The following is a 57,217-nucleotide window of genomic DNA, read 5'->3' as shown; positions in this document are numbered from 1 at the left end:
GCGCCTGGGTCACACGGTCGGCCAGCATCAGGCGGTTGGGCAGGCGGGTCAGGCCGTCGTGGAAGGCGATGTGCTCCACCTGCTGCTGGTATTGCTTCATGGCGGTGACGTCCTGCATCAGCCACAGGGATTCGCCGTCGGAGTTCAGTGCCACGCCGTTCACGTCGATCCAGACTTCGTCGCCGCCCTGCTTGCGCATGCGGCGCTGCTGGCGGTAGTGCTGGCCCGAGGCCAGCACGGCGTAGGCTTCGCGGCCAAAGGCCAGGAAGTCCTCGTGGTCCACATACATCTCTTCGGTGGTCTGGCCCTGCAGCTGGCCTGGGGCGTAGCCAAAGATGCGCTCCAGCGCGGGGTTGCGCCACAGGATGACGCGGTCCTTGATCTTGGCAATGCCAATCAAATCGTTGTGCAGCATGGCCTGCTGCTCCTGGTTGAGGGCATGCAGCGCCTGCCGCGCCGCGTGCAGCTCCGACACGTCGTACATGATGGAGCGGCTCATCACAAACTCGCCCGCCGCATCGCGGATGGCGGTGGCGGACACACACACGCGGCGGGGCGCGGCACTGCGGCCCAGCAGGGTCAGCTCCAGGGGGCCGATGTGTCCGGTCTCCTTCAGGATGGGGAAATACTTGGCGAACTGCGCCTTGCCTTCGGCGTCAAAAAAATCGGCCACCCCCAGCTTGCCCACCACCTCCTCGCGGCTTGCGCCCAGCCAGGACAGGGTCTGCTGGTTGATATGCACGTACTTGCCGTCGCGGTCAAGCGCGTAGTAGCCGCAGGGGGCGTTGTCGTACAGGTCCTGAAAGCGCTCTGACGCGCGGGCCAGGTCGGCCTCCAGCTGGCGGCGCTCGGTGATGTCGCGGCCCACCGACTGCCATTCCACCAGCTGGCCGTCGTCGTCAAACAACGCCCGGTTGCTGAACTGGCACCAGCGCACGGCGCCGTCGCCTGCAAACACCCGGTTCTCGACCACCACCATCGGGTTGGCGGGTGTGACTGCGGCCAGCTTCTGCGCGACCAGCGGATAGTCGTCGGGGTGCACGACGGGCGCCCACACCCGGCCCAGCAGGTTCTCCCGCTCGAAATGGAACAGTCTGCAAAAAGCGTCATTCACAAAGGTCAGGCGATTGCCGCCGTCGAAGCGGCAGATGATCTCTGTCTGGTCTTCCAGGATCGAGCGATAGCGTTGTTCGCTCTGGTGCAGGGCCTCTGTGCGCTCCTGCACGCGCAGCTCCAGGTCCGCATTGGCTTTTTCGAGCGCTGCGCGCCCGTCGATCAGGCCCTGGGCCATGTTCTGCAGCGCAGAGCGCAGGTGCTGGAACTCCACCGTCTCCTTGGTGAAATCCAACGCCGCCACCTGGCCCGTGGCCTCGACCTGTCGAGCCGCTTCTGCCAGCCTTTCCACCGGCTGGCTGAAGCGCCGCGCCGCCCAGTAGGCCACACCCACCAGCATCACGGTCATCAGCACCAGCAGCACGGCCACGATGCTGTGCAGGCGGTTGATGGGCTGCAACGCGAGATCCATCGGCTGGCGCGCCACCAGCAGCCAGCCCAGGTCGGTGATGGTTTGCGAGGGCACCGGCACCAGGCCTGTCAGGTAACGCTGGCCCGGCAAATCGCCCCAGAACATTTCCTGAAACCGCCCCTGGCTGGGCAGGATGGGCAGCGCAGAGCGCGGCAGCTCGACGGCCCCGGCCGCATTGAGCACACCGTCCTTGTTGACCAGCAGCACCTCCATGCCACTGCTGGCCACCGATGCGGGGCTTGCGCGGCGGATGATGTCCTGCACCCAGGCCCAGTTCACATGGGCCGAGATCACGCCTTTGAAGACGGAATCCTGCCCGCGCACAGGCGAGGCGTAGTCCATGAAGCGCAGAGGCACGCTGCTGCCTGGCTCGCGCAGGTGCTTGTCCAGCAGCACGGCGTCGTGGGCGTCGCCCACGTAGGGGCCGTTTTTGCCTGCATTGAACCAGGGCCGCTGCGACACGTTCTGGCCCAGCAGCAGGTTGCCGGTGGCCACCTGCACCACGCCCGCCTCGTCGGTCAGGCCGATCCACGAATAAAAGGGGTAGGACTGCCGCATCTGCTCCAGGTGCGCCTGCAACTGAGGGCCGTAGGCCTCGGGCCGGGTGACCATGGGCAGGTGGCTGAGCAGCGAAATTTCGCGCTCGCGCTCCAGCATGCCCTGCGAGAGCGCCAGCGCAATGGGCTGGCTGGCGTTCATCAGCGACTGGCCGCTGAGTTCGGTGAGGTGGCGGCTCAGCACCTCGTCGGCCACAAAGCCGATGGCCAGCCCGGTGAGCACGGCCGTGCCGCCAAACAGCAGGGTCAGCCGGGCGCGGGTGGTCTGCAGCCAGTGGGAAACGGGGGACACGATGGTCATTAAAACGGCGGCGGCTGCAAGTTCTGTGGTGGCCCATTGTGGCACCGGGGCATGGCGCCGAACCTCGTGAAACCCCTCGTGCCAACCGGTGGCCACGGGGGCTTCGTGCGGCAGTTTGCCTCCTGCAACAGCGACTATGCTGCGCCCATGCCCGCCACCAAAACCCTGCTCATCGTCTACCACTCCATGACCGGCGGCACGCGCCAGATGGCCGAGGCCGCCTGCGCCGCCGCCCGGGCGGCCGAGCCCACCGTGGCAGTGCGCCTGCTGCATGCCGCAGAGGCCCACGCAGCCGATGTGCTGGCGGCCGACGGCTACCTGTTTGCCACGCCCGAGAACCTGGCGGCCATCAGCGGGCAGCTCAAGGACTTTTTTGACCGCTGCTACTACGGCGCGCTCGACCAGATCAACGGCCGCCCCTATGCCCTGCTGGTCTGCGCAGGCAGCGACGGGCAGAACGCAGCGCGGCAGATGGCGCGCATCGCCACGGGCTGGCGCCTGAACGCGGTGGCCGAGCCGCTGATCGTGTGCACCCACGCGCAGACGCCCGAGGCCATCCTGGCGCCCAAACACATCGGCGCGGACGACCTGGCGCGCTGCCAGACGCTGGGAGAGGCCCTGGCGGTGGGGCTGGCGATGGGGGTTTTCTAACCCTGGGCGGTCGGTTCCAGCGCGGGCGCCTGGTACACCAGCACCTTGAGTGCCCGGCCGGGCTCCACATCGGCAAACACGGCCGGGTTGGCCACGCGTTCGACAAACTGCAGCTCGGGCGCCAGCTCGCGCATCTGGTCCTGCAAAAAGTCCACGCCCAGTTCGGGCGCGTTCAGGCACAGCAGCGCGTGGCCGCCGGGGGCCAGCAAATCGGGCAGGCGGCGCATGAGGCGGGCGTAGTCCTTGGTGGCGACAAAGCTGCCCTTTTGGTAGCTGGGCGGGTCCACGATGACCAGGCCATAGGGCCCGCTGCGCGTGATCTTGCCCCAGCTGCTGAAGATGTCATGCGGCAAAAATGCCGCGCCGGTGGTGATACCGTTGAGCTGGTGGTTCTGCTGCCCGATGCCAATCGCGCCGTGGCTCATGTCCACGTTGACCACCTGCCTGGCGCCCGCCTGCAGCGCCACCACCGAAAACGCGCAGGTGTAGGCAAACAGGTTCAGCACCTTGAGGCCGTAGCGGTCTGCACTGCGTGCGGCGGCATAGTCGTGCACCCAGCGGCGGCCTGCGGCCATGTCGAGGAACAGGCCGTGGTTCTGCCCGCGCAGCACATGCACGCGAAAGCGTGCCCCGGCCTCGGTGACGATGTGCGGGTCGGGCACGGCCCCGGCCATCAGCCGCGTCTCGCTGCGGCCCTCGATGCGCAACGCTTCACCCCGGTGCTGGAACACCCAGTTCAGCACCTCGCCCGCCGGGGCGATCTGCGCCCACCGGGCCTCCAGCGCGGCGCCGATGGCGGCCAACTCGTCCTCGGTGGCGGGCGCAAAACTCGTCAGCACCAGCACGGGCGGATAGGCATCCAGCACCCACTGCTCTGCCCCCGGGTGCAGCCCGCCCCGGCCATGAAAGATGCGCTGCGCCTCGGTGGACAGGGGCATGGCGGCAATGGCGTCGAGCAGGGCTTGCATGGATGTGGTGTGTGGATGGTCTGAAAGAATCAAACAAAAAAGGCTGCTACCGCCTTCTGCATATGCCTTGACAGCTACGGATTCGATAGCGCACTCAATTATCGCCGTTTGTGTGGGTACCCAGCCATTGCTTGCGCGTGGTGCGCAGCTTGAAGCGCTGGCGGTAGGCCCCCGGGGTGGTGCCGCTCACGCGATGGAATATCTTGCGAAAGCTGCCCGTGTCGCTGTAGCCGCACTGCTGCGCCACGGCGTCCACGGTGAGGTAGGTGGTCTGCAGCAGCGCCTGGGCCTGGGCGATGCGCAGGTTGTGCAGGTAGTCCTGCGGGCTCTCGCCGTACACCTGGGCAAACCAACGCAGCAGCGTACGCGGACTGGTGGTGGCCGCGCGCGCAGTAGCCTTCAGGTTGTAGGGCTCGTTCCTATGATCCCGCAACCAGCGGCGGGCTTGCTCCAGGCTGCCCGCGCCCATGGGGGCACCGGTAGGGGTTTCCAAGGTGGCGGTGGCCGTGAGCTGGCGCGGTGCATCAAACAGCAACACATGCGATGCGGCCTGGGCCAGCTCGGCGGCAGGCGTCTGGGCCAGCAAGTCCAGCACCACCGGCAGGGTGTGCTGCGGTGCGGCGGATGTCCAAATGGGGCCGTCGCGCTGCCAGGGCTGTTCACGCTGCCAGACAGCCCCGGCCGGTGGGGGGGGGCCTTGCTCTTTCGCCTGAACGCTGGCGCCCGACTGCAACAGGGTCGACGGCGCAAACGCCCAGGGCAAAGCTACTTTACGCTCGGCAAGCAAACCGCAGTCAGCCAACAGGCTTGAGCCGTTGAACAGTGCCGCCACAGCCCCACCCCCTGCAACATGGGCACGCAGTACCGCGCCAAAGTGCTGAGCGTGGCGACTGCTCACCTCGCGCAGTTGAGGCCCGGTGGGCACCAGCCAGCCTGGTATGACGATGGCGTGCAGAGGCCCCAGCAGCGCTCCACTGTCGCACAGGGGCGGCGGCGCGGCGCCTTCCTCACCCGGGGCCAGCAGCCAATGCCAGCGCATGGGCCCCTGGGCACCACTGGCACGCATGGCGGCCAACATGTTCATGGCACGCAGGGCATCTGCCACAGCGGCGGCCACGCTGGCTATGCTATCTCTCCCCCAGAGGATGCCAATATTCACCTGCACGGAGGATGGGATGCTGGTGGCTTCGGTCCGGTTGATAGGCATGGTGGCGATATTGCCACCATTTGCGGCGAAACCACCACCATGCACAGATATTACCGGGCGGTAGCATGGCGGCGCGAACAAGAGCGCCCTGCACGGCAAAGGCCCCGCAGGTACCACCTGACACCTGGAGACAACAAACCATGCAACAGAAAACCGGCCTGCCAAAAGGCATTTCCACCACACTCTCCCCTTTTTCCGCGCTGGTCACCGCGAGCGCGGCCCTCTTCATCGCGGGCTGCGCGAATACGCCGCATGGCGCCGATACCCGCAGCAGCCGCAGCGTGACCATCGAGCGCACCACCTACGGCATCCCGCATATCACTGCGCAAGACCCGGAAACCCTGGCCTATGGCGTGGCCTATGCCTACGCGCAAGACAACGTCTGCATGACGGCCGACCAGCTCGTGACGGCACGCGGCCAGCGCAGCAGCAGTTTTGGCGCCAAGACCATCGGCCTGCTCGGCCGCCGCTACCTGCCCAACGAGCAGATCGACCTGTTCGTGGCCGCCCACATGGACGATGCCGCGCTGGAGCGCAGCTGGGCCACCACCAGTCCCCAGGTGCAATCCATGGCGCGCGGCTACGTGGCCGGCTACAACCGCTTTCTGGCCGACCACGCCACGCGCCTGCCACAGGCGTGCAACGGCAAGGCCTGGGTGCAGCCCATGACGCTGGCGCAATACCGCCGCATGGCCGAAGTGGTGGCCGTGCAGGCCGGCATTGCCGCGCTGGCCGATGGCATGCTGGGCGCGCAGCCCCCTGCCGCCAAGGCCGCCCAGGCACCCGCCCTTGAAGTGAATCTGGCCGATGCCGCCCAGGCCATGCGCGACGTGGGCCTGCTCGACTCGCCCCTGGGCTCCAACGCCTGGGCCTTTGGCAAGGACGTGACGGCCAACGGCAGCGGCATGTTGCTGGGCAACCCGCATTTCCCCTGGAGCGGCCCCAACCGCTTCTACGAGATGCACCTCACCATCCCCGGCCAGATGGACGTGATGGGCGTGGGCATCGGCACGTACCCCATGGTCTCCATCGGCTTCAACAAGGACGTGGCCTGGTCGCACACCGTGTCCACCGGCAAACGCTTCACGCTGTACGAGCTGGCCCTGGTGCCGGGCGACGCCACCAGCTACCTGGTGGACGGCAAACCCGAGAAGATGACGGCGCGCAAGATCAGCGCCCAGGTCCCCGGTGCCGACGGCAAACTCCAGGCCCGCGAACACACCGTGTGGAGCACCCGCTGGGGCCCACTGGTGGTGGTGCCCCGCGCGGGCCTGGGCTGGACCGACAAGACCGCCTACGCCCTGCGCGACGCCAACACCGGCAACACCCGCATGATGGACGCCGCCCTGGCCTTTGCGCGCGCCACCTCGGTAGGCGAAATGCACAAGGCCCATGCCTCGCTGGGCCTGCCCTGGGTGAACACCCTGGCGGCCGACCGCCACGGCCGCGTGCTCTACACCGACACCAGCGTGGTGCCCGATGTGGACGCCGCCCAGCTGGAACGCTGCGCCCCCAGCAAACCCGCCGCCGCGCTGCGCGGCGCAGCGGGCCTGGTGGTGCTGAACGGCGCACGCGCCGACTGCGCATGGCGCGAAGACAGCGCATCGCCCGTGCCCGGCCTCATCCCCATGAGCCGCATGCCCGTGGCCCTGCGCAATGACTGGGTGCAGAACAGCAATGACAGCTTCGTCTACACCCACCCCACGCAGAAGTTTGAAGGCATCTCGCCTCTGGTGGGCGACGCGAGCCTGACCCGCCCCCGCACCCGCGCCAGCCTGGCCGAGATCCCCGAGATGCTGGGCCGGGGCAAGGTCACTTTGCAGGCCATGCAGGACCAGCTGTTCCAGAACCGCAACTTCATGGCCCAGGTGGTGGTGCCCGACCTGCTGGCCGCCTGCGACAAGGCGCCCACGGCCGAATCCCGCGACGGCTGCACGGCCCTCAAGGGCTGGGACCGCCGCAACAACGTCGATGCCCGCGGCGCCCATGTGTTCCGCGAGTTCTGGCGCACCGCGCGCAACATCCCGGGCGTGCACCGTGTGCCTTTTGATGCGCAGCAACCCGCGGCCACCCCGGCGGGCCTGAAGATGGACGACGCCGCCACCGCCGAAAAGGTGTGGGAGGCGCTGGACGGTGCCGTCAAGGCCATCCGCACCAGCGGCTACACGCTCGACGCCACCTTGGGCAGCGTGCAGCGCCCGGCCATCACCGAAGAACCCGTTGCACTGCATGGCGGCGAGGAGTTTGAAGGCGTGCTCAACAACCTGGGCCGCCAGGAGCCCGCGCCCATCAACAAGGCAGGCCTGCGCATCGACTACGGCACGAGCTACGTGCAAACCGTGACCTTCGACGCCAAGGGCCCGGTGGCCCAGGCCATCCTGGCCTACGGCCAATCCACCAACCCCGCATCGCCCCACGCCAACGACCAGATGCGCGAGTTCTCGGCCAAGCGCTGGCACACCCTGCCCTTCCACCGCGACGACGTGGTGAAGGCCCGTGTGGGCGAGCCGCTGCGGCTGCTGCGGCCTTGAGCGGCTCCATGGCCTGGAAATTTGAAGGTTTTTAGGCTGTTACCGCGCGTCCACCCTGCCCTGACAGCTATCAATAAATGAGCAAAAACCCCATGCCACGCCCCGCTGCTGGCGGGGCCGGCGTCAGCGCAGCCCCAGCCGCGTGAGCTTCTTGACCAGGCCCACGCGCGAGATGCCCAGGCGGCGGGCGGCTTCGGACTGGTTGCCGCCTGCGGCGGCCAGGGTGTCGCGCACCATGCGGGTTTCCAGCTCGGTCAGTGCGGCGTCGAGCGGGCCGGTGCCTTCGGGGGCTGGCGCGGTGTCTGCGCCCGTTGTCGGGGCCTCGGCCGCCATGTCGCCGCTGGCCAGTTGCAGCAGGGGCGCGTCCACCTCGCGCTGTGGGGGCATCAGCAACGCACCGGCGGATTCGACCACCGCCTTCAGCTCGCGCACGTTGCCGGGCCAGTCGCGCGCCATCAGCCAGGCCAGGGCGTCGGCCGACAGCCGGACGCTGTGCGCCACGCGGTGCAGGAAGCGGGTGGCCAGCAGCGGGATGTCGGCGGGGCGTTCTGCCAGCGACGGGGTGCGCAGCACCACGCCCTTGAGGCGGTAGAACAGGTCTTCGCGGAAGCTGCCTTCGCGCACCATGGCTTCCAGGTCGCGGTGCGTGGCGGCCACCACGCGCACGTCGGCGCGCTTTTGTGCGCGGCCACCCACGGGCACGAAGGTGCCCTCCTGCAAAAAGCGCAGCAGCTTGACCTGCATGGGCGGGGGCATCTCGCCCACCTCGTCCAGGAACAGCGTGCCGCCGTGCGCGGCTTCGACCAGGCCCGCCTGGTCGCGGTAAGCGCCGGTGAAGCTGCCTTTCATGTGGCCAAACAGCTCGCTCTCCAGCAGCTCGGCCGACAGCGCGCCGCAGTGGATGGCCACAAACGGTGCCGCACCACGGGCGCTGTGGGCATGCAGGGCGCGCGCCACCAGCTCTTTGCCCGTGCCCGTGGGGCCCAGCACCAGCACGCTGACCTGGGTGGGTGCCACGCGGCGCACCAGCGCGCGCAGCTGCACCGTGGCCGCCGCCTGGCCCACCAGGCCCATGTCGTCCAGGCCCTGCGCATCCAGCGCCTGCCCAGCCCGCAGCGTTGCCAGCTCACCATCCAGGCGGGCCTTGTGCAGCCCGCGCGCCACCACAAAACGCAGCATGTCGGGGTCGATGGGTTTGGTGAGAAAGTCCCAGGCGCCCAGCTCGGTGGCACGCAGGGCCAGCGCGTGGTCGCCATGGCCGGTCAGCACCACCACGGGCACGGGGGCAAAGCGCGGGATCAGTTCCAGGCCTCTCTCGGGGTCCATGTGCGGGGGCATAGCCAGGTCCAGCAAGACCAGCTCGGGGCGGCGCTGGGCAAAGGCGGCCAGGGCCTGCGCACCATCGCCCGCCAGCGTGACCTCGTGGCCCAGGTTGCGCAAGAAGGCGCCCCCCAGGCGCTGGAAGGCGGCTTCGTCGTCCACCAGCAGCACATGGCCGTGGCCTGGCGCGCTGGGGGTCTCAGAGCCACCCGCGATGCTCTGCGCAGGCGGGTGGCCGAAGAGTTCGTGGACGGCTTGGTTCATGGGGCGGGTGTGCGAGGAAAGCTCAGCGTGAAACAGGTGCTCCAGGGCGCACGCTCGGTCAGCGCCACCGTGCCACCGTGTGCGGCCATGGTGCGGGCCACGATGGCCAGGCCCAGCCCGGTGCCGCCAGGGCTGCGCGAGGCAAAGGGCTCAAACAACCGGTCGCGGATTTCGGCAGGCACGCCGGGGCCGGCATCGCACACATGCAGCAGCACGGCGGTGACGGTGGTTTCGGCGTCGATGTGCACGTGACTGTGGGTGCGGGCGGCCGCTGGGGCGTTGGCATCGCTGCCGGGGGCGGCGGCCATGCGCGCGTTTTCAAACAGGTTGGTCAGCGCCTGGTCCACACGGCGTGGGTCGGCCTGCAGCCACAGTGGCTCGCTCAGCCCCGGCCCGAAGCTCACATCCGGCAGGCGCAGGGCGGCATTGCGCACCTGGGCTGCCAGGTCGATGGTGCTGGGGGCCAGTTTCCAGGGCTTCGCAAAGTCCAGCAGGTCGTGCGTGAGGTGCGCAATGCGGGCCACCTGCTCGGCCACTTCGCGCCGTGTGTCGCCCGGCGCGGCGGCCACCGCCATGGAGATGATGTTCAGCGGGTTGCGGATGTCGTGCGCCACAGTGGCCGCCAGGGCGCCCAGCTCGGCCAGGCGGGCCTGCAGCTGGCGTTCGCGCTCGCGGGCGGCAAACTGCTGGGCCTGCTCCACACGCTCGGCGGCCTCGGCCACCACGGTGCCAAACAGCTCGGCCACATGGCGCGGCCCGGGGGGCGCGGCGTCCCAGCCCTGCAATGACACAGTCCAGCCCTCGCTGGCACGGCCACACACCAGCTGTGGCGTGCTGCTGGCGGCGGGCGGGGCATCGCCAATGCGGACCTCCACCTGCGTGCCGGTGCGTGCGCTCAGCAAGGCGGCGGCCTGTTCGCCCAGGGCCTGCGGCGTTTCGGCCGACCCCAGCGTGCGCCGCCAGATGGCCAGGTCAGCGGCCGACACGTCGGCGCCCGGGTACACCAGCCGCTCAGCCACCCGCCGCACAGGGCCGTTGAGGGCGAGCACACTGGCCGCCACGGCCAGGCCGCCCAGCCAGCGCGACTCCAGCGGCAGCAATGGCGTGAGCGCCACCACCACCAGCCCCAGCGCCAGCAGCAGCGCCCACACCAGGGCGCGGCGCGCCCAGGTGTTGGCCACGAACACCCCGTAGCGCAGGATGCCGTACACCAGGATCAGCGAATAGAACGGCAGACCGAGCAGCGGAAACGGGTAGATCGGCCAATCCAGCACCGCAATGCCATAGCCTGCGAGACACAGCAGGCCCCACAGACACGACGCGGTGACGGCCGCAATCTGCCGAAACTTCTGCCCATCGCCCAGTCGGCGAGCGCGCAGCAAGGCATGCAGCAGCACCCACACCCCGCCCGCGCCCAGGATGACCCAGGCCATGCTGGCCACCACCCCCACCTCATCGGCCACCGCAATCCAGCCGATGTCGCGGTGGTGCACCAGGTGCGCGGGCACCAGCAGGATGGAAACCACCGATGCGCCGCCGCCCAGCACATAGGCCGCCGCCACACCCCAGCGCCCCAGGTCCACGCGGCAGAACACGGTGCAGAAGTGAAAGAACAGCGCCGACGTGAAGGGCGCCGTGGCCAGCAGGCGCATGGCCACCGGTTCCGTTTCAGGGCCGATCCAGTTGGGCAGCTCGTTGCCCACCATCCACATCGAGATGCCGGTCAAGAAGGCCGCCAGCAGGCGCGCCCCCGCCACACGGTCGGCCCAGGCCAGCAACAGGGCGGCCAGCACCAGGGTTTCGAGCACAGAAAACCCGAGGACGGCGTGGATCAGCATGCAAGAACCGATGGGGGGGGAGTGCTGCGCATGGCGGGGACCTGTTCCTGGGGTTAACGGTTTGGGCTGCGCGCACTGTAAACCAAGTATGCAGGTCGGCCAGCGGATTTCAATGAAATCAAGCACTTGCATTGCGTTGAGACCCTGGCCCGGGTTTCGCAATAGGGAGTGCAACCGCCACTCTTGCCCAGCCCGCCATGTTTGCCCTTTTCAACCCCGCCCCTCGCCCTTGCGATGCCGCCCCGGCCCACCCCGCCACCGCGTTGGACCTGCACGCCATGGTGGGCGCCACAGCCTGGGCGCGCCTGCCCGCCGCTGTGCAGCGCCGCTTTGGCACAGCACATGCCGATGTGAGCTACGAGGGCCATATGGACCTGCGCTGCTCGCTGGTCGGCCATGTCTATGCCGCGCTGACCCGGGTCTGGGGTGGCCCGCTGACCCACATCAACACCACCGCCCTGCCCGCCACTGTGCGCGTGAGCGGCAACGGGTGCGGCGGTGTGGTGTGGGAGCGCTGCTTTCACACCGGCACAGCCAGCGGCGCGGGCCGCACCGTGCGATCCACCAAGGAGCTGGGGCCCGATGGGCGCCTGCTGGAGCGCACCGACGGGGGCCTGGCCATGTCGCTGGAAGTGCTGGAAGAAGACGGCGCGCTGGTGTTTCGCAGCCGCCGCTTCTGGTGGGTGCGGGGGCGCCTGCGCATCCCCGTGCCTGCCCTGCTGACCCCAGGCACCTGCCGCGTGGCGCACACCGACCTGGGCGGCGGGCAGTTCCGCTTCACGCTGAGCATGGTGCACCCCTGGTGGGGGGAGACCTTCCACCAGTCCGGGGTGTTCACCGACCCCTGCACCGAACCCGCCAGCCCTGACTATCCTCTGAACGCGCTTTGAAGCGCACTGAACAAGGACACCCGACCATGAGTGCCATGACCCCCGTTTTTATGCTGCTCTCTGTCCAGGCCGCCATGGGCGCGTTTGACAACTGGTGGCACCACGAGCTGCAGGCCCGCCTGCCCCAGCGCCCATCGGCCCGGCATGAGCTGGCGCTGCATGCGGCGCGCGAGGCGATCTACGGTGTCGTCTTTTTCGGGCTGGCCTGGTTTGCGTGGCATGGCGCCTGGGCAGCATTGATTGCGGCGCTGTTGCTGACCGAGCTGGGCATCACCCTGGCGGACTTTCTGGAAGAAGACCGCACCCGGCGTCTGCCCCCGCTGGAGCGGGTGCTGCACACGCTGCTGACCATCAGCTACGGCCTGTTCCTGGGGCTGATGGCGCCCGTGCTGTGGGGCTGGCTGCAGCAGCCCACCGCCCTGGTCGTGGCGCCCCATGGCTGGGTGTCGTGGCTGTTTACCGCGTTTGCGCTGGGGGTGTGGGCCTGGAGCGTGCGCAACCTGCGAGCCGTGTTGCGCCTGCGGCGTGCGGCAGCAGCACCTGCAGCCCAGCCCCAGGCTGTGCCGGGCGACAGCCAGCACCACACCGCACCCGCCACGCTGGTCACTGGCGCCACGGGGTTTGTGGGCAGCGCCCTGGTGGCGCAGCTGCTGCAGGGTGACCAGCGCGTGATCGTGCTGACGCGCGATGTGCTGCAGGCCCGCGCCAGCCTGGGCCCGGGCGTGTGGGCGGTGGACACGCTGGACGCGATCCCGCCAGAAACCCGCATCGACGCGGTGGTCCAGCTCGCCGGGGCGCGGGTGCTGGGCATGCCCTGGACGGCTGCGCGCAAGCGTGTGCTGCTGGCGAGCCGGGTGGACACCACCATGGCCGTGGTCGCGCTGATGCGGCGCCTGCACCACCGCCCCCGGGTGCTGGTCAGCGCATCGGCTGTGGGGTTTTATGGCGCGTCGCCCAACGCATCGATGGAGCCGCTGTATGAGGCCGCCCCACCGCGCCCGGGTGAGTTTCAGTCTGACCTGTGTGCGGCCATCGAACACGAGGCCCGGCGCGCCGAAGCACTGGGCGTGCGCGTGGTGCGCCTGCGCCTGGGGGTGGTGCTGGGCAACGGTGGCGGTGCCTACCCGCTGCAGGCCTTGAGCGCCCGCCTGGGCCTGGGCGCCGTGCTGGGCCACGGCCGCCAGGCCGCGCCGTGGATTCACCTGGCCGATGCGCTGGGGCTGATCCGGTTTGCGCTGGCACGCAACGATGTGCAGGGGCCCATCAACGCGGTGGCGCCCGGTGCCGTGCCGCAACGCAGTTTTGTGCAGGCCCTGGCCGCGTCGTTTGGGCAGCGCGTGTGGCTGACCATGCCCGCCGCCCCCTTGCGCTGGGCGCTGGGCGAGATGTCCACCCTGCTGCTGGACGGCCAGAACGTGGTGCCCCAGGCGGCACTGGCCCTGGGCTACCAGTTCGTGCACCCCGACCTGCCTGGCGCCTTGCGGGATCTTGCCGCCCGGGGCGAAAACGGTGGGGCAACGTGATGCGGCGGCCAGGTGGCCGGGCTATTGCGCCCGGCCCCACCCCAGGGCCACATGCTGCAGCAGCATGATGGTCTTGCCGTCCTGGATCGTGCCGTTGGCAATGCCTGCCAGCGCTTCGGCCAGCGGCATCTCGATCACCTCGATGTCCTCTCCCTCCCCCTCCAGGCCGCCGCCAGTACGGATGCGGTCGCCGGGCTCATACTCGGCCACGAAGAAGTGCAGTTTCTCCGTCACCGAACCCGGGCTCATGTAGGCCTCGAACACCTTGCGCGGCTGGCGCACGCGGTAGCCGGTTTCTTCCTCGGCCTCGCGGCGGATGCAGGTTTCGGGGTCGTCACCGTCAAGCAAGCCCGCGCAGGTCTCAATCAGCAGGCCGTCGGCGCAGCCGTTGAGAAAGGCAGGCAGCCGGAACTGGCGGGTGAGCACCACCATGCTGCGGCGCGGGTCGAACAGCAGCAGCGCGGCGCCATTGCCACGGTCGTAGGCCTCTCGGCTCATCGTCTGCCATTGGCCGTCGCGCCTGCGCAGTGAGCAGGTGACCTTGCGCAGCACATACCAGTTGTCGGAGAGCACCTGCACATCCAGCAGCTTCACATGCTCGGTGCGAGCGTTCAGTTCGGCAATGGGCACATCGGGCACGGGGCGGCTCACGCAAGGCTCCCTTCGGGCGGGCGTTGGTGGCTGCGCACGGCAGGCGCCAGCGGGAAGACAGAGCGGTCTGGTGGTAGGTGCATGGTTTTGATAAATAACATTTACGCAATATCATGCACAAACATGCAAATTCATGCAATCACCTTGTCTATCCGCCCATGCTGACCACCCAACGCAAACAGCTCCTGCTCGACCGCCTGCGGCAGGACGGCCAGATCGTGGCCAAGGCCTTCAGCGAGGAGCTGGGCATCTCGGAAGACACCGTGCGGCGCGACCTGCGCGAGCTGGCCGCCGAGGGCCGCTTGCAGCGCGTGCACGGCGGCGCCCTGCCCGCTTCGGCCGCCGTCGGCAACCTGCAGGCGCGCGAACAGCTGGCCCCACAGGACAAGCGCGCCCTGGGCCGCGCCGGGGCCGCCCTGGTGCTGCCCGGCCAGGTGGTGATCCTGGACGGGGGCACCACGTCGTTGCAGGTGGTGCAGCACCTGCCGCTGGACTTGCGCGCCACCGTGGTCACCCACAGCCCGGCTGTGGCCGTGGCGCTGGCCGGGCACCTGCAGATCGAGGTGCTGGTGCTGGGCGGCCGGTTGTTCCGCCATTCCATGGTGAATGTGGGCGCGAGTGTGGTCGAGGCTGCCGCGCAACTGCGCGCCGACCTGTACCTGATGGGCGTGACCGGCGTGCATGCCGAGGCGGGCCTGACCACGGGGGATTTCGAGGAAGCCGCCGTCAAACGCGCCCTGCACCAGCGCGCGGCCGAGACGGTGGTGCTGGCCTCGCTCGAGAAGCTGGGGGCTGCCTCGCCGTTCAGCGTCGCCCCTCTGAGAGAGTTGTCTGCACTGGTGGTGCCTGCCGCCACACCAGATGCCATGCGCAAAAAACTGCGCGCGGGCGGCGCCAGAGTGGAAACCGCCGCCGAGTAACCCGGCCAGGCCGCCCTGACGGCCTACGGAAGCACCGACAGCGTCAGGCCGCCTGCCCCGCGCCCTGGCGCATATGCGCCACCAGCGCCTGCGCAAAGCCCGACAACACGCCCCCCTTGCGCACACAGATCTGCAGATCGCGCTGTGCCCAGGGCTCGTCCATCTCGACCACCACGGGCGGCTCGCTCAGCCCCGCCACCTGCAGCGCAGCGCCGCGTGGCACCAGCCCGATGCCCACGCCCGCGCCCACCATCCGGCACACGGCCTCAAAGCTGCGCACCTGGATGCGCACGTCCAGGTGCCGGCCCAGGGCGGCGGCGGCATTCATCGTGAAGGTGTGGATGGCCGAGCCCGCGTGCAACATCACAAAGGCATGGTCCAGCACCTCGGCAAACCCCACATGGTCGCGCGCTGCCAGCAAGTGGCCCGCAGGCACGATGAGCACCAGGCGGTCCTGCCGGTAAGGCGCCAGCTCCACCCCCGCGCCGGTGTCGCTGTCCGCCAGCACGCCGACCTCGATCTCGCCATTGGCCACGGCGACCACGATCTCGGCACTGGTGCGCTCTTCCAGGCTCACGCTGACCTGGGGATGCTGCTTGAGGAACCCCGCCAGATCGTCGGGCAAAAAGGTGTGCGTGGCATGCGTATTGGCCCACAGGCTCACATGGCCGCGAATGCCGGTGGCAAACGGCGAGAGGTTGGCGTGCATCTGCTCGATGCTGGCCAGCACCTGGCGGGCGTTGCGCAGCAGGGCCTCACCCGCACGGGTCAGGGCCAGGCCCCGGGTCTGGCGCTCGAACAGCGAGGTGTTCAGCGCCTCCTCCAGCCGCCGCAGCCTGTGGCTGGCCGACGACGGCGCCAGGTAGGCACGCGCGGCGCCGCGTGTGAGGTTGCGCTCTTCGGCAATGGCGACAAAAAGGCGCAGGTCGGTGAGGTCGTAGCTCAAAGCGGTCTCCTTGCCTTCGTCAAAACCGAACGCATGGTTGCTGGATCAACAATTGTGCCTTGCAACATACAGAGGCAGGATGCCAGCCATCCCGATAAAAAGCATGCAAATCGTTCGACTCTGCCGTACAGGATGCTTGACCTGACACATGCCCTGGAAAAACTGGTCCTCCGAACGCCTTGGTCTTGCCCTCGCCATCCTGGCGGCGCTGGGCTTTTCCTTCAAAGCCATCTTTGTGAAGCTGGCCTATGCCGTGCCCCAGGCCGTGCCCGTGGATTCCGTCACCCTGCTGTGCCTGCGCATGGCGTTTTCCGTGCCGGTGTTCGCCTGGGTGGGCTGGCGCGCCAGCCGCCACCTGGCCCCGCTGAGCGGGCGCGACTGGCTGGCCATCACAGCCCTGGGCCTGCTGGGCTACTACGGCGCCAGCATCCTCGACTTCATCGGCCTGCAGTACATCACCGCCAGCCTGGAGCGGCTGATCCTGTTCACCTACCCCACGCTCACCATCCTGATCGGTGTGTTGTTCATGGGAAAACGCGCCTCCCGGCGCGAGCTGGGTGCTCTGCTGCTGTCCTATGCGGGCATTGGCCTGGCCTTTGCGCACGACCTGCATGTGGCGGGCGACACGCGGTCGGTGCTGATCGGCGCGGGCTTTGTGTTTGGCTCGGCCATCTCGTATGCGTTCTACCAGGCGGGCAGCGAGCCCGCCATCCGGCGCATGGGTGCAGCCCGCTTCACGGCGCTGGCGATGCTGGTCTCGACCGGCGCCACGCTGCTGCATTTTGTGGTGTCGCAGCCCATGGGGGCGCTGGTGCAGCCTGCACCGGTCTACCTGCACGCCCTGGGCATGGCCGTGTTCTCCACCGTGCTGCCGGTGTTCATGACCTCGGCCGCCATCCGCCGCATCGGCGCCTCCAAGACGGCGCTCATCGGCACGCTGGGCCCCATCCTCACCATCTTTTTTGGCGCCTGGCTGCTGGGTGAACCGCTGTCCGCCTGGCAACTGGGGGGCGCCGCCCTGGTGCTCGCGGGGGTTCTGCTGATCAGCAGAATCAGCATTCAAACAGGCTTTCTGCGCCTGATGGATAAGATTTTATTGCTATACAAAAAATAGCAAACGTATCCCCGCACCCAATCCCCCAGGCACGCAAGGGCGCAAAAAAGCCCGCACGGGGCGGGCTGTGGGCCGAGCGCAGAAGCCTTTTTCTCAGGCGCGCGGAACGGGTGCGCCGGAGTTCACGCACAGCGCCATGTTCAGTGCCTTGATGGCGGTCTTGTAGTCCTCGCGTTCGATCACGAACTGCATGTTCACCTGCCGCAGGGTCTGCGACACGCAGTTCACGTTGACCTGCGCATCGGCCAGCGCCTGCGCGGCCTTGGCCAGCACGCCGGGAATGCCGATGTTGGAGCCGATGGTGCAGACAATGGCGCTGGGCTTGATCGTCACGACCTGGTAGTCCTTCTGCAGCTCGGCCACCAGCTCGGGCGTCACCTGGCTGTCCCACATCAGGTGCGCGATGGAGTTGGCGTTGGTTGCCTTCAGGATGTAGCTCACCTCGTGTTTGCAGAACACATTCATCAGGCCCGCGTCAAAGCCCACTGTGCCCACCATGCTGGGGTCGTGAATCTCGATCAGCGTGACCTTGTCGGTGCCGGTCACGATCTCCACGCGCGCGCGCTCGCCCACGAAGTCCTTGGTGATCAGCGTGCCGGGGTGGTCGGGCTCGAACGTGTTCTTAAGCCGGATCGGGATGCCTGCCAGCTCCATCGGCTTGGCGGCCTTGGGATGGATGGCTTCCATGCCCACATCGGCCAGCTGGTCGGCCACGTCGTAATTCGTGGCACCCACCACGATGGCGTTTTCCAGGCCCACCAGGTTGGGGTCGGCAGACGACAGGTGGAATTCCTTGTGGATCACGGCCTCGGCGGGGCGCACTTCCACGGCGATCTTGCTGAAGGTGACCTCGGAATAACCGCGGTCAAACTCGCGCATGATGCCTTCGGTGCCCTTGGTGTAGCCCGTGGCCACGATGACGCTGTTGGCCAGGTCCAGGTCCTTGAAGCTGTGGGCGATGCGCTCGTCAATCGTCCAGGCCTCGTTGTCGTCAAAACCGGCCAGATCCATGAGGATGGCGTTCACGCCGTTGGCCTTGAGGATCTCGACCGAGTTGAATGCGCTGTGCGACTCGCCAATCGAGGCCAGCACTTCACGCGCTGCCAGCAGCACATCGTGGCGGCTCAGGTAGCCACTGGCCAGCACGTGCTGCATGGCGCCCAGGTACTCGCGCGCCTGCCCAATGCGCTGGTCGATGAACGCATCGGCCACATCCAGTGGCAGACCCAGGTCGGCATAGCCCGCGTTGATCTTCTTCAGGCTGGTGGCCAAATTGACCAGCGCATCCTGATACCCCTTGCCTTCGGCAAACAGGGCGTAGATGCCACGCTCACCCGTTTTCTTGTGCTCCAGCAGCTGGTTGGTCACGCCGGAGTAGGCAGACACCACATAGATCCGGCCATAAATGCGCTTGGGATCGTGCAGCATGATGTGGCGCAGCACATCGCCAAAGGCGGTCATGGAAGTGCCGCCGATCTTCTCGACAGAGATCTTGGAGTTTTGAACGTCTTGCATGGGCAGGCTCAGGGGAGCAAACAAGTGAATAAGCCGGGCGGAAGTGCTGCCCCAGGGCGCGCGGCAGCAAACCCGGTATTTTCCACCACTTTTGTCGAGGCACTTTGACGCGGGCCTGAAGGACCACGCCTCAGCATGAACCGATTCGAGGGCCCATGCGGCTTACCGGGCCATCGCGTCCGCCTCGGCCTCAGGCCATAGCCTGGGAAACAGAAAGCGCAGCGCATGTTGCGGCAACCCAAACCGCACCTTCCCTTGCGGCGAATCGGACACAAGCAGCCCGCGCCGCACCAGCGCACCCAGCGCATCGGTGGCGCCCCGGTCGCTCATGCCCAGCATGGACTTGAAGTCGCCACGCGCCATCTCTTCGCCGCTTAAGAACAGGTAGTGCAACCCGCGCAGCGACTCTTGCCGCACGCCCGATTTTTCTACCGTGGCTTCGAACACCAGGCAGGCTTCGATGCGGGCCTTCAAGGTTTTGAAGTCCAGCATGTCGGTCATGAAGCCCACCTGGTCCTGGCACACACCGAGCACATAGTCGGCCCATGCGACCAAAGCCTGTTCGCTCAAGTTTCCGCGCCCGTCCAGATCGCCACGGCGCGCGCTGTCGGCGTCGGCAAGCAGCGCGTAATACTGCTCGGTGCTGCGTGCAAAGCCTCGCAGGGGCGACCACAGCCCCCCGGTGTAGCCCAGCGCACTCAGCAAGGTATGCGTGTGCAACCGCATGACACGCCCATTGCCATCCACAAATGGGTGCACCCAGCCCAGACGCTGGTGCGCGCACGCCATGGCCACCAGCGCGGCTTCGCCCCGGCGCACACCGCTGTAGCAGGCCGCCCATCGCTCAAGAAACTGCGGCACGCTAGCCCAGGCCGGAGCCACATGCTGACCCACCTGCACTTCGCGCTGGCGCAGAACACCGGGTGCGATGGGTTCGTTTTCCGCCGTTACCAGGTCAAAGGATGGCAGCCGACCAAACAACTCGCGGTGGAGCACCTGCACCGCATCCACCGAATACAAGGCGCGCGCCCCCTCTACTCCGGCGTAACGTTGCTCCAAGGCACTCTCCGCCTCTATGTGCGCCACGGCCAGGCGCTGCTTGGAGGCGAGCACTGCATCTTGCGAAAAATCCTTGCGCAGCGCCTGCTCGATCTCGTGCGGACGCGTGTGCTGGCCCTCGATGCGGTTGGTGTAGTAGGAATTCATGCTGCGCAGCAGAGTGCGCAACTCGGGCGGTACCCGGGTGCCTGCGAGCAATGTGGCGGCGCGGGACAGGTCGTGCGCCTTGGTCAGCAAAGGCTCCATCCGCGCATCGGATGGAAGCAAGGGCTCGAACTGGTGGGGCGAGGCATACATGGCCTTATTTTGCCAACTTTTCGACAATTGCAAATATTTGATTTGATTAAATATTTATCAATTTATGCCAAGAGTTTTGCCAACTTTTTTGCTGACCTAATGTGCCGCCCCGCACCCCGTCAACACAACACGATATAGCTAAAGAAAAGCCGCGCAGCCCTTTCGGAATCTGCGCGGCCAGCTACTGAATCAGCAGCACCCTCGAATGAGGGTCAGCTCACTTCTTCTGCGGCGGCACATCCGTGCAGCTGCCGTGCGCAATCTCCGCCGCCATGCCGATGCTCTCGCCCAGCGTGGGGTGCGGGTGGATGGTCTTGCCGATGTCCACAGCGTCGGCGCCCATCTCGATGGCCAGGGCAATCTCGCCGATCATGTCGCCCGCATGCGTACCCACCATGCCGCCGCCCAGGATCTTGCCGTGGCCATGGGCTTCGGGCGAGTCGTCGAACAGCAGCTTGGTCACGCCTTCGTCGCGGCCGTTGGCAATGGCGCGGCCAGAAGCCGTCCAGGGGAACAGGCCCTTCTTGACCTTGATGCCTTGCGCCTTGGCCTGGTCTTCGGTGAGGCCCACCCATGCCACTTCGGGGTCGGTGTAGGCTACCGACGGGATCACGCGGGCGTTGAAGGCGGCGGCGGCCAGTTCCTTGTTGCCCTGCAGTTCACCGGCGATGACTTCGGCCGCCACATGTGCTTCATGCACCGCCTTGTGCGCCAGCATGGGCTGGCCCACGATGTCGCCGATGGCGAAGATGTGCGGCACGTTGGTGCGCATCTGGATGTCGACGTTGATGAAGCCACGGTCCGTCACGGCAACGCCTGCCTTTTCGGCGGCAATCTTCTTGCCGTTGGGTGTGCGGCCCACAGCCTGCAGCACCAGGTCGTAGACCTGGGGCGCGGGGGCCGTGCCGCCCTCTTCCGCGGCGGCAAACGTCACCTCAATGCCTTCTGGTGTGGCCTTGGCACCCACCGTCTTGGTCTTGAGCATGATGTTGTCAAAACGCTTGGCGTTCATCTTCTGCCAGATCTTGACGAGGTCGCGGTCGGCGCCCTGCATCAGGCCGTCCATCATCTCGACCACATCAAGGCGCGCGCCCAGCGTGCTGTAGACGGTGCCCATTTCGAGGCCGATGATGCCGCCGCCCAGGATGAGCATGCGCTTGGGCACTTCCTTGAGCGCCAGGGCGCCGGTGGAGTCGACCACGCGGGGATCGTCGGGCATGAAGGGCAGACGCACGGCCTGGCTGCCGGCGGCGATGATGGCCTTCTTGAAGGCGATGACCTTCTTGCTGCCCGTCTTCTCCTGCGCGGTGCCGGTGGTTTCTTCCACTTCGAGGTGGTTGGCGCCGACGAAGGCACCGTAGCCGCGCACGGTGGTCACCTTGCGCATCTTGGCCATGGCGGCCAGGCCGCCGGTGAGCTTGCCGATGACCTTCTCTTTATGGCCGCGCAGCTTGTCGATGTTGACGGCGGGCGCGCCAAAGTCCACCCCCAGGTCGGCCATGTGGCTGACCTCGTCCATGACGGCTGCCACGTGCAGCAGCGCCTTGGATGGGATGCAACCCACGTTCAGGCACACACCGCCCAGGGTGGCGTAGCGTTCGACGATGACGACCTTGAGGCCCAGGTCGGCCGCGCGGAAGGCAGCGCTGTAGCCGCCGGGGCCGCCGCCGAGCACGAGCACGTCGCAGTCCAGGTCAGCCGTGCCTGCAAAGCTGAATGCTACTGGATTGATAGCTGCTTGCGCTTGCGGGGCGGGCGCAGGGGCCGCTTTTTGCTCAGAAACAGCGGGAGCTGGGGCTGCAGCAGGCGCTGGAGCTGCAGCGCCTGCGCCCTGCACTTCCAGCGTCAACACCACCGAGCCTTCGGCGATCTTGTCGCCCAGCTTCACTTTCAGCTCCTTCACAACCCCAGCATGGCTGGACGGGATCTCCATGGAGGCCTTGTCGGACTCCACGGTGATCAGGCTTTGCTCGGCCTTGATGGTGTCGCCGGGTTTGACCAGCACTTCGATGATGGCCACTTCGGCGAAGTCGCCGATGTCGGGCACCTTGATGTCGATGATTGCCATGGTGTGTCTTGCCCTTCCGTTACATCACGATGCGGCGGAAGTCCGCCAGCAGCGAGGCAAAGTACACGTTGAAGCGCGCGGCAGCGGCGCCGTCGATCACGCGGTGGTCCCAGCTGAGCGACAGCGGCAGCACCAGGCGCGGGGCGAACTGCTTGCCGTCCCACTTCGGTTCGATGCTGCTCTTGCACACGCCCATGATGGCGACTTCGGGCGCGTTGATGATGGGCGTGAAGTAACGCCCGCCAATGCCGCCCAGCGAGCTGATGGAGAAGCAGCCGCCGGTCATGTCGGCCGGGCCGAGCTTGCCGTCACGCGCCTTCTTGGCCAGGTCGCCCATCTCTTGCGAGATCTGGACGATGCCCTTCTTGTCGGCGTCGCGGATGACGGGCACAACGAGGCCGTTGGGCGTGTCGGCCGCAAAGCCGATGTGGAAGTACTGCTTGAGTACCAGCTGGTCGCCGTCGAGCGAGCTGTTGAACTCGGGGAACTTCTTGAGCGCGGCCACGGCGGCCTTGATCATGAAGGCGAGCATGGTGACCTTGACGCCACTCTTCTCGTTCTCTTTGTTGAACTGCACACGGAAGGCTTCGAGGTCGGTGATGTCCGCATCGTCGTGGTTGGTGACGTGCGGGATGACGACCCAGTTGCGGTGCAGGTTGGCGCCGCTGATCTTCTTGATGCGCGAGAGGTCCTTGCGCTCCACCGGGCCGAACTTGGTGAAATCCACCTTGGGCCAGGGCAGCAGGTCCAGGCCCACGCCAGAGCCACCACCGCCTGCGGGTGCCTTGGCAGCTTGTGCCTTGGTCTGCACGGCGCCTGCCATCACCTGCTTGGTGAAGGCAGCCACGTCGTCTTGCGTGATGCGGCCCTTGGGGCCGGTGCCCTTGACTTCGTCGATGGGCACGCCCAGTTCGCGGGCGAATTTGCGTACCGAAGGTGATGCGTGGGGCAGGCCTGCCGTGGGGGTGCCGGGCTGGTGGGCGGGGACGGGCACCGAGGCCACGGCAGCGGAGGGTGCTGCGGCTGCGGCAGACACTGCTGGGGCGGCTGCGGCCACGGGGGTTGGTGCGGGTGCGGCTGCCACAGGCGCAGCAGCAGTGGTGGTGCCTTCCAGCACGGCGATCAGGTCACCGATGTTGACGGTGTCGCCAATCTTGACTTTGAGTTCCTTGAGCACGCCGGCGGCGGGCGACGGGATCTCCATCGAGGCCTTGTCGGATTCGACGGTGAACAGGGACTGCTCGACCTTGATGGTGTCGCCGACCTTGACCAGCATCTCGATCACGGCCACGTCCTTGAAGTCGCCAATGTCGGGAACGCGCACTTCCACAGGGCCCGACGCAACAGGCACCGCAGCGGGTGCTGGCGCAGCGGCCACCACGGGCGCGGGTGCAGGAGCGGCCACGGGGGCCGGTGCGGCAGCCGGCGCGGCTGCAGCGCCTGCGTCAGCAGACTCCACCACGGCAATCACCGAGCCCTGCTTGACCTTGTCGCCCAGCGCAATCTTCAGCTCTTTGACCACACCCGCGTGGCTGGACGGGATCTCCATCGATGCCTTGTCGGATTCGACCGTGATGAGCGACTGCTCGGCCTTCACGGTGTCGCCCACCTTGACCAGCAACTCGATCACGCCCACTTCGTCGAAGTCCCCGATGTCCGGGACTTGAATGTTGACCAATGCCATTGTTCTGTCTCCGTTCGTTTTATGCGTAGAGCGGGTTGATCTTGTCGGCATTAATGCCGTACTTGGCAATCGCCTCGGCCACCTTGGTGGCGGGCAACACGCCGTCTTCGCTCAGCGCCTTGAGGGCGGCCACGACGATGTAGTGGCGGTTCACCTCGAAGTGCTCGCGCAGCTTGCTGCGGAAGTCGCTGCGGCCAAAACCGTCTGTGCCCAGCACCTTGTAGTTGCGGCCCTTGGGTACGAAGGGGCGGATCTGCTCGGCATAGGCCTTCATGTAGTCGGTGGATGCGACCACAGGGCCGGTGCTGGTGCCCAGTTGCTGCGCCACGAAAGGCACGCGCGGCGTTTCCAGCGGGTGCAGCAGGTTCCAGCGGTCGGCGTCCTGGCCTTCGCGGGTGAGTTCGTTGAAGCTCGGGCAGCTCCACACGTCGGCCTGCACGCCCCAATCGGCGGCCAGCAGGGTTTGTGCGGCCAGCGATTCGCGCAGGATGGTGCCCGAACCCAGCAGTTGCACGCGCTTGTCGCCCTCGGCACCAGGCTTGCACAGGTACATGCCCTTGATGATCTGCTCTTCCGTGCCTTCCACGAGGCCCGGCATGGGGTAGTTCTCGTTGAGCAGCGTGATGTAGTAGAAGACGTTTTCCTGCTGCTCAACCATGCGCTTCATGCCACGGTGCATGATCACCGCGACTTCGTGGGCGAAGGTCGGGTCGTAGCTCACGCAGTTGGGGATGGTGTTGGCCAGGATGTGGCTGTGGCCATCTTCGTGCTGCAGGCCTTCGCCGTTGAGCGTGGTACGGCCCGAGGTGCCGCCCAAGAGGAAGCCGCGTGCCTGCATGTCGCCCGCCGCCCAGGCCAGGTCGCCAATGCGCTGGAAGCCGAACATCGAGTAGTACACGTAGAACGGCACCATGATGCGGTTGTTGGTGCTGTAGCTGGTGGCCGCAGCAATCCAGCTAGCCATGCCACCGGCTTCGTTGATGCCCTCTTGCAGGATCTGACCGGCCTTGTCTTCCTTGTAATACATCACCTGGTCGCGGTCGACCGGGGTGTAGAGCTGGCCCTTGGGGTTGTAGATGCCGATCTGGCGGAACAGGCCTTCCATGCCGAAGGTGCGGGCCTCATCCACCAGGATGGGCACCACACGCGGGCCCAGGGCCTGGTCGCGCAGCAGCTGCGTGATGAAGCGCACATAGGCCTGCGTGGTGGAGATTTCGCGGCCTTCGGCCGTGGGCTCCAGGATGGCCTTGAAGGTATCCAGCGCTGGCACGGTGAAGCTCTCGTCGGCCTTCACACGGCGGTGCGGCAGGTAGCCACCCAGGGCCTTGCGGCGCTCGTGCAGGTACTGCATTTCCGGCGTGTCGTCGGCCGGCTTGTAGTACGGGATGTTGGCCAGCTGGCTGTCCGGGATCGGGATGTTGAAGCGGTCGCGGATGTACTTGATGTCTTCGTCCGACAGCTTCTTGGTCTGGTGCACGGTGTTCTTGCCTTCACCGGCCTTGCCCATGCCATAGCCCTTGACGGTCTTGACCAGCAGCACGGTGGGCTGGTTCTTGTGCGCGTTGGCGGCGTGGAAGGCGGCGTAGACCTTGGCGGGCTCGTGGCCACCACGGCGCAACTCGAACACCTCTTCGTCGGTCATGTGCTCGACGAGCTTGAGCGTCTCGGGGTACTTGCCGAAGAAGTTCTTGCGCACAAAGGCGCCGTCGTTGGCCTTCATGGCCTGGTAGTCGCCGTCCAGCGTTTCCATCATCAGCTGCTTGAGCTTGCCGCTCTTGTCGCGCGCCAGCAGCGCGTCCCAGCCATTGCCCCACAGGAGCTTGATGACGTTCCAGCCCGCACCACGGAACTCGCCTTCGAGCTCCTGCACGATCTTGCCGTTGCCACGCACCGGGCCGTCCAGGCGCTGCAGGTTGCAGTTGATGACGAACACGAGGTTGTCGAGGTTTTCACGCGCGGCCAGGCCGATGGCGCCCAGCGATTCGGGTTCGTCCATTTCGCCGTCGCCGCAGAACACCCAGACCTTGCGGTTGGCGGTGTCGGCAATGCCACGGGCATGCAGGTACTTGAGGAAACGTGCCTGGTAGATGGCCATCAGCGGGCCCAGGCCCATCGAGACGGTGGGGAACTGCCAGAACTCGGGCATCAGCTTGGGATGCGGGTAGCTGGACAGGCCCTTGCCGTCCACTTCCTGGCGGAAGCTGTCGAGCTGCGCTTCGGTCAGGCGGCCTTCGAGGTAGGCGCGGGCGTAGATGCCGGGAGCGCTGTGGCCCTGGATATAGAGCAGGTCGCCACCGTGGCCTTCGCTCTCGGCGTGCCAGAAGTGGTTGAAGCCGGCGCCAAACATGCTGGCCACCGAAGCGAACGAGCCGATGTGGCCGCCCAGGTCACCACCATCGGCCGGGTCCAGCCGGTTGGCACGCACCACCATGGCCATGGCGTTCCAGCGCATGTAGGCGCGCAGGCGCTTTTCGATGGCGATATTGCCGGGGCAATGGGCTTCCTTGTCGGCCTCGATGGTGTTCACGTAGCCAGTGTTGGCCGAGAACGGCATGTCGATGCTGCTCTGGCGGGCGTGCTCTAGAAGCTGCTCCAGAAGGAAATGGGCGCGCTCAGGGCCCTCCTTGTCGATCACGGCGGACAGCGCGTCCATCCATTCACGGGTTTCCTGTTGATCGGCGTCCGTGCCGATGCCGAAACCGGCCTGAGGGTCGGGCTGAGCTGACATGCTTTGTCTCCTGTAGGTGTGGCAGCAAATTTAGTACGTTGGCTCTAGTTTCGCACATTTTTTGAAAATTTCAAATGGTGCCTATGCATTTCATATTGCAATATTTTGCTGCAAGTGCACATCCGCAGAATGGAGGAATGCGGCGCACGGCTCCCCTACACTTGCAGGATGGATTCGATGCCCCCTGCCCCTTCCCCCACGGCACCGACCGTGGCTGCGCCGATACGCTGGTGGCGCAAGTGGTGGCGCGGCTTGTCGCCCACCCGGCAAGACCGGTTTGCAGCACTCGCCCCGCTGGCGGCGGTGCTGATGTTTCTGGCCGCGATCGTTGCGGCGTTCTGGTACCTGCGGGCGGAGGAGGCCGAGCGCGAGCAGGAAGCCCTGCGGCGCGATGTGGAATACGCCCAGCAGCGCGTGCGCCTGCGCCTGCTGGAACGCCAGGAACAGCTCATGCGCATTGCGCGCGACCTGTCCAACCAGGACCTGGGCCGCGCTGAATTTGTAATCCGCGCCGAGGCGCTGATCAGCCAATACCCCGAGCTGCAGGCCATCACCTGGATCGACGACCGCCGCCGCATCCGCGCCAGCCACGCCGCCCCCACCCTGGCCAGCAGCGAGCTGCGCATTGCGGGCGAGGTGCTCAAGGCCGGCGACACCGCGGACACCTTCGGCCTGGCGCGCGATCTGCAGCAGCCCGTGTATGCGCAGCCCGCCGCCACCTCGGGCGATGCCACTCCGCTGCTGCAGTTGCAGGTGCCGCTCAACAACCAAGGCAAGTTCAGCGGCGTGGTGCTGGGCGAGTACTCCATCGACAGCCTGTTGCGCTACGGCACCCCTACCGAGGTACTGGCGCGCTACGCGGTGACGCTGCTGGACAGCAAGAACCAGGTGCTGGCGGGCACGCCACTGGGCCCACGCAGCAAGGCCACGCAGTTGTTGCCCTGGACGCCCAAGGCCAACGAGTACGAGATCCCCGTCTCCCCGGTGGGCAACGGCCTGGTGCTGCGCGCCCAGGCCTACCGCACATCGCTCGGCGTGGTGGGCAGCGGCCTGTTCTGGCTGGTGGGCACCCTCAGTGCGATGACGGCCTGGATGCTGATTGCCACCTGGCGGCACACCCGGCGCCGCATGCAGGCACAAGAAGCACTGGTGGCCGAGACCAATTTCCGCCGTGCAATGGAGAACTCCATCCTCACCGGCATGCGCGCCCTGGACATGGAAGGCCGCATCAGCTACGTGAACGCCGCCTTCTGCCAAATGACGGGCTGGAGCGCCGAGGAACTGGTGGGTCTGAAAGCGCCCTTCCCCTACTGGCCCGAAGCAGACCACGAAACCCTGCGGGCCAAGCTGCGCGACGAGCTGCGCGGCAACACCATGGCCGGGGGCTTTCAGGTGCGCGTCAAACGCAAGAGCGGCACGCTGTTTGACGCGCGGCTGTATGTGTCGCCGCTGATCGACGCCCACGGCCACCAGACCGGCTGGATGACCTCGATGACCGACATCACCGAGCCCAACCGCATCCGCGAGCAGCTCTCGGCCTCGCACGAGCGCTTCACCATCGTGCTGGAGTCACTGGATGCGTCGGTGTCCGTGGCGCCGCTGGGCAGCGAGGAGCTGCTGTTTGCCAACAAGCTCTACCGCCAATGGTTCGGCTCACAAACCGGCGGGCACCTGCAGCTGGTGGCACAGGCGGGCGTGGTGCCCGTGGCGGGTAAAGAGCACAGCGGCATGGACGATGAAGACGGCCTGATGGGCCTGCCCACCGACCCGCTCACGAGTGCCCGCACCGAGAACGCCGAAATCTACCTGCCCGACCTGGGCAAATGGCTGGAAGTGCGCTCGCGCTACCTGAACTGGGTGGACGGCCGTCTGGCGCAGATGGTGATTGCCACCGACATCACCCCCCGACGTCTGGCCGAGGAACAGGCCGAGCGCCAGGCCGAGCGCGCCCAGTCCGTCAGCCGCCTGATCACCATGGGCGAGATGGCGTCCAGCGTGGCGCACGAGTTGAACCAGCCGCTCACCGCCATCAACAACTACTGCAGCGGCATGGTCTCGCGCATCCAGAGCGGCCAGCTGACCGAAGAAGCCCTGCTCACCGCCCTGCAGAAAACGGCCCACCAGGCCCAGCGCGCAGGCCAGATCATCCAGCGCATCCGCTCCTTCGTGAAAAAGAGCGAGCCCAACCGCACGCTGGCCGATGTGCATTCGATGGTGAACGAGGCAGTAGAGCTGGCCGACATCGAACTGCGCCGCCACAACGTGCGCCTGACCCACTATGTGGCCGCCCGCCTGCCGCCCGTGATGGCCGACACCATCCTGATCGAGCAGGTGCTGGTCAACCTGATGAAAAACGGCGCCGAAGCCATCCAGCACGCCAACCGCCCCGCCGCAGGCCGCAGCGTGGAGCTGCGCGTGGTGCCCAAGCAGATCGAAGACCGCCAGGTGGTGGAGTTTTCGGTGCAGGACACCGGCAAAGGCTTGGCACCCGAAGTGCTCGAACGGCTGTTCGAGGCCTTCTTCTCCACCAAGGCCGAAGGCATGGGCATGGGCCTCAATCTGTGCCGTAGCATCGTCGAGTCGCACCAGGGCCGGATGCAGGCGGAGAACCTCTACAATGGCCCGGAGGTCATCGGCTGCAGGTTCTCCTTCTGGCTGCCGCTTGCCAAGCCTGCCGATGGCACTACAAATTCTGTAGCAAACGTACAAAACCCAAGGACTGTTGCATGAGCTTGATTCCGAAAAAAGGCACTGTTTACGTCGTAGACGACGACGAAGCCGTCCGCGATTCCCTGCAGTGGCTGCTGGAAGGCAAGGACTACCGGGTGCGTTGCTTTGATTCGGCCGAGACCTTTCTCTCACGCTACGACCCGCGCGAAGTCGCCTGCCTGATCGTGGACATCCGCATGGGTGGTATGACGGGCCTGGAGCTGCAAGACCGCCTCATCGAGCGCAAGTCCCCCCTGCCCATCGTGTTCATCACCGGCCACGGCGACGTGCCCATGGCCGTGAACACCATGAAGAAAGGCGCGCTGGACTTTATCCAGAAGCCTTTTGACGAAGAAGAACTGGTCGGCTTGGTCGAGCGCATGCTGGACCATGCCCGCGAGAGCTTCGCCGGATACCAGCAAGCCGCCAGCCGCGATGCCCTGCTCTCCAAGCTCACCAGCCGCGAGGCCCAGGTGCTCGAACGCATCGTTGCCGGCCGCTTGAACAAGCAGATCGCCGACGACCTGGGCATCAGCATCAAGACCGTGGAGGCGCACCGCGCCAACATCATGGAAAAGCTCAACGCCAACACGGTGGCCGACCTGCTCAAGATTGCCCTGGGCCAGAACGCGCCCAAGGGCTGAGAGTTACTCACTTTTTAATAGCTGCTTGCGCTTATCCAGTGCGCGCAAACGGCATTTTTGACTTGTATTTTTGATATGACAGCACAGCTCATCGACGGCAACGCCCTCTCCCGCCAACTGCGCGCCGATGTGGCGCAGCGCGCTGCGGCCCTGAAGACCCGTGGCGTCACGCCTGGGTTGGCCGTGGTGCTGGTGGGCGACAACCCGGCCAGCCAGGTCTATGTGCGTAACAAGGTCAAGGCCTGCGAGGACAGTGGCCTGCACTCGGTGCTCGAAAAGTACGACGCCGACATGACCGAGGCCGCACTGCTGGCCCGTGTGGAAGCGCTCAACAACGACCCGGCCATCCACGGCATCCTGGTGCAGTTGCCCTTGCCCAAGCACATCGATGCACAAAAGGTGATCGAGGCCATCTCGCCCGCCAAGGACGTGGATGGCTTCCATATCGCCAGTGCCGGTGCGCTGATGACCGGCATGCCCGGCTTCTGGCCCTGCACGCCTTACGGCTGCATGAAAATGCTGGAGAGCATTGGTTACAGCCTCAAGGGCAAACACGCTGTGGTCATCGGCCGCAGCAACATCGTGGGCAAGCCCATGGCGCTGATGCTGCTGGGCCAGAACGCCACCGTCACCGTATGCCACAGCGCCACGCAGGATTTGAAGGCCCAGACGCTGCAGGCTGACGTGATCGTGGCCGCTGTGGGCAAGCGCAATGTGTTGACCGCCGACATGGTCAAGCCCGGCGCCGTGGTGATCGATGTGGGCATGAACCGCAACGATGAAGGCAAGCTCTGCGGCGATGTGGACTTTGATGGCGTCAAGGAAGTGGCGGGCTGGATCACCCCCGTGCCTGGCGGGGTTGGCCCCATGACCATTACCATGCTGCTGGTCAACACCATCGAAGCCGCCGAGCGCACCGCTGCGCACTGAGCCCGCCGCTCAGTGCCCCCGAGGTCGGCGTCGGCCGCTTTGCAACTTGAACCTGTGCCACCCGGCGCCATCTAATTTCGCATGAGCAACGCCCTTCTCGACTTCTCCGACCTCCCCCTGTTCGACCGCATCACGCCGCAGGACGTCGCCCCGGCGATGGATGTGCTGCTGGAGCGCGCCAACCAGGCGCTGGAGACCGTCACCGCCCCGGACTTTCCGGCCCGCTGGGACGCCATTGCCAAGGTGCTGAATGTGGCCACCGAACAGCTGGGGCGCTCCTGGGGCGCCGTGAGCCACCTCAATAGCGTGGCCGACACGCCCGAGCTGCGGGCCGCCTACAACGCCGCCCTGCCCCGTGTCACCGAGTTCTGGACCCGCCTGGGCGCCGACGAACGCCTGTATGCCAAGTACAAGGCCATCGACCCCGCCACCCTCACTCCCGAACAGCGCCAGGCCCATTCGAATGCCGTGCGCAACTTTGTTCTCTCCGGTGCCGAACTGACCGGTGCCGCCAAGGAGCGCTTCGCCCAGATCCAGGAACGCCAGGCCGAGCTGAGCCAGAAGTTCAGCGAAAACGCGCTGGACGCGACCGACGCCTTTGCCTACTACGCCACGGCAGAAGAGCTGGCGGGCATCCCTTCTGACGTGCAGCAGGCCGCCCTGGCTGCGGCGCAGGCCGAAGGCAAATCAGGCTACAAGCTCACGCTCAAGATGCCCTGCTACCTGCCGGTGATGCAGTTTGCCGCGCGCAGCGACCTGCGCGCCAAGCTCTACCGCGCCTATGTCACCCGCGCCTCCGACCAGGCCGAAGGCGACGGCCGCAAATTCGACAACTCCGCACTCATCGGCGAGATCCTGGCGCTGCGCCGCGAAGAGGCCCAACTGCTGGGCTATGCCAACTTCGGCGAAGTTTCCGTGGTGCCCAAGATGGCGCAGTCGCCCGCCGAGGTGATCCGCTTCCTGCGCGACCTGGCCCGCCGCGCCCGCCCCTACGCCGAAAAAGACGTTGCCGACCTGCGCGCCTTTGCCACCGAGCACCTGGGTTTGAATGATCCACAGGCTTGGGACTGGCCCTACATCTCCGAAAAACTCAAGGAAGCCCGTTACGCCTTCAGCGAGCAGGAGCTCAAGGAATACTTCACCGCGCCCAAGGTGCTGGCGGGGCTGTTCAAGATTATCGAGACGCTGTTCGAAGTCTCCATCCGCCGCGACTCGGCGCCCGTGTGGCACCCGGCTGTGGAGTTTTACCGCATCGAACGCAACGGCTCTCTGGTCGGCCAGTTCTACCTTGACCAGCCTGCCCGCACCGGCAAACGCGGCGGTGCCTGGATGGACGATGTGCGCACCCGCTGGCAACGCCCGGACACCGGCGTGCTGCAGATGCCCGTGGCCCACCTGGTCTGCAATTTTGCCGATGGCGTGGATGGCAAGCCGCCGCTGCTCACGCACGACGACGTGATCACGCTGTTCCACGAATTCGGCCACGGCCTGCACCACATGCTCACACAGGTGAACGAGCGCGATGTCTCCGGCATCGGCGGCGTGGAGTGGGATGCGGTGGAGTTGCCCAGCCAGTTCATGGAGAACTTCTGCTGGGAATGGGATGTGCTCAAGCACATGACCGCCCATGTGGACACGGGCGAACCCCTGCCCCGCGCCTTGTTCGACAAGATGATCGCGGCCAAGAACTTCCAGAGTGGCATTGCCACGCTGCGCCAGATCGAATTTGCGCTGTTCGACATGCTGCTGCACACCGACCACGACCCGGCGCAGGACTTCATGCCGCTGCTGACCCAGGTGCGCCAGGAAGTGGCCGTGCTGCAGCCGCCAGCCTTCAGCCGCACAGCCCATACCTTCAGCCACATCTTTGCAGGCGGCTACGCCGCCGGTTACTACAGCTACAAGTGGGCCGAGGTGCTCAGCGCCGATGCCTATGCAGCGTTTGAAGAAACGACCGGCAGCGATGGCCTGCCCAGCGCTGAAACCGGACGCCGCTACCGCGAAACGATTCTGGAAGCGGGCGGCAGCCGCCCCGCCATGGAGTCCTTCAAGGCCTTCCGGGGCCGAGAGCCCAGCCTGGACGCCCTGTTGCGCCACCAGGGCATGGCGGAAGAACTGACAGCCTGAGCCCATGGAAAGCGAAGGCCCGCACGGTCCCCACGGTGCAGCCCACAACGAACTGGAATAAGGAGAACAAGCATGCACAAGCCCTTGTTGGCCCCCCTGTTGGCCTCGTTGCTGATGACCTTGGCTGGCGCCAGTGCCCAGGCGCAAGGCGTGTACCGCATCGTCGGGCCCGACGGCAAGGTGACCTTCTCTGACCGCCCGCCCGCCGATGCACCAGCACAAGCTGCACGCACCACAGGTGCAGCGCCAGCTCCCGCCAGTGGCAATGCCACCCTGCCCTATGAGCTGCGGCAGATCGCCACACGTTTCCCGGTCACGATTTACACCGGCAACGACTGCGCCCCTTGCACAGGCCTGCGCAACGCCCTTGTGGCGCGGGGCGTACCGTTCACCGAACGCACGGTGACCACCAGCGACGACGCGGCGGCACTGCAGCGCCTGAGCGGATCGGCCAGCCTGCCCTTTGGCAGCATTGGTGGCCAGCAGTTGGTCGGGTTCTCGGACGCGGAATGGACGCAGTACCTGGACGCGGCGGGCTATCCCAAGCAGTCGCAGCTGCCATCCAGCTACCGGCAGCCTGCAGCCACGCCGCTGGTAGCGGTCAAGCCAGTAGAAGCGGCTCCTGCGGCAGAGAAGCCCAAAGCTGCAACACCCGTGCGCCCCGCGCCTGCCGCTCGCCCCGCTGAAGGTCCAACGCCCAGCAACCCGGCGGGTATTCGCTTCTGACAGCCACCCACATACCGCTGCACCAGCAGCATCAATGAAGAAGGGGTCCCATGGGACCCCTTCTTTTTACCGGGCACTTTGGTGCTATCGCGCAAGCGCCTGGCCCTGCGGCCCCTGTGCTGGCGGCAGGCAACTCAGTGGGAATAGTCCAGTGTCTTGACTCCCTGGGCCGTCCCCAGCAGGCAAACCGTGGCCTTCTGGTGGGCAAACACCCCCACGGTTACCACGCCCGGCCACTGGTTGATTTGTGACTCGAACGCCAGCGGATCGGTGATCGACAGGCCCTTGACATCCAGAATGTGCTGCCCGTTGTCGGTCACCAGCGGCTGGCCGTCCTTGAGCCGCAGGCTGGCCTGGCCGCCCATGGCAGCAAAACGGCGCGCAATATGGTTGGCCGCCATGGGGATCACCTCGACCGGCAGAGGGAACTGCCCCAGCGCCTGAACCAGCTTGGACTCGTCGGCGATACAGACAAACCGCGCAGCCAGGGCGGCCACGATCTTCTCGCGTGTCAGCGCCGCGCCACCGCCCTTGACCATGTGGCCCCGGCCGTCGATCTCGTCGGCACCATCGATGTAGACGGAGAGCGACTCCACCTCGTTGGCATCGAACACCGCAATGCCCAGGGCCTTCAGGCGCTCGGTACTTGCCACAGAGCTGGACACCGCACCCTTGATCTGGTCCTTCATGCCCGCCAAAGCGTCGATGAACTTGTTGACCGTGGAGCCTGTGCCCACCCCCACAATCTCGCCGGGCACCACATACTGCAGCGCGGCTTGGCCAACCAGGGTCTTGAGTTCGTCTTGGGTCAGGGGAGTCATCGTCGTCATGGGAGAAAATCGGGGGCAATCCTGAATTATCCCCCCATGTCCCTGATCCCCTACGCCCTCACCCGCCCCTTTCTCTTTGGCATGGACGCCGAAGCCGCCCACGAACTCACCATGGACATGCTGGCACGCGGGCAACGCACGCCGCTGCAATGGGCCTGGTGCAATGAAACGGTGGATGACCCTGTCACGCTGGCCGGCCTGACCTTTCCCAACCGGGTGGGCATGGCGGCGGGCCTGGACAAGAACGCACGCTGCATCGACGCGCTGGGCGCCATGGGCTTTGGCTTTGTGGAGGTGGGCACCGTCACTCCCAAGGCCCAGCCGGGCAACCCCAAGCCGCGCATGTTCCGCCTGCCCGAGGGCCGCGCCCTCATCAACCGCCTGGGGTTCAACAACGAAGGGCTGGATGCCTTCTTGCGCAATGTGCAGCAGGCGCAGTTTCGCAAGCAAAACCGCCGCAACCCCATGCTGCTGGGCCTGAACATCGGCAAGAACGCCACCACCCCCATCGAGAACGCTACCAGCGACTACCTCACCTGCCTGGAGGGCGTGTACCCGCACGCGGACTACGTGACGGTCAACATCAGCTCGCCCAACACGCAGAACCTGCGTGCGCTGCAAAGTGATGCGGCGCTGGACGCCCTGCTCTCCGCCGTCGCCGAATACCGCGAAGCCCTGGCAACCCGGCACGCCAAGCGTGTGCCAGTGTTCGTGAAGATTGCCCCCGACCTGGATGAAGCCCAGGTGGCGGTGATTGCTGCCACGCTGCAGCGCCACGGCATGGACGGAGTCATCGCTACCAACACCACCATCAGCCGTGCGGCCGTTCAAGGCATGCGCCACGCCGAAGAAACCGGTGGGCTCAGCGGTGCCCCGGTGCTGGAGGCCAGCAACCAGGTCATCCGGCAACTGCGCGCCGCGCTGGGCAGCCGTTTTCCCATCATTGGCGTGGGCGGCGTGATGAGCGCTGAAGACGCGGTGAGCAAGATCCGCGCGGGCGCGGACGTGGTGCAGATCTACACCGGCCTGATCTACGAAGGGCCAGCCCTGGTGGTCAAGGCAGCCAAAGCCATCAAGGCCATGGCCTGAGGCCGTTCCAAGGGATTTGCTTTTCCTTGGCTCAAAAGAAGAGCCACTGTGCAGTGGCTCTTTTCATGGGACGGGCCTGGCACGGCCAAGTGCTTATCGCCGCAGGCGCAGCAGCATGGGCAGCAGGACACCCGCCCAGCGGATCAACCGCCGTGGCCCGGCCACCACAGCCACGCCCGCGATGGCCGCCACGGCCAGAGGGTGCTCGCGGGCAAAGCCTGCGGCGCGCAATGCGAGCGAGTCCTCCGCGCCCCCTGCTGCGGCACGCTGGCTCTCCGCCAAGGCCTGCGCCTGGGCACGCGCAGCACGGCGCGCGCGCAGCCGTTCGCGCTGCAGGGCAATGCGGTCCAGGATGCGTTGCTGCTGGGCCGTAGGCGCGGGCAGCGCAGGTCGGATGGGCTCCGGCACGGCAGACCGGGAGGGGTTAGACGGGGTGCTCACAGGCGCTCCTTGATGTCTTGCCAATCCTGGGCCAGCTCGCGGCGCGTCAATGCAAAACCATTGCCTGCGCGCTGTGCAACAGACACCAGCGCCACCAGGGCGGCCACCCACCCCAGTGTCCAGACACCCGCCACCAGCCATGCGACCAGTGTGCGCTGCGGCGTGTCCCAGAAGTGCACCAACACGGCGATCGACAGCATGATCAGCGCCACCACCGTGAGCCCGGTGACCACAATGGTCAGCACCAGCAATTGCTGAAATCGCTGCTTCAGATCGGCCCATTCCAGGCGGGCCAGGTCTACACGGTCTTCCACCGCAATGGCCCCTTCGATCACGTTGGCGCGCCAGCGCGCCGTCAGGTCCTCCAGGCCCAAAAGCGACAGCCAGTTCATGCGGGGAGGCCCTCAGGGCCCGCCATGGTCAGCATGCGCATGGCGCGGCGCTCAGCGGCGCGCCAGCAGAAAACCGACCAGGGCCCCCACAGCCAGCGCAGCGCCTGCCACACGCCAGGGTTCGTCGTGGGCGTAGCGGTCGGCCGCAATGGCTGCCTCCTTGGCCTGGCGGGCGGCATCCTGTGCGGCGCGCACCGCAGATTCGCGCACGTTGTGCATGCCATCGTCCAGGCGCTGGCGCAGCAACTTGATCTCTGGCACCGTGTCCAGGTCCTTGTTGGCCAGCAAACCGCGCAGGTCGGAAACCAGTTTTTCCAGTTCGCCTTGGGTGGTGGAGGTGTCGGAAGCAGTCATGGAAGCAGCCTTTCTTTCAATCAACAAGCGGTTTGGAAAACCCCGCAGCGGGGACTTCGGTTCATCTTAGCCACCCGCCCAGAGACCCCTCGTAGGACGGGGGCGCAAGAGGTTACCGATTGCAACAGGCTTGCCCCAGATCAAACATCAAACCAGCGCAGCCACATGCTCCGCAATGGCCAGGGAGCTGGTCAAACCGGGCGATTCGATGCCAAACAGGTTGACCAGTCCGGGCACGCCATGGACCGCAGGCCCCTGGATCACAAAATCCGCCGCAGGCTGGCTCGCACCGTGGATCTTGGGGCGGATACCTGCATACCCCGGGGCCAGCGCACCATCGCGCAGACCGGGCCAGTACTTGCGCACCTCGGCATAAAAGGCATCGCCCCGCGTTGGGTCCACCAACAGGTCGTCGGCCGACGCGACCCACTGCACATCCGGCCCGAACTTGGCCTGGCCGCCCAGGTCCAGCGTGAGGTGCACACCGAGCCCTGCGGCCTCGGGCACCGGGTAGATCAGGTGGCTGAAGGGGGCTTTGCCAGTCAGCGTGAAATAGCTGCCCTTGGCGAAGTGGGCGGTGGGCACATGGGCAGGGGCCAGCCCCACAAACCGGGCGGCCAGGGTCGGCGCATGCAAGCCCGCTGCGTTCACCACCGTGCGGGCCTGCAGGCGCGTGCCGTCATCTGCTTCCAAATAGATAGCATCTTCCGCGCACTGGGCGCGCGCAAGGGGCGAATTTAGGACCACAAGTCCGCCCGCGTTCTCCAGGTCGCCCTGCAGTGCCAGCATCAGTGCATGGCTGTCCACGATGCCCGTGCTGGGTGAATACAAGGCCCCCACACATTCCAGTGCGGGTTCCAGCGCCAGGGCCTCGTCACGGCGGAGCCACTGCAGGTCCAGCACGCCATTGGCCTGCGCACGCGCCTGGACCGACTCCACGCTGGCCAGCTGCGCGGCCGACGTGGCCACCAACAGCTTGCCGCAGCGTCTATGTGGCACCCCGCGCTCGGCGCAATAGGCGTACAGCAGCTCCTTGCCCCGCACACACAGCCGCGCCTTGAGCGAGCCCGTGGGGTAGTACAGCCCGGCATGGATCACCTCGCTGTTGCGCGAGCTGATGCCCGTGCCAATGGCATCGGCCGCCTCCAGCACCATCACCTCACGCCCCTGCAAGGCCAGCGCACGGGCCACTGCCAAGCCCACCACACCGGCGCCCACGACCACGCAATCCACCTCATCGGTCATTCGCTCATCCATTTCAAAACGGACTTCCCCTTCAGATACTGCACACCCGCTGAGCTGGTCCTAAACCTGCTCAAAACCATCCAGCACATTGACAGCGTTGGTCCCCAGCTCGGCAGCGGCGTACCCACCCTCCAGCACAAACACCGTGGGCAGCCCCAGCCGGGCCAAGCGCTCGCCCAGACGGGTGAAATCGGCAGACGCGAGGGCAAAGCGGGAGATGGGGTCGCCCTCGAACGCGTCGAGGCCCAGCGAGATCACCAGTGCATCGGCCTGGTAGCCCGCGATGCGCGTACAGGCCTGTTCCAGGGCTTCGAACCAGGTGGCAGCGCTGGTGCCTGCGGGCAGGGGCAGGTTCAGGTTGAAGCCCGTGCCCTGCGCTTCACCCACTTCGTCCGCATGCCCCAGGTAGAACGGGTATTCGGTGCGCGGGTCACCATGGAGGCTGACGAAGAGCACATCGTCACGATAGTAGAAGATGCTCTGCGTGCCATTGCCGTGGTGGTAGTCCACATCTAGCAAGGCCACGCGCCGGGCGCCCTGGTTGCGCAGCGACTGTGCTGCCACGGCGGCGTTGTTCAGGAAGCAGTAGCCGCCCATGAAGTCGGGGCCCGCATGGTGGCCGGGCGGCCGCGTGCAGCAAAAGGCGGCGCGGGCCCCTTGCGCCACACGAGCAGCGGCGCTCGCAGCGCCATCCGCGCCGGCCTTGGCTGCCGCCCAGGTGCCTGCGGCCATGGGTGTGCCGTTGTCCATGGAATACAGCCCCAGGCGGGCCACGAAGTTGTCTGGCTCGACATCGCTGCGCAGCGTGCGCACCGGCCAGACGGAGGGAAATGGCTGAACCGTTGCATTGGCAACAGGGTCCAGCGCCAGCCACTGCTGCCAGGCGGCCTGCAAAAAGGCGAGATAACGCGGCGCATGCACCTGGGCCAGCACGGGGCCGCTGTCCACATCCGGTGCCACCATGCCGTGGCCACGCGCGCGCAGGGCCTCTTCCACATAGTCCACCCGCGCGGGTTTCTCGAAACAGGGCACCCGCTCGCCCCGGAAGAATTCATGGACAGGGGCATGCCCCTGGTGCAGGGGATTGTGGAAAGTGATCATGGGGTTGGCGCCAGCAAGCAGTGGGGGGAAAACGCAGCGGGCACGTGCCGCTGCAGGCCATCAAGCCCAACACTGTAGCGGCTTGGCAAGCTGCTGCAGCCAAGCGGCACCCGCATGCCCGCAGACAAGAAAAAACCCCTGCAGACCAGAAATCTGCAGGGGTTTTGGATTGGTGGGTGATACATGGATCGAACATGTGACCCCTGCCGTGTGAAGGCAGTGCTCTACCGCTGAGCTAATCACCCGTCGCACCCGCCTTGAAGCAAGACAGTAGCGCGAAAGTCTGTCGAAAGCGTGGTGGGTGATACATGGATCGAACATGTGACCCCTGCCGTGTGAAGGCAGTGCTCTACCGCTGAGCTAATCACCCGTGTCGCTGTGACAAGCCTTAGATTATGGCACAGCTTTTCAGGCCTGCTGAGAAGTTCGCCAAATTGTTTTGCCTCCGCTGGCCTTGTCGATCTGCGTGAGCACCTCGGCGTGCGCCGCCTGCTCATGCTCGCTGGCGCGCAGCACCGGCAGCACCAGGCCACGCAAATCGATGGCGGCGACCTTCACGCCGTCGGCCCCCTCCTGGGCATCATCGGCCATGAGCAGTGCGTCCTGCCCGCGCGTGAGGTTGATGTAGACATCGGCGAGCAGCTCGGCATCCAGCAAGGCGCCGTGCAGCGTGCGGCCCGAGTTGTCCACGCCCAGGCGGTCGCACAGGGCGTCGAGCGAATTGCGCTTGCCCGGATACATCTCCTTGGCCATGGCCAGGGTGTCGGTCACGCTCTCCACATAGGTGCGGAACGCGGGGCGGCCCACCAGCTCCAGCTCCTTGTTCAGAAAGCCCACGTCAAACGCCGCGTTGTGGATGATGATCTCGGCGCCCTGCAGGTACTGCAGGATGTCGTCCACCACCTCGGCAAACTTGGGCTTGTCCTTCAGGAACTCGTTGCTGATGCCGTGCACCTTGAGCGCGTCTTCGTGGCTGTCGCGGCCCGGGTTGAAGTACAGGTGCAGGTTATTGCCCGTGAGCTTGCGGTTGAGCAGCTCCACACAGCCCAGCTCGATGATGCGGTCCCCGCCCTCGGCCGACAGGCCGGTGGTTTCGGTGTCGAGAACGATCTGCCGTGTCATTTCAGTGGTTTTCCTTGGCGTGGTTGATCGTGTACTTGGGGATTTCCACGGTCACGTCGGTTTGCGCCAGGATGGCCTGGCAGGACAGGCGCGACTGCGGCTCCAGGCCCCAGGCGCGGTCGAGCAGGTCTTCTTCCTCTTCTTCCGCCTCGTTGAGCGAATTCAGCCCCTGGCGCACGATGACGTGGCAGGTGGTGCAGGCACAGCTCATGTCGCAGGCGTGCTCGATGTTGATGTGGTTGTCCAGCAGCGCCTCGCAGATCGAGGTGCCTGCGGGGGCCGTGATCTCGGTGCCTGCGGGGCAGTACTCAGGGTGGGGAAGGATCTTGATGACGGGCATGGGGTGGTCTTTTTCTTGTTCGAGGAGATGCGTTCGGCTGTATCAGAGTGCCTGCACATTCTTGCCGGCCAGCGCCTGCTGGATGCCCCGGTTCATGCGCTGGGCTGCAAAGGCTTCGGTGCCCTTGGCCAGGGCGTCGGTGGCGGCTTCGATGACTGCGGCATCGTCAGCGTCGCGCTGGTGGCGCAGGGCCACCATCAGGGCGTCGATGGCGGAGCGCTCTTGCAGGCTCAGCACATCGCCATCGGCGTCCAGCGCGCTCTGGGTGGCAAGCAGCATGCGGTCGGCGTCCACGCGGGCCTCGACCACGGCACGGGCCTTCATGTCCTGCGCGGCGGTGGCAAAGCCCTCCTGCAGCATGCGTGCGATCTGCTCATCCGACAGGCCATACGACGGCTTCACATCGATGCGCGCCTCTACGCCGCTGCCCTGCTCCTTCGCGCTCACGCTCAGCAGGCCATCGGCATCGACGGTGAAGGTCACGCGGATGCGCGCAGCACCTGCGGCCATGGGCGGAATGCCACGCAGCTCGAAGCGCGCGAGGCTGCGACAGTCCTGCACCAGGTCGCGCTCCCCCTGCACCACGTGGACGGCCAAGGCCGTCTGCCCATCCTTGTAGGTGGTGAAATCCTGCGCCTTGGCCGTGGGAATGGTCTCGTTGCGCGCCACGATGCGCTCGACCAGCCCTCCCATGGTTTCGATGCCCAGCGACAACGGGATCACATCCAGCAGCAGCAGGTCGCCCGCCGTGTTGTTGCCCGCGAGCTGGTTGGCCTGGATGGCAGCGCCCAGGGCCACCACTTCATCAGGGTTCAGGTTGGTCAGAGGCTCTTTGCCAAAAAATTCGGTCACCGCGCGTTGCACTTGCGGCATGCGGGTGGAGCCTCCCACCATCACCACGCCCTGCACCTCGTCACGCGCCAGATGTGCGTCGCGCAGCGCGCGGCGCACAGCTGCCATGGAGCGCGCCGTCAGCTCGGCGGTCACGGCTTCGAAGTCTGATTTTTTTACGTCAAAATGGGCTTCGCCGCTCGACAGTATTGCCTTGAATGCTACCAAATCAGTAGTAGTCAACGCCTCCTTGCAGGCGCGGGCCGCCATGCGCACGGCCGTTTTATCGGCGGCGGTGACGGCCTCCAGCCCGAGTTGCTGCAGCACCCAGTCGGCCAGTGCGGCATCGTAGTCATCGCCCCCCAGGGCCGAGTCGCCACCGGTGGCAATCACTTCGAACACACCCTGGGTCAGGCGCAGGATGGAGATATCAAAGGTGCCGCCCCCGAGGTCGTACACGGCGTAGACACCTTCGCTGGCATTGTCCAGGCCATAGGCAATCGCCGCCGCCGTGGGCTCATTGATCAGGCGCAGCAGGTGGATGCCTGCGAGCTTGGCCGCATCCTTGGTGGCCTGGCGCTGGGCATCATCGAAGTAGGCAGGCACGGTGATCACCGCGCCATACAGATCGTCATTGAAGGTGTCTTCGGCGCGGTAGCGCAGCGTGGCCAGGATCTCGGCACTGACTTCAACGGGCGACTTGTTGCCATCCACCGTTGCCAGGCTGACCATGCCCCCTGCACCCGCGTCGCTGGCGGGAACGAAGTCGTAAGGCAGCTTGCCCGCCTCCGCCACGTCTTTCAGGCCCCGGCCCATGAAGCGCTTGGCCGAGGCGATGGTGTTGCGCGCATCCTGGGCCTGGGCGGCCACGGCGTCGTAACCGATCTGGCGCCCTCCCTTTTCGAGATAGCGCACCACCGAGGGCAGCAGCACCCTGCCCTGCGCGTCGGGCAGGCATTCGGACACACCATTGCGCACGGCGGCCACCAGAGAGTGGGTGGTGCCCAGGTCGATGCCTACGGCAATGCGCCGCTGGTGCGGGTCGGGGGACTGGCCGGGTTCGGAAATCTGCAGAAGCGCCATGAAATTTCGGGTCTCAACGTGGTGGGGCCTGCCGTCATTCAAACGGAAGCCCTGGGGGAAGCAAAACCGCTCTATTGTCCCAGTTGCTCTCGGCGACGTTCAATGTCGTCGGCAAATCGCGCAATGAACATGAGGGCTCTGACCTGGCGGGCGGCGCCCGCGTAGTCCTGCTGCTGGTCGATGAGCTGCCCGCAATGCGCCAGCGCGTCACGGCGCGCCTGGCTGACGCCGTCATCCAGTGCATCGAGTTCGCTCTCGGCACGGGCCTCTTCCAGCGCCTCGCGCCACTCCATCTGCTGCATGAGGAAGGCTGCCGGCATGGCCGTGTTGTCTTCGGCGTTGATGGGTGCGCCGTGCAGCTCGCACAGGTAGGCCGCGCGGCGCATCGGGTCTTTCAGCCGCTGGTAGGCCTCGTTGATGCGCACGGACCATTGCATGGCCACGCGCTGCGCGGCCGCGCCCTGCGCCGCAAACTTGTCGGGGTGGGCTTCGCGCTGCAGCTCTTTCCAGCGCGCGTCGATGGCGCTGCGCTCCTGGGCAAAGCGGCGTTCGAGGCCAAACAGTTCAAAGTCGTCAGATTGCAGGTTCATGCGCAGAAGGGGCGAAGCAAAAAGTGCAAGAAAAAACCGCCAGCACAAAGCGCGTTGGCGGTTTCACGGTGCAGCGCAGCAGGCTGGCGAGCGTTCACACCTTCTCAGACGCGGAAGCTCTCCCCACAACCGCAGCGGTCACGCTCGTTGGGGTTGTTGAACTTGAAGCCTTCATTCAGGCCCTCGCGCACAAAGTCCAGCTCGGTGCCGTCGATGTAGGCCAGGCTTTTGGGGTCAATCAGCACCTTGACGCCGTGGTTTTCAAACACGATGTCCTCGGGCTCGCTGTCGTCCACGTACTCCAGCTTGTAGGCAAGCCCCGAGCAGCCGGTCGTCTTGACCCCCAGGCGCACGCCCAGGCCCTTGCCTCGGCGGGCAAGGTAGCGGTTGACGTGCCGTGCAGCGGCTTCTGTCAGCGTGATGGCCATATCGCTCTCGGTAGATCAGGCAGCGGTGGCGGCAGTGGCTGCATGTTTGGTCTTGTAGTCCAGCACGGCAGCCTTGATGGCATCTTCGGCCAGGATGGAGCAGTGCACCTTCACGGGCGGCAGGGCCAGTTCTTCGGCGATTTCGCTGTTCTTGAGCGCCGCCGCTTCGTCCAGCGTCTTGCCCTTGACCCACTCGGTCACCAGCGACGACGAGGCAATGGCTGAGCCACAGCCGTAGGTCTTGAAACGCGCATCTTCGATCACGCCAGTGGCGGGGTTCACCTTGATCTGCAGCTTCATCACGTCGCCGCAGGCGGGCGCGCCCACCATGCCGGTGCCCACCGAATCGTCGCCCTTGTCGAACGAACCCACGTTGCGGGGGTTTTCGTAATGGTCAACCACTTTTTCTGAGTAAGCCATGATGTGTACCTCTTCAATTCTTCAAAAAATCTTCAGGGATTCAGTGCGCAGCCCATTGGATGGTGCTGATGTCGATGCCGTCCTTGTACATCTCCCACAGCGGGCTCAATTCGCGCAGGCGGGCCACGTTCTCGCGGATGGTGGAGATCGCGTAGTCGATCTCTTCTTCGGTCGTGAAGCGGCCGATGGTCATGCGCAGGCTGCTGTGGGCCAGCTCATCGCTGCGGCCCAGGGCCCGCAGCACATAGCTGGGCTCCAGGCTGGCCGAGGTGCAGGCCGAACCCGACGACACGGCCAAGCCCTTGATGCCCATGATGAGCGACTCGCCTTCGACGTAGTTGAAGCTCATGTTCAGGTTCTGCGGTACACGGCGCTCCATGCTGCCGTTGATGAACACCTGCTCGATGTCCTTGAGGCCATCCAGCAGGCGCTGTTGCAGCGCATGGGCCTTGGCATTGCTCTCGGCCATTTCTTCCTTGGCGATGCGGAAGGCCTCGCCCATGCCGACGATCTGGTGCGTGGGAAGCGTGCCCGAGCGCATGCCACGCTCGTGGCCGCCACCGTGCATCTGCGCTTCCAGGCGCACGCGGGGCTTGCGGCGCACATACAGCGCACCCACGCCCTTGGGACCATAGGTCTTGTGGGCCGTCATGCTCATCAGATCGACGGGCAAGGTGGCCATGTCAATGGCGACGCGGCCCGTGGCCTGGGCGGCATCCACGTGCAGCAGGATGCCCTTTTCGCGGCACAGCGCACCGATGGCCGGGATGTCCTGGATCACGCCAATCTCGTTGTTCACGAACAGGATGCTCACCAGAATGGTGTCAGGACGAATGGCCGCCTTCAGGGCATCCATATTGACCAGACCGTCTTCCTGTACATCGAGGTAGGTGGCTTCAAAACCCTGGCGCTCCAACTCGCGCATGGTGTCCAGCACGGCCTTGTGCTCGGTCTTGAGCGTGATGAGGTGCTTGCCCTTGCCCTTGTAGAACTGGGCAGCGCCCTTCAAGGCCAGGTTGATGGACTCGGTCGCGCCGCTGGTCCAGACGATTTCGCGGGGGTCTGCACCAATCAGGTCTGCCACCTGCACACGGGCCTTCTCGATGGCCTCCTCGGCCTCCCAGCCCCAAGCATGGCTGCGCGATGCCGCGTTGCCAAAATGCTCACGCAGCCAGGGGATCATGGCGTCCACCACACGGGGGTCCACCGGGGTCGTGGCGCCATAGTCGAGATAGATGGGGAAGTGCGGGGTCATGTCCATGGCTGGCTCAGTAAGGGTGTCTGGCTGGCAGATTTACGAGAAAAGATCGGTGTTCAGAAAAACGCGTTCAGGGCGGTGCCGACCCCAAGGGCCGGCGCGGGCTCTGCGGGTGTCAGGACTTCGCGAAAACGTTGCCCAGCGCGAACACCGAGTTGGGGGCATTCACACGAATGGGCTTGACCACGGGTGTCGTCGAGATCGCGCGGCGCACCACTGGCTTGTCTTCGATCTGCACGCCCTTGGCGAGCTGTTCATCCACGAGTTTTTGCAGGGTCACGGAATCGAGGAATTCCACCATGCGCTGGTTGAGCGATGCCCACAGCTCGTGCGTCATGCAGCGGCCGGCTTCGCCCAGGCAGTTTTCCTTGCCACCACATTGCGTGGCATCAATCGGCTCGTCCACCGACACAATGATGTCTGCCACCGTGATGTCACCCGCCTTGCGGGCCAGGGTGTAACCGCCGCCGGGGCCACGGGTGGATTCCACCAGTTCGTGGCGGCGCAGCTTGCCAAAAAGCTGTTCGAGGTAGGACAGCGAAATCTGCTGGCGCTGGCTGATCGCAGCCAAGGTGACGGGGCCGTTGTTCTGACGCAGTGCCAGGTCAATCATGGCAGTGACCGCAAAACGGCCTTTGGTGGTGAGACGCATTGCAAGCTCCTTGTGCTGAGGCTCGTTCGTTAAAGAAACTGCCTGCGCTGGCTAGTGGTCAGCACGGGCACCGTCTCCGCCCCTTACTCCACACAGCGGTCTGCGCGGAGCCCTTCATCGTTGGGCTTTGTTCTTGAGTGTTTTGTGCGAGTATAACACAAATCCCTATTGAATTTGTCGGGATAAAAAACCAACGGGTCGCAATTTGGCCTGTATTGTATTTATTGGCCCTTCCCCTCCCCGTTCATAAGGCCACCGAATCGCCCCCATGCGCACCAAAAGCCTGGTCCTTGAGCCGTGAGAGCTGGTCGCGCACGCGGGCCGCCTGCTCGAACTCCAGGTTGCGCGCGTGCTCCAGCATGAGCTTTTCCAGCCGTTTGATTTCGCGCGCCACATCCTTCTCGGACATGTCCTCGACCTTGGCGCGCTGCAGGGCCTCCTGCTCCAACCGCTGCGCATCCTTGCCCGCTTTTTCGCTGTAAACCCCGTCAATCAGGTCTCTTACCCGCTTGACAATGCTGCGCGGCGTGATTCCGTGCGCCTCGTTGTGTGCGATCTGCTTGATGCGGCGGCGTTCCGTCTCGCCCATGGCTTTTTTCATGGACTCGGTGATGCGGTCGGCGTACAGGATGGCCTTGCCATTGAGGTTGCGCGCCGCACGGCCAATGGTCTGGATCAGGCTGCGCTCGGCGCGCAGGAAACCTTCCTTGTCGGCGTCCAGGATCGCCACCAGCGACACCTCGGGGATGTCCAGCCCCTCGCGCAGCAGGTTGATGCCCACCAGCACGTCGAACGCCCCCAGGCGCAGGTCGCGGATGATCTCCACGCGTTCCACGGTGTCCACATCGCTGTGCAGGTAGCGCACCTTCACGCCGTTGTCTGTCAGGTAGTCGGTCAGCTGCTCGGCCATGCGCTTGGTCAGCGTGGTGATGAGCACACGCTCCTCCTTCTCCACCCGGATGCGGATTTCCTGCAGCACGTCGTCCACCTGGTGGGTCGCAGGGCGCACTTCCACCACCGGGTCCACCAGGCCCGTGGGGCGTACCACCTGGTCCACGATCTGGCCGGAGTGAGTGCGCTCATAGTCCGCCGGCGTGGCGGTGACAAAAATCACCTGCCGCATGCGCTGCTCGAACTCCTCGAACTTGAGCGGCCGGTTGTCCAGCGCCGAAGGCAGGCGAAAGCCGTACTCGACCAGCGTGGTCTTGCGCGCACGGTCACCGTTGTACATGGCGCTGAGCTGGCCGATCATCTGGTGGCTTTCGTCCAGGAACATCAGCGCATCGCGGGGCATATAGTCCGTCAGCGTGCTGGGTGGGTCCCCCGGCGCAGCGCCCGACAGGTGGCGGGTGTAGTTCTCGATGCCTTTGCAGTGCCCCACCTCACTGAGCATCTCCAGGTCAAACCGGGTGCGCTGCTCCAGCCGCTGGGCCTCCACCAGCTTGCCGTCGGCCACCAGCTGCTGCAGGCGCTCGGCCAGCTCGATCTTGATGGTCTCCACCGCCGCCAGCACCTTGTCGCGCGGGGTCACGTAGTGGCTGCTGGGGTAGACAGTGAAGCGCGGGATCTTTTGTTTGACCCGCCCCGTGAGCGGGTCGAACAGCTGCAGGCTCTCGATTTCGTCGTCGAACAGCTCGATGCGGATCGCCAACTCGGAATGCTCCGCCGGGAAAACATCAATGGTGTCGCCCCGCACGCGGAACTTGCCCCGGCTGAAATCTGCCTCGTTGCGCTGGTATTGCATGCGGATCAACTGGGCAATCACATCACGCTGGCCCAGCTTGTCGCCGGTGCGCAGCGTCATCACCATGCGGTGGTAGCTCTCCGGTTCGCCAATGCCGTAGATGGCCGAGACGGTGGCCACGATCACCACGTCGGTGCGCTCCATCAGGCTCTTGGTGCACGACAGCCGCATCTGCTCGATGTGCTCGTTGATCGCGCTGTCCTTCTCGATGAACAGGTCGCGCTGGGGCACATAGGCCTCGGGCTGGTAGTAGTCGTAGTAGCTCACGAAATACTCCACAGCGTTCTTGGGGAAGAACTCGCGGAACTCGCTGTACAGCTGCGCGGCCAGGGTCTTGTTGGGCGCGAAGATGATGGCTGGGCGGCCCATGCGGGCGATCACATTGGCCATCGTGAAGGTCTTGCCCGAGCCCGTCACCCCCAGCAGGGTCTGGAAGGTCTCCCCGTCATGCAGACCCTCCACCAGCTTGGCAATGGCTTCGGGCTGGTCGCCAGCCGGGGGGTAGGGCTGGAACAGCTCAAAGGGGGAGTCGGGGAAATGGACGAACTCGCCGTCTTGCTTTTCAGTTATGACTTCGGTGATATCTGGCATGGGGCGTGGTCAACGGGTCGGGCAGGCGGGCCGTTAAAATCGACGGAACCCGGCACAGTACACCACGCCCGGATTCTTCGCTACTGACAACCTTTCAAGGATTTTCATGTCTCTGTTCACCGCCGTCGAAATGGCCCCCCGCGACCCCATCCTGGGCCTCAACGAGCAATTCAACGCCGACACCAACCCCAACAAGGTCAACCTGGGCGTCGGCGTTTATTTCGACGACAACGGCAAGCTGCCCCTGCTGCAATGTGTGCAGGCCGCAGAAAAGACCATGATGTCCACCCCCACGGCCCGTGGCTACCTGCCCATCGACGGCATCGTGGCGTACGACAACGCCGTGAAGGCTTTGGTGTTCGGCGCGAACAGCGAACCCGTCACCTCGGGCCGCGTGGCGACCGTGCAAGCGGTGGGCGGCACGGGCGGCCTCAAGATCGGCGCTGACTTCCTCAAGAAGCTCAGCCCCAATGCCAAGGTGCTGATCTCCGACCCCAGCTGGGAAAACCACCGCGCGCTGTTCACCAACGCCGGTTTTGAAGTCGATACCTACGCCTATTACGACGCTGAAAAGCGCGGCGTGAACTTCGACGGCTTCCTGGCCAGCCTGAACGCAGCCGCCCCCGGCACCATCGTTGTGCTGCACGCCTGCTGCCACAACCCCACCGGCTACGACATCACCGCCACCCAGTGGGACCAGGTCATCGCCGCCGTCAAGGCCAAGGGCCTGACACCTTTCCTCGACATGGCTTACCAGGGCTTCGGCCACGGCATCGCCGAAGACGGCGCGGTGATCGGCAAGTTTGTGGCCGCTGGCCTGAACTTCTTCGTCTCCACCTCGTTCTCCAAGAGCTTCAGCCTGTACGGCGAACGCGTGGGTGGCCTGTCCGTGCTGTGCGCCGACAAGGAAGAAGCCGGCCGCGTGCTGAGCCAGCTCAAGATCGTCATCCGCACCAACTACTCCAACCCACCCATCCACGGTGGCGCGGTAGTGGCCGCCGTGCTGAACAACCCCGAGCTGCACGCGATGTGGGAACAAGAACTGGCCGAAATGCGCGTGCGCATCAAGGCCATGCGCCAGAAGCTGGTGGACGGCCTCAAGGCCGCCGGTGTGAAGCAGGACATGAGCTTCATCACCACGCAGATCGGCATGTTCAGCTACTCGGGCCTGACCAAGGACCAGATGGTGCGCCTGCGCAACGAGTTCGGCGTGTACGGCACCGACACCGGCCGCATGTGCGTGGCCGCGCTCAACAGCAAGAACATCGACTACGTCTGCCAGGCCATTGCAAAGGTCGTCTGAGCACGATGCGAAAGCGGCGCTCGCGCGCCGCTTTGTGAGCGAAACGCTCCAGAACCCGCACAATGCGGCCCTTCTGGAGCGTTTGCCGTTTCTGGGCCTGCCCGATGTATGGCTGGTCGCAGGCTGCCTGTTCCAGACGGTGTGGAACCTGCGTTCCGGCCTAGAACCCACGGCGAACATCAAAGGCTACGACCTGTTCTACTTCGACGGCAACGACTTGTCCGAATCGGCGGAGCAGCAGGTCCAAGCCCAAGTCACCGCCCTCTTCGCCGACCTGCCCATCACCGTCGAAGCCAAGAACCAGGCCCGCGTGCACCTCTGGTACGAGCGCTGGTTTGGTTACCCGTATGCGCCGCTGCAATCGGCCCGCCACGGGATCGAGCGTTTTCTGGTGCCCTGCACCTGCGTGGGTTTGCAGCCTGGCAACACACCACAAACCCCACCGTTGCTGTACGCCCCCTACGGCCTCGCGGAGCTGTATGCCGGGCTGATGCGCCCCAACCCGGCCTGCCCCCATCTGCCGCTGTTCCAGGCCAAGGCAGAAAGCTACCGGGAGCGCTGGCCGTGGCTGACCATCCAGCCTGTGCAGACCGCTACCGGCGGGCAGCCTGAAGATATCTAGCCTTTTTGGCCTCTTCCGCCTGATGGATAAGCGTTAGAAGCTATCAATATCAGAGCAACCAAGGCCGCGCCGGTGCAACCCGTCACCCCCACAGCACCGACCGCATCGAGATCGACGCCGACTGGTAGCCGGTGTTGAAAAAGCGCGGCATCTCACTGGACTCCACCGCACCGGCGGCGTACAGCAGCGGCAGGTAGTGCTCGTGCGTAGGGTGTGCCTGCTGGGCCACGGGGCCCAGTTTCTGAAAGTCCTGCAAGGCGCCCAGCTGGCCCTTCTTGATCTGCTCCTGCACCACGGTGTCGAACTCGGTAGCCCAGTCATACGCTTCGTTGGCGGCCGAGCCACGGCGGGATGCGCGCAGGTTGTGCACGATGTTGCCGCTGCCCACAATGAGCACACCCCGCTCGCGCAAGGCCTTGAGCTGCTGGCCCAGCGCATAGTGCTCGGCCGGGGCGCGGCTGTAGTCCATGCTGAGCTGCATCACCGGAATGCGCGCCTGGGGAAACATGGGCTTGAGCACCGACCAGGTGCCATGGTCCAGCCCCCACTCGCCCTCGTCCACGCCCAATGCGGCGCCGGTGGCAGGAGATTTCAGCTCCTTGGCCAGGCTGCGCGCCACCGCTGGTGCGCCCGGCACGGGGTACTGCTGGTCGAACAGCGCCTGGGGGAAGCCGCCAAAGTCGTGGATGGTTTTGGGGTTGGCCATGCCGGTGAGCTGCCAGCCACCGCGCGTGAGCCAGTGGGCCGACACACACAGGATGAGCTGCGGCTGCACTGCGCGCGCCATCAGCTCCGCGCCCATGGCCTGCCAGCTGCGGCGCCAGGCGTTGTCCTCGATGGCATTCATGGGGCTGCCATGGCCCACAAACAGCACGGGCATGCGGGGCGAGGGCTTGAGCGCCTGCAGCGCGGTCGCCGTGGCGGCACTGCTCAAAGACGAGGTCATGAAAGCTCCCGGAAAGGCGGCCAGGCCCGTGAGGGCGGCCAAAGAGGTTCTGCGTTGCATGGGTCAGGGAGCGTAACAAATTATGTATAACGCAGGGAGTGAGCCCGCGCGCCCTGCGAAGTTCCAGCGCCGCACCTTCCATTCAAAACCACAAGACCGAGACAACCCTGAGCCCATGACCACTTCCCTGCCCCAGCCCCTGCGCAACACCCGTGTCCTGAGCCTTGCGCTCAACCTGCCCGGCCCCGCCGCCCTGATGCGCTGTGCACGCATGGGCGCCGAGTGCACCAAGCTCGAACCGCCCCTGCCCCCCGGCTACCCCAGTGCCGACCCCATGGGCATCTACAGCCCTGCGGCCTATGCCACGCTGCACCAGGGCGTGCGCGTGGTGCATGCCCACCTCAAAACGCCCGAAGGCCAGGCCGCGCTGCATGAGGAGCTGGCCCGCACCGATGTGCTGATCACCTCATTCCGCCCCTCGGCACTCACCAAACTGGGCCTCTCCTGGGAGGCGCTGCAAGCGAAGTACCCGCGCCTGTCCCTGGTGCGCATCGTGGGCGCAGCCGCCGAGCGCGCTGAAGAGCCCGGCCATGACCTGACCTACCTGGCCGATGCGGGCCTGGTGACCGGCACCGAGATGCCCCCCACGCTCTACGCCGACATGGGCGGCGCCCTGATGGCCAGCGAAGCCGTGCTGCAGGCCCTGCTGGCGCGCGCCCACACCGGCAACGGCGTGTGCATCGAAGTTGCCCTGGCCGACGCCGCCGCCTGGCTGGCCCAGCCGCGCGACTGGGGCCTGACCACGCCCGAGGGCGACGTGGGCGGCCACCACGCGGGCTACCGCATCTACCCCTGCGCCGACGGCCGCGTGGCCGTGGCCGCGCTGGAACCGCACTTTGCCGCCAGCCTGTGCGCCGCTGCAGGCCTGCCCGCCACGGGCGACCCAGTCGTGCTGCGCGCGCCTGCCACGCACGCCGCCGTAGCGGCCTTCCTGCGCACGCAGACCCGCGCCCAGCTGGATGCGCTGGCCGTGGCGCAAGACATTCCCCTGCACACCCTCGCCTGAGCTTCCTTTCACCGATGCAGAAACAAGGCACCGTTGTCCGCTGGGACACCACGCGCGCGTTCGGCTTTATCCGCAGCCCCGACACCTCCGCCGATGTGTTCTTTCATGTGCGGGATTACCGGGGCAGCGCAGCGCCCCGCGAGGGGCTGGCAGTGGTCTACGAAGAAATCCACGTGGGCGGCAAGGGGCCCCGGGCAATGGCGGTGCAGCCTGCGGCCCAGGCCGAGGGCGCAACCCGCCCAGCCCCCAAAGCCTCTACAACGGCGCCTCCACGCAAGGCGCAGCACGCGCGCGCAGCTGCACCGCCACCCGCCCCGCGCCGCGAGCGCCCTGCACGAACGCACCAGGGGGGGAATGCCCCTGCCCTGCCCGCCCTGCTGCTGATGCTGGGTTGGGCCGCGCTGCTGGGCTGGGGCGTCTGGGCGGGCAGGCTCCCGCTGTGGTCTCTGGGCGCTGCTGTGGCCATCAACCTCCTGACTTTTGTCACCTATGCCATGGACAAAAGCGCGGCACAAAGCGGCCGGTGGCGCACGCCTGAAAAACACCTGCACCTGCTCAGCCTGGCAGGTGGCTGGCCGGGCGCGTGGTGCGCGCAGCAGTGGCTGCGGCACAAGTCAAGCAAGCAGGATTTCCGCGCCGTGTACTGGGCCACGGTGGTGGTGCATTGCGCGGCGCTGGCGGCTTGGGCGGGTGGGTGGCTGCAGTAGCAGCCCCCACAATGCTTCATTTTCGATAGCATAAAGCGCATGATGGACGCGCGGCAACGGCCATTTTTTCTTGTATTTTGAGCACCCGGCGCACCACACAGGCCACAGCACAGGGCCCGGCAACTGCTGCTGCGTCGGCTGTTGTACGCCCTGCCTGCACAGACAGCGCTGGCACGCCAGCCCCAGACGCCAACGGCAGCAGACGGCAACGAGCACGCCCCTCAGCTTGCCAAACTTTGCATGCGTCTGCCAATTGATCGCTATATAGTGGTTCGCAGGCGCTGCACCGCAGCACCGCCCATCGATCTGGGGTTTCAGCCAGAGCGAAGGCGGTTCACGCACGGTGCAGGCACAGCAAAGCAAAGCAAAGCAGCAAGGGCACGCTGGCCACGGCCAGCGCCCGGCAACGAAGCATGAGGCGAGGGGCCAATCCATGGATGTGTTGCAGCAGCCAGAGCAGCCAGTCGAGCGAAAACCGGTGCCGTTGACCCTGCGGGTGACATGGCCGTTCATCGTGATGGTGCTGCTGCTGGCCGCCTGTGCCACGGCCAGCCTGCAGGTTTTATCGGGCGTTCGCGCCTTTGTGGCGGGCGAAAGCCTGTGGACCAAGGGGCAGAAGGACGCCATCTACCATCTGCACCAGTACGCGATCAGCGGCTCGCCCCAGGCGTTCGACGGGTTTGTGCGTGCCATGGACATCCCCCTGGGCGACCGGGCGGCGCGGCTGGCCCTGCAGCCCGGCCAGGTGCAGACCGACGTGGCGCGCGAGGGGTTTCTTCGCGGCGGCAACCACCCGGACGACATTGACAGCCTGATCTGGCTGCTGCGCTACTTCGACCACCTGGACCTGGTCAAAAAACCCGTGAGCCACTGGCTCATCGGCGACGAATACATCAACGCGCTGCGCGAGCTGTCGCACGAGATCCACCAGCACAACACCGACGGCACGGCGGACGCCGCGATGCGGCAGCGGTGGCTGGACACCATCCACCAGATCAACGCCGGGGTCACCCCCGCCGCGCGCAATTTCAGCGAGGCCCTGAGCGAAAGCTCGCGCCAGATCGTGCTGCTGCTGATGTGGACCAACATGGGCATGGCGGCCGTGCTGATCCTGCTGACCCTGTGGCACACCCATGGCCTGCTGGAGCAGCGCCGCCGCGCCGAGCAGGCCCTGGAAGCCGAACGCGAGCAGGCCCGCACCACGCTGACCGCCATTGGCGACGGCGTGGTGACCACCAACACCCAGGGCCAGGTGCTCTACATGAACCCCGCCGCCGAGGCCCTGCTGGCCCGCCCGGCCGCCCAGGCCACTGGCCAGCCGCTGGCACAGCTGCTGGTGTTTGACGGCGAGGCGCCGCCCCTGTCGGCCGACACGCTGGTGCATAACATCCTACACAGCGGTAGCGCGGCGATGGGCAAAATGCATACCACGCTGGTGCGCCCAGACCAGACCATCGTCCCGGTCAAGCTGGTGGGTTCTCCTATTCGCCACCGCAAAGTGCTGACTGGGGCCGTTCTGGTGCTGCACGACGTGACGCGCGAGCAGCACTATGTGGAGCAGTTGTCGTGGCAGGCCAGCCACGATGCACTGACGGGCATGGTCAACCGGCGCGAGTTTGAGCACCGCCTCGATGCCTTTCTGGCCCAGCCCCGCCCCGAGGGACGCGAGGGCTCGCTGCTGTATGTGGACATGGACCAGTTCAAACTCATCAACGACACCTGCGGCCACCAGGCGGGCGACGAGATGCTGCGCGAGGTCTGCCGCATGCTGCAAAGCCATCTGCGAGAGGGCGACACCCTGGCGCGCCTGGGCGGCGACGAGTTCGGCATCCTGCTCAAGGACTGCCCGCCCGGCCCCTCGGCCCGCATTGCCGAGCAGCTGCGCCAGGCCGGACAGGAGTTGCGACTCAACTGGGAAGGCCAGCAGCTGCGCACAGGCCTGTCCATCGGCATGGTGCAGCTCATTCCCGCGCTCACCTCCATCCAGGAGGCCATGCGCGTGGCCGACATGGCCTGCTACCGCGCCAAGGAAGGCGGGCGCAACCGCGTTGTCATCTATCAGCCTGAAGACATCGAAATGAGCCGCCGCGAGGGCGAGATGGACTGGGTGCGGCGCCTGCGCCTGGCGCTGGAGCACAACCAGTTCCAGCTGCATGTCCAGGCCATCGCCCCGCTGCAGCCCAGCGGCGAAACCGGCCTGCACATGGAGGTGCTGCTGCGCCTGCGCGAAGACGACGGCCAGCTGATTGCGCCCGGCGCCTTCATCCCGGCGGCCGAGCACTACGGCATGATGACCTCCATCGACCGCTGGGTCATCCGCCACACGCTGGAGGCTTTGGCCCGGCGCCAGCACCAGCACCAGCACCAGCACCAGCACCAGCCGGGCCTGCCGCCGGTGCACACCTGCGCCATCAACCTCTCGGGCACCAGCCTGGGGGACGACAGCCTGCTCAAGCTGATCCGCAGCGCACTGGCCGATTCGGGGGTGGACCCGCACATGCTGTGCTTCGAGATCACGGAAACCAGCGCCATCTCGCACCTGCCCAATGCCGTGCGGCTGATGAAGGAGCTGCAGCAGCTGGGCTGCCGCTTTGCGCTCGATGACTTTGGTGCGGGCATGTCGTCCTTCAACTACCTCAAGCACCTGCCGGTGGACTACCTCAAGATCGACGGCAGCTTTGTGAAGGACATGCTGCACGACCCCGCCAACCGGGCCATGGTGGAAATGATCCACCACATCGGCCACGTGATGGGCAAACAGACGATTGCGGAGTTTGTCGAATCCCAGGCCATCGTGGACGCGCTGCGGGAGATTGGTGTGGACTACGCGCAGGGCTATGCGCTGGCGCGGCCCGTGCCGCTGGAGGACTACCTCGCCCTCAGCAACACCCCCAGGCCAGAGCCCGCGCGGAGTGCCGGTGTGGCACTGGGCCACGCGCCGCCGCACAACGCGCCCTTCCCCCAGCAACGCCCGGCCTAATGCGTCCTTGATCAGCCAGGGTGCTTTCCGCGCGCACCCGGCAGCGGTCAGCGCGCCTTCTTGAAAGCCTTGCCGTTGCCAGCGGGCTTGGTTTTGGAGGCAGAACCCGTCACACGCGGCGGCAGCCCGGTGTGCTGGGTCAGCATGCGCCCCGGCTGGGGGGCCGTGCCACGAAAGCGCACGTCGCCCTTGGGCTCGTTCAGCTCCTGTGGGCGGGGCCGCAGGGCGACGGCCTTGCCATCCTTGTTGATGGTGTAGCCGAGCCCGCCGCCGCCCGTGGACGCGGTGCTGTTCTTCTTACGCGCACTCTGGTAGCCACCGTCCGTCAGCGGCTGAAAGGTCGGGATCAGATGCTGCTTGCCATTGCCGATCAAGTCCGCGCGGCCCATGGCCTTGAGCGCTTCGCGCAGCAGCGGCCAGTTGTTGGGGTCGTGGTAGCGCAGGAAGGCTTTGTGCAGGCGGCGGCGCTTTTCGCCGCGCACGATGTCCACGGACTCCTCCGCCTCGTCGCGCATCTGGCGGCGCACGCGGGTCAGCGTGTTGCGGCCCGAGTGGTACATGGCCGTGGCCGTGGCCATGGGGCTGGGGTAGAAGGTCTGCACCTGGTCGGCGCGGAAACCGTTCTTTTTCAGCCAGATGGCGAGGTTCATCATGTCCTCGTCGCTGGTACCCGGGTGCGCGGCGATGAAGTACGGAATCAGGAACTGCTTCTTACCCGCCTCCTCGCTGAACTTCTCGAACATCTGCTTGAACTTGTCATAGCTGCCGATGCCCGGCTTCATCATCTTGGTGAGCGGCCCCTGCTCGGTGTGCTCAGGCGCGATCTTGAGGTAGCCGCCCACGTGGTGCTGCACCAGCTCCTTGACGTACTCGGGGCTTTTCACGGCCAGGTCGTAGCGCAGGCCCGATCCGATGAGGATCTTCTTGATGCCCTTCAATGCACGGCCACGGCGGTAGATCTTGATCAGCGGGCCATGGTCGGTGGTGAGGTTCTGGCAGATGCCGGGGTAGACGCAGCTGGGCTTGCGGCAGGCGGCCTCGATCTCGGGCGAGCGGCAGCCCAGGCGGTACATGTTGGCCGTGGGGCCGCCCAGGTCGCTGATGGTGCCGGTGAAGCCCTTGACCTTGTCGCGGATGTCCTCGATCTCCTGAATGATCGAATCCTCGGACCGGCTCTGGATGATGCGGCCTTCGTGCTCGGTGATGGAGCAGAAGGTGCAGCCGCCAAAGCAGCCACGCATGATGTTGATCGAAAACCGGATCATCTCCCACGCGGGGATCTTGGTCGCACCGTCGTGGCTGCCGTTTTCGTCGGCGTAGCTGGGGTGCGGGCCGCGTGCGTAGGTCAGGTCAAACACATAGTCCATCTCGGCCGTGGTGAGCGGGATG

The 57,217-nt window shown here is 65.8% G+C and carries 46 protein-coding genes and 2 tRNA genes (2 of these 48 running past the window's edge); 17 read left to right on the top strand and 31 right to left on the bottom strand.

Features of this window, described 5'->3' with window-relative positions; all coding sequences use genetic code 11:
• A protein-coding gene (locus tag ACYZGB_RS03675) for a sensor domain-containing diguanylate cyclase (protein WP_462386833.1) crosses the window boundary here: on the bottom strand, positions 1-2,374 show its 5' portion. It extends 422 nt beyond the left edge of the window; 2,374 of the gene's 2,796 nt are visible here — the first part of the coding sequence; the start codon lies at positions 2,372-2,374; the stop codon falls past the left edge of the window.
• 156 nt (positions 2,375-2,530) lie between these two features.
• Between ACYZGB_RS03675 and ACYZGB_RS03670 the strand changes: the two genes are divergently transcribed.
• On the top strand, positions 2,531-3,034 hold the full coding sequence (locus tag ACYZGB_RS03670; protein ID WP_462386832.1) for a flavodoxin family protein: 504 nt from the start codon (positions 2,531-2,533) through the stop codon (positions 3,032-3,034).
• Here the strand turns inward: ACYZGB_RS03670 and ACYZGB_RS03665 are convergent.
• Positions 3,031-4,002 (bottom strand): class I SAM-dependent methyltransferase, encoded by a 972-nt coding sequence (locus ACYZGB_RS03665; protein ID WP_462386831.1) that lies wholly within the window; start codon positions 4,000-4,002, stop codon positions 3,031-3,033. The two genes, ACYZGB_RS03670 and ACYZGB_RS03665, sit on opposite strands and share 4 nt — an antisense overlap.
• A 94-nt stretch (positions 4,003-4,096) precedes the next feature.
• Positions 4,097-5,209: a helix-turn-helix domain-containing protein gene (locus ACYZGB_RS03660; RefSeq protein ID WP_462386830.1), complete on the bottom strand. Its 1,113-nt coding sequence runs from the start codon at positions 5,207-5,209 to the stop codon at positions 4,097-4,099.
• Positions 5,210-5,349: 140 nt separating this feature from the next.
• On the opposite strand from ACYZGB_RS03660, the gene ACYZGB_RS03655 reads away from it, so the two are divergent.
• Entirely contained in the window at positions 5,350-7,740 is a 2,391-nt protein-coding gene (locus ACYZGB_RS03655) for a penicillin acylase family protein (RefSeq protein ID WP_462386829.1), read from the top strand.
• A 123-nt stretch (positions 7,741-7,863) separates the two neighbouring features.
• On the opposite strand, the gene ACYZGB_RS03650 is transcribed toward ACYZGB_RS03655, so the two are convergent.
• Both ACYZGB_RS03650 and ACYZGB_RS03645 read right to left on the bottom strand, forming a co-directional pair.
• Positions 7,864-9,324: a sigma-54-dependent transcriptional regulator gene (locus ACYZGB_RS03650; protein ID WP_462386828.1), complete on the bottom strand. Its 1,461-nt coding sequence runs from the start codon at positions 9,322-9,324 to the stop codon at positions 7,864-7,866.
• On the bottom strand, positions 9,321-11,162 hold the full coding sequence (locus ACYZGB_RS03645) for a sensor histidine kinase (protein WP_462386827.1): 1,842 nt from the start codon (positions 11,160-11,162) through the stop codon (positions 9,321-9,323). Before ACYZGB_RS03645 ends, ACYZGB_RS03650 begins: the two co-directional genes overlap by 4 nt.
• A gap of 197 nt (positions 11,163-11,359) precedes the next feature.
• Here ACYZGB_RS03645 and ACYZGB_RS03640 point away from each other — a divergent pair, with 197 nt between their 5' ends.
• Together ACYZGB_RS03640 and ACYZGB_RS03635 are read left to right on the top strand one after the other, a co-directional pair.
• Positions 11,360-12,052, top strand: a complete 693-nt coding sequence (locus ACYZGB_RS03640) for a DUF4166 domain-containing protein (RefSeq protein ID WP_462386826.1) — start codon at positions 11,360-11,362, stop codon at positions 12,050-12,052.
• Between the two features lie 26 nt (positions 12,053-12,078).
• Entirely contained in the window at positions 12,079-13,575 is a 1,497-nt protein-coding gene (locus tag ACYZGB_RS03635; protein WP_462386825.1) for a TIGR01777 family oxidoreductase, read from the top strand.
• A 21-nt stretch (positions 13,576-13,596) separates the two neighbouring features.
• Here the strand turns inward: ACYZGB_RS03635 and ACYZGB_RS03630 are convergent, their stop codons facing one another.
• On the bottom strand, positions 13,597-14,190 hold the full coding sequence (locus ACYZGB_RS03630) for an NUDIX domain-containing protein (protein ID WP_462386854.1): 594 nt from the start codon (positions 14,188-14,190) through the stop codon (positions 13,597-13,599).
• 194 nt (positions 14,191-14,384) lie between these two features.
• Here ACYZGB_RS03630 and ACYZGB_RS03625 point away from each other — a divergent pair, with 194 nt between their 5' ends.
• A complete protein-coding gene (locus tag ACYZGB_RS03625) occupies positions 14,385-15,146 on the top strand; it encodes a DeoR/GlpR family DNA-binding transcription regulator (protein ID WP_462386824.1) in 762 nt (253 codons plus the stop codon).
• Positions 15,147-15,189: 43 nt separating this feature from the next.
• Here ACYZGB_RS03625 and ACYZGB_RS03620 read toward each other — a convergent pair whose 3' ends face one another.
• Positions 15,190-16,092, bottom strand: a complete 903-nt coding sequence (locus ACYZGB_RS03620) for a LysR family transcriptional regulator (protein ID WP_462386823.1) — start codon at positions 16,090-16,092, stop codon at positions 15,190-15,192.
• Positions 16,093-16,240: 148 nt separating this feature from the next.
• On the opposite strand from ACYZGB_RS03620, the gene ACYZGB_RS03615 reads away from it, so the two are divergent.
• Entirely contained in the window at positions 16,241-17,206 is a 966-nt protein-coding gene (locus ACYZGB_RS03615; protein WP_462386822.1) for a DMT family transporter, read from the top strand.
• 93 nt (positions 17,207-17,299) lie between these two features.
• Here ACYZGB_RS03615 and ACYZGB_RS03610 read toward each other — a convergent pair whose 3' ends face one another.
• The 5 genes from ACYZGB_RS03610 to aceE all read right to left on the bottom strand — a co-directional run bounded on the left by ACYZGB_RS03610 (position 17,300) and on the right by aceE (position 26,557).
• Positions 17,300-18,721, bottom strand: a complete 1,422-nt coding sequence (locus ACYZGB_RS03610) for an aspartate kinase (RefSeq protein ID WP_462386821.1) — start codon at positions 18,719-18,721, stop codon at positions 17,300-17,302.
• Positions 18,722-18,883: 162 nt separating this feature from the next.
• A complete protein-coding gene (locus ACYZGB_RS03605) occupies positions 18,884-20,077 on the bottom strand; it encodes a Fic family protein (protein ID WP_462386820.1) in 1,194 nt (397 codons plus the stop codon).
• 217 nt (positions 20,078-20,294) lie between these two features.
• Positions 20,295-22,145, bottom strand: a complete 1,851-nt coding sequence (lpdA, locus tag ACYZGB_RS03600; RefSeq protein WP_462386819.1) for a dihydrolipoyl dehydrogenase — start codon at positions 22,143-22,145, stop codon at positions 20,295-20,297.
• 19 nt (positions 22,146-22,164) lie between these two features.
• Complete coding sequence (gene aceF, locus ACYZGB_RS03595) at positions 22,165-23,829, bottom strand: dihydrolipoyllysine-residue acetyltransferase (RefSeq protein WP_462386818.1); 1,665 nt, start codon at positions 23,827-23,829, stop codon at positions 22,165-22,167.
• Between the two features lie 19 nt (positions 23,830-23,848).
• Positions 23,849-26,557: a pyruvate dehydrogenase (acetyl-transferring), homodimeric type gene (aceE, locus tag ACYZGB_RS03590; protein ID WP_462386817.1), complete on the bottom strand. Its 2,709-nt coding sequence runs from the start codon at positions 26,555-26,557 to the stop codon at positions 23,849-23,851.
• 168 nt (positions 26,558-26,725) lie between these two features.
• Between aceE and ACYZGB_RS03585 the strand changes: the two genes are divergently transcribed.
• The 5 genes from ACYZGB_RS03585 to ACYZGB_RS03565 all read left to right on the top strand — a co-directional run bounded on the left by ACYZGB_RS03585 (position 26,726) and on the right by ACYZGB_RS03565 (position 33,693).
• On the top strand, positions 26,726-29,287 hold the full coding sequence (locus ACYZGB_RS03585; protein WP_462386816.1) for a PAS domain S-box protein: 2,562 nt from the start codon (positions 26,726-26,728) through the stop codon (positions 29,285-29,287).
• Positions 29,284-29,910 (top strand): response regulator transcription factor, encoded by a 627-nt coding sequence (locus ACYZGB_RS03580; RefSeq protein WP_015013997.1) that lies wholly within the window; start codon positions 29,284-29,286, stop codon positions 29,908-29,910. The genes ACYZGB_RS03585 and ACYZGB_RS03580 overlap by 4 nt, the downstream gene beginning before the upstream one ends.
• Positions 29,911-29,985: 75 nt before the next feature.
• The gene (gene folD / locus ACYZGB_RS03575) at positions 29,986-30,840 is read left to right on the top strand and encodes a bifunctional methylenetetrahydrofolate dehydrogenase/methenyltetrahydrofolate cyclohydrolase FolD (RefSeq protein ID WP_462386815.1); all 855 of its coding nucleotides are present in this window, start codon (positions 29,986-29,988) and stop codon (positions 30,838-30,840) included.
• An 81-nt stretch (positions 30,841-30,921) separates the two neighbouring features.
• On the top strand, positions 30,922-32,967 hold the full coding sequence (locus ACYZGB_RS03570; RefSeq protein ID WP_462386814.1) for a M3 family metallopeptidase: 2,046 nt from the start codon (positions 30,922-30,924) through the stop codon (positions 32,965-32,967).
• A gap of 72 nt (positions 32,968-33,039) precedes the next feature.
• A complete protein-coding gene (locus tag ACYZGB_RS03565; RefSeq protein ID WP_462386813.1) occupies positions 33,040-33,693 on the top strand; it encodes a glutaredoxin family protein in 654 nt (217 codons plus the stop codon).
• Between the two features lie 134 nt (positions 33,694-33,827).
• Here ACYZGB_RS03565 and rpiA read toward each other — a convergent pair whose 3' ends face one another.
• Positions 33,828-34,523, bottom strand: coding sequence for a ribose-5-phosphate isomerase RpiA (gene rpiA, locus ACYZGB_RS03560; RefSeq protein ID WP_462386812.1), 696 nt, complete (start codon positions 34,521-34,523; stop codon positions 33,828-33,830).
• Between the two features lie 36 nt (positions 34,524-34,559).
• On the opposite strand from rpiA, the gene ACYZGB_RS03555 reads away from it, so the two are divergent.
• Entirely contained in the window at positions 34,560-35,612 is a 1,053-nt protein-coding gene (locus tag ACYZGB_RS03555) for a quinone-dependent dihydroorotate dehydrogenase (RefSeq protein ID WP_462386811.1), read from the top strand.
• Between the two features lie 93 nt (positions 35,613-35,705).
• Here ACYZGB_RS03555 and ACYZGB_RS03550 read toward each other — a convergent pair whose 3' ends face one another.
• The 16 genes from ACYZGB_RS03550 to uvrB form a co-directional block, all read right to left on the bottom strand.
• Positions 35,706-36,020, bottom strand: a complete 315-nt coding sequence (locus tag ACYZGB_RS03550; RefSeq protein ID WP_462386853.1) for a hypothetical protein — start codon at positions 36,018-36,020, stop codon at positions 35,706-35,708.
• 29 nt (positions 36,021-36,049) lie between these two features.
• Positions 36,050-36,445 (bottom strand): phage holin family protein, encoded by a 396-nt coding sequence (locus ACYZGB_RS03545; protein ID WP_462386810.1) that lies wholly within the window; start codon positions 36,443-36,445, stop codon positions 36,050-36,052.
• A 51-nt stretch (positions 36,446-36,496) separates the two neighbouring features.
• Positions 36,497-36,799, bottom strand: coding sequence for a DUF883 family protein (locus ACYZGB_RS03540; RefSeq protein ID WP_462386809.1), 303 nt, complete (start codon positions 36,797-36,799; stop codon positions 36,497-36,499).
• 147 nt (positions 36,800-36,946) lie between these two features.
• Positions 36,947-38,044 (bottom strand): NAD(P)/FAD-dependent oxidoreductase, encoded by a 1,098-nt coding sequence (locus tag ACYZGB_RS03535; RefSeq protein WP_462386808.1) that lies wholly within the window; start codon positions 38,042-38,044, stop codon positions 36,947-36,949.
• A gap of 60 nt (positions 38,045-38,104) precedes the next feature.
• Positions 38,105-39,145, bottom strand: coding sequence for a histone deacetylase family protein (locus ACYZGB_RS03530; RefSeq protein WP_462386807.1), 1,041 nt, complete (start codon positions 39,143-39,145; stop codon positions 38,105-38,107).
• Positions 39,146-39,315: 170 nt separating this feature from the next.
• A tRNA-Val gene (locus ACYZGB_RS03525) sits at positions 39,316-39,390 on the bottom strand.
• Positions 39,391-39,440: 50 nt separating this feature from the next.
• A tRNA-Val gene (locus ACYZGB_RS03520) sits at positions 39,441-39,515 on the bottom strand.
• 38 nt (positions 39,516-39,553) lie between these two features.
• Entirely contained in the window at positions 39,554-40,267 is a 714-nt protein-coding gene (gene dnaQ, locus ACYZGB_RS03515) for a DNA polymerase III subunit epsilon (RefSeq protein WP_462386806.1), read from the bottom strand.
• Position 40,268: 1 nt separating this feature from the next.
• The gene (fdx, locus tag ACYZGB_RS03510; protein WP_010458418.1) at positions 40,269-40,607 is read right to left on the bottom strand and encodes an ISC system 2Fe-2S type ferredoxin; all 339 of its coding nucleotides are present in this window, start codon (positions 40,605-40,607) and stop codon (positions 40,269-40,271) included.
• Between the two features lie 42 nt (positions 40,608-40,649).
• Entirely contained in the window at positions 40,650-42,521 is a 1,872-nt protein-coding gene (gene hscA, locus ACYZGB_RS03505; RefSeq protein WP_462386805.1) for a Fe-S protein assembly chaperone HscA, read from the bottom strand.
• 71 nt (positions 42,522-42,592) lie between these two features.
• On the bottom strand, positions 42,593-43,111 hold the full coding sequence (hscB, locus tag ACYZGB_RS03500; RefSeq protein ID WP_094286258.1) for a Fe-S protein assembly co-chaperone HscB: 519 nt from the start codon (positions 43,109-43,111) through the stop codon (positions 42,593-42,595).
• Between the two features lie 104 nt (positions 43,112-43,215).
• Entirely contained in the window at positions 43,216-43,539 is a 324-nt protein-coding gene (gene iscA, locus ACYZGB_RS03495; protein WP_063459049.1) for an iron-sulfur cluster assembly protein IscA, read from the bottom strand.
• Between the two features lie 15 nt (positions 43,540-43,554).
• Positions 43,555-43,959, bottom strand: a complete 405-nt coding sequence (gene iscU, locus ACYZGB_RS03490) for a Fe-S cluster assembly scaffold IscU (protein ID WP_063459050.1) — start codon at positions 43,957-43,959, stop codon at positions 43,555-43,557.
• Between the two features lie 40 nt (positions 43,960-43,999).
• Positions 44,000-45,220, bottom strand: a complete 1,221-nt coding sequence (locus tag ACYZGB_RS03485; RefSeq protein WP_462386804.1) for an IscS subfamily cysteine desulfurase — start codon at positions 45,218-45,220, stop codon at positions 44,000-44,002.
• 112 nt (positions 45,221-45,332) lie between these two features.
• Positions 45,333-45,869: a Fe-S cluster assembly transcriptional regulator IscR gene (gene iscR, locus ACYZGB_RS03480; protein WP_015013980.1), complete on the bottom strand. Its 537-nt coding sequence runs from the start codon at positions 45,867-45,869 to the stop codon at positions 45,333-45,335.
• 244 nt (positions 45,870-46,113) lie between these two features.
• On the bottom strand, positions 46,114-48,204 hold the full coding sequence (uvrB, locus tag ACYZGB_RS03475) for an excinuclease ABC subunit UvrB (protein WP_462386803.1): 2,091 nt from the start codon (positions 48,202-48,204) through the stop codon (positions 46,114-46,116).
• Positions 48,205-48,310: 106 nt separating this feature from the next.
• Between uvrB and ACYZGB_RS03470 the strand changes: the two genes are divergently transcribed.
• Together ACYZGB_RS03470 and ACYZGB_RS03465 are read left to right on the top strand one after the other, a co-directional pair.
• Positions 48,311-49,507, top strand: coding sequence for an amino acid aminotransferase (locus tag ACYZGB_RS03470; RefSeq protein ID WP_462386802.1), 1,197 nt, complete (start codon positions 48,311-48,313; stop codon positions 49,505-49,507).
• 34 nt (positions 49,508-49,541) lie between these two features.
• Complete coding sequence (locus ACYZGB_RS03465; protein WP_462386801.1) at positions 49,542-50,129, top strand: nucleotidyltransferase family protein; 588 nt, start codon at positions 49,542-49,544, stop codon at positions 50,127-50,129.
• Positions 50,130-50,211: 82 nt separating this feature from the next.
• Here ACYZGB_RS03465 and ygiD read toward each other — a convergent pair whose 3' ends face one another.
• Positions 50,212-51,075, bottom strand: coding sequence for a 4,5-DOPA-extradiol-dioxygenase (gene ygiD, locus ACYZGB_RS03460; protein WP_462386852.1), 864 nt, complete (start codon positions 51,073-51,075; stop codon positions 50,212-50,214).
• Positions 51,076-51,250: 175 nt separating this feature from the next.
• On the opposite strand from ygiD, the gene ACYZGB_RS03455 reads away from it, so the two are divergent.
• The 3 genes from ACYZGB_RS03455 (at position 51,251) to ACYZGB_RS03445 (ending at position 55,828) form a co-directional block, all read left to right on the top strand.
• Positions 51,251-52,141 carry a CoA transferase gene (locus tag ACYZGB_RS03455; protein ID WP_462386800.1) on the top strand — a complete coding sequence of 297 codons (891 nt, stop codon included), beginning with the start codon at positions 51,251-51,253 and terminating at the stop codon, positions 52,139-52,141.
• A 14-nt stretch (positions 52,142-52,155) separates the two neighbouring features.
• Positions 52,156-52,848, top strand: a complete 693-nt coding sequence (locus tag ACYZGB_RS03450; RefSeq protein ID WP_462386799.1) for a DUF1294 domain-containing protein — start codon at positions 52,156-52,158, stop codon at positions 52,846-52,848.
• A 433-nt stretch (positions 52,849-53,281) separates the two neighbouring features.
• Positions 53,282-55,828: an EAL domain-containing protein gene (locus tag ACYZGB_RS03445; protein WP_462386798.1), complete on the top strand. Its 2,547-nt coding sequence runs from the start codon at positions 53,282-53,284 to the stop codon at positions 55,826-55,828.
• A gap of 47 nt (positions 55,829-55,875) precedes the next feature.
• Here ACYZGB_RS03445 and ACYZGB_RS03440 read toward each other — a convergent pair whose 3' ends face one another.
• Positions 55,876-57,217: the 3' portion of a YgiQ family radical SAM protein gene (locus ACYZGB_RS03440; RefSeq protein WP_462386797.1), read on the bottom strand. 1,160 nt of this gene lie beyond the right edge of the window; only the last 1,342 of its 2,502 coding nucleotides appear in the window; its start codon lies off the right edge, out of view; it ends in the stop codon at positions 55,876-55,878.

It is taken from the genome of Acidovorax sp. Q11 (assembly GCF_054950075.1).
The sequence above is the reverse complement of the archived record's forward strand: the minus strand, read 5'-3'. Positions and strand labels throughout refer to the sequence as shown.

What these genes read in the sequence shown, in the direction of transcription:
- ACYZGB_RS03670 (WP_462386832.1), top strand. Translation starts at nt 2,531, where the DNA reads ATGCCCGCCACCAAAACCCTGCTCATCGTCTACCACTCCATGACCGGC.
- ygiD (WP_462386852.1), bottom strand. Translation starts at nt 51,075, where the DNA reads ATGACCTCGTCTTTGAGCAGTGCCGCCACGGCGACCGCGCTGCAGGCG.
- folD (WP_462386815.1), top strand. Translation starts at nt 29,986, where the DNA reads ATGACAGCACAGCTCATCGACGGCAACGCCCTCTCCCGCCAACTGCGC.
- iscR (WP_015013980.1), bottom strand. Translation starts at nt 45,869, where the DNA reads ATGCGTCTCACCACCAAAGGCCGTTTTGCGGTCACTGCCATGATTGAC.
- ACYZGB_RS03565 (WP_462386813.1), top strand. Translation starts at nt 33,040, where the DNA reads ATGCACAAGCCCTTGTTGGCCCCCCTGTTGGCCTCGTTGCTGATGACC.
- lpdA (WP_462386819.1), bottom strand. Translation starts at nt 22,145, where the DNA reads ATGGCAATCATCGACATCAAGGTGCCCGACATCGGCGACTTCGCCGAA.
- rpiA (WP_462386812.1), bottom strand. Translation starts at nt 34,523, where the DNA reads ATGACGACGATGACTCCCCTGACCCAAGACGAACTCAAGACCCTGGTT.
- ACYZGB_RS03650 (WP_462386828.1), bottom strand. Translation starts at nt 9,324, where the DNA reads ATGAACCAAGCCGTCCACGAACTCTTCGGCCACCCGCCTGCGCAGAGC.
- aceF (WP_462386818.1), bottom strand. Translation starts at nt 23,829, where the DNA reads ATGGCATTGGTCAACATTCAAGTCCCGGACATCGGGGACTTCGACGAA.
- uvrB (WP_462386803.1), bottom strand. Translation starts at nt 48,204, where the DNA reads ATGCCAGATATCACCGAAGTCATAACTGAAAAGCAAGACGGCGAGTTC.
- iscA (WP_063459049.1), bottom strand. Translation starts at nt 43,539, where the DNA reads ATGGCCATCACGCTGACAGAAGCCGCTGCACGGCACGTCAACCGCTAC.
- ACYZGB_RS03540 (WP_462386809.1), bottom strand. Translation starts at nt 36,799, where the DNA reads ATGACTGCTTCCGACACCTCCACCACCCAAGGCGAACTGGAAAAACTG.
- iscU (WP_063459050.1), bottom strand. Translation starts at nt 43,959, where the DNA reads ATGGCTTACTCAGAAAAAGTGGTTGACCATTACGAAAACCCCCGCAAC.
- ACYZGB_RS03570 (WP_462386814.1), top strand. Translation starts at nt 30,922, where the DNA reads ATGAGCAACGCCCTTCTCGACTTCTCCGACCTCCCCCTGTTCGACCGC.
- ACYZGB_RS03470 (WP_462386802.1), top strand. Translation starts at nt 48,311, where the DNA reads ATGTCTCTGTTCACCGCCGTCGAAATGGCCCCCCGCGACCCCATCCTG.
- ACYZGB_RS03555 (WP_462386811.1), top strand. Translation starts at nt 34,560, where the DNA reads ATGTCCCTGATCCCCTACGCCCTCACCCGCCCCTTTCTCTTTGGCATG.
- ACYZGB_RS03450 (WP_462386799.1), top strand. Translation starts at nt 52,156, where the DNA reads ATGCAGAAACAAGGCACCGTTGTCCGCTGGGACACCACGCGCGCGTTC.
- ACYZGB_RS03645 (WP_462386827.1), bottom strand. Translation starts at nt 11,162, where the DNA reads ATGCTGATCCACGCCGTCCTCGGGTTTTCTGTGCTCGAAACCCTGGTG.
- dnaQ (WP_462386806.1), bottom strand. Translation starts at nt 40,267, where the DNA reads ATGACACGGCAGATCGTTCTCGACACCGAAACCACCGGCCTGTCGGCC.
- ACYZGB_RS03655 (WP_462386829.1), top strand. Translation starts at nt 5,350, where the DNA reads ATGCAACAGAAAACCGGCCTGCCAAAAGGCATTTCCACCACACTCTCC.
- ACYZGB_RS03610 (WP_462386821.1), bottom strand. Translation starts at nt 18,721, where the DNA reads ATGCAAGACGTTCAAAACTCCAAGATCTCTGTCGAGAAGATCGGCGGC.
- ACYZGB_RS03580 (WP_015013997.1), top strand. Translation starts at nt 29,284, where the DNA reads ATGAGCTTGATTCCGAAAAAAGGCACTGTTTACGTCGTAGACGACGAC.
- ACYZGB_RS03640 (WP_462386826.1), top strand. Translation starts at nt 11,360, where the DNA reads ATGTTTGCCCTTTTCAACCCCGCCCCTCGCCCTTGCGATGCCGCCCCG.
- ACYZGB_RS03545 (WP_462386810.1), bottom strand. Translation starts at nt 36,445, where the DNA reads ATGAACTGGCTGTCGCTTTTGGGCCTGGAGGACCTGACGGCGCGCTGG.
- ACYZGB_RS03445 (WP_462386798.1), top strand. Translation starts at nt 53,282, where the DNA reads ATGGATGTGTTGCAGCAGCCAGAGCAGCCAGTCGAGCGAAAACCGGTG.
- aceE (WP_462386817.1), bottom strand. Translation starts at nt 26,557, where the DNA reads ATGTCAGCTCAGCCCGACCCTCAGGCCGGTTTCGGCATCGGCACGGAC.
- ACYZGB_RS03455 (WP_462386800.1), top strand. Translation starts at nt 51,251, where the DNA reads ATGACCACTTCCCTGCCCCAGCCCCTGCGCAACACCCGTGTCCTGAGC.
- ACYZGB_RS03615 (WP_462386822.1), top strand. Translation starts at nt 16,241, where the DNA reads ATGCCCTGGAAAAACTGGTCCTCCGAACGCCTTGGTCTTGCCCTCGCC.
- hscB (WP_094286258.1), bottom strand. Translation starts at nt 43,111, where the DNA reads ATGAACCTGCAATCTGACGACTTTGAACTGTTTGGCCTCGAACGCCGC.
- ACYZGB_RS03605 (WP_462386820.1), bottom strand. Translation starts at nt 20,077, where the DNA reads ATGTATGCCTCGCCCCACCAGTTCGAGCCCTTGCTTCCATCCGATGCG.
- fdx (WP_010458418.1), bottom strand. Translation starts at nt 40,607, where the DNA reads ATGCCCGTCATCAAGATCCTTCCCCACCCTGAGTACTGCCCCGCAGGC.
- ACYZGB_RS03635 (WP_462386825.1), top strand. Translation starts at nt 12,079, where the DNA reads ATGAGTGCCATGACCCCCGTTTTTATGCTGCTCTCTGTCCAGGCCGCC.
- ACYZGB_RS03585 (WP_462386816.1), top strand. Translation starts at nt 26,726, where the DNA reads ATGGATTCGATGCCCCCTGCCCCTTCCCCCACGGCACCGACCGTGGCT.
- hscA (WP_462386805.1), bottom strand. Translation starts at nt 42,521, where the DNA reads ATGGCGCTTCTGCAGATTTCCGAACCCGGCCAGTCCCCCGACCCGCAC.
- ACYZGB_RS03530 (WP_462386807.1), bottom strand. Translation starts at nt 39,145, where the DNA reads ATGATCACTTTCCACAATCCCCTGCACCAGGGGCATGCCCCTGTCCAT.
- ACYZGB_RS03660 (WP_462386830.1), bottom strand. Translation starts at nt 5,209, where the DNA reads ATGCCTATCAACCGGACCGAAGCCACCAGCATCCCATCCTCCGTGCAG.
- ACYZGB_RS03485 (WP_462386804.1), bottom strand. Translation starts at nt 45,220, where the DNA reads ATGGACATGACCCCGCACTTCCCCATCTATCTCGACTATGGCGCCACG.
- ACYZGB_RS03625 (WP_462386824.1), top strand. Translation starts at nt 14,385, where the DNA reads ATGCTGACCACCCAACGCAAACAGCTCCTGCTCGACCGCCTGCGGCAG.
- ACYZGB_RS03665 (WP_462386831.1), bottom strand. Translation starts at nt 4,002, where the DNA reads ATGCAAGCCCTGCTCGACGCCATTGCCGCCATGCCCCTGTCCACCGAG.
- ACYZGB_RS03535 (WP_462386808.1), bottom strand. Translation starts at nt 38,044, where the DNA reads ATGACCGATGAGGTGGATTGCGTGGTCGTGGGCGCCGGTGTGGTGGGC.